This window comes from Streptomyces sp. NPDC102467 (genome assembly GCF_044765445.1).
Lineage (GTDB): Bacteria > Actinomycetota > Actinomycetes > Streptomycetales > Streptomycetaceae > Streptomyces.
In genome coordinates, this window is sequence record NZ_JBIWKA010000001.1 from 623,044 (window position 1) to 679,862 (window position 56,819).

The following is a 56,819-nucleotide window of genomic DNA, read 5'->3' on the forward strand; positions in this document are numbered from 1 at the left end:
CGAGGGCGGCATCGGCGTCGAGTCGCTGCCGCGGGTATGACACCCGGCTGAGCCGGGCGGCGAACCGGACCTCAGGGATGAATGGATCGTTCCTGTGGGAAGCGCTCACAATCCTCACGAGACTGTGACGTCTCGGGCGGCCCGGGACCCCGAGTGTTCGTAGATACTGTGCGAAGGTCTAGGGTTCGGTCGCCCGCGGAATGACGAACCCGCCGCGCGGGGACCGGACCAGAAGCGACAGCGCAGTGTGCACAGGCCGGGAGGGGCAAGGGGCACACCACGCTTTTGGGGGGCTTTGACCATGGACCCGATGAACCGGGGACCCGAAGATTTCAGCCAGGACCGGCGCGACGACATGTCCGGCAGCGGCGGCCGCCAGCGCCCGCCGCGTGACCAGATCACGCCCGACTTCGGCCAGCCGTCGCCCGCGCTCGCACGCACCGTGCAGCTCGTCTCCGGCGACTACCTGCTGACCGTCAACCCTGTCGACGGCAGCGAGATCGAAATCTGCCCGCCGGGCGAGCGCCCCGGCAGGCCCGTCAAGTACGACGCCGCGGAGCGCGCCGAGCTCGCGCGCGCCGCCCGCCCGCCGCTGCCGCCCGGGCCCGCACTGCCCAGGCTGCCGCTCCTGGAGCGCCAGGAGGAGCGCGAGCGGCTCGTCAGGCTCCTCGCCCGCGGCCGCTCCGTACGGCTCACCGGACCGTCCGGCGCCGGACGCACCGCACTGCTCGACCAGATCGCCGAGGACTGCCTCGACATCGCGCCCGACGGCGTCATCCGCCTGTCCGGCCACCGACGCTCGGCGAGCGACGTCCTGTACGACCTGTTCGGCGCGGTCTACAACGCGCCACTGCACCGCCCCGACCGCGCCCTGCTGCTCGAACTCGTCCACGAGGTCGGCGCCGTCGTCGTCCTCGACGACCTCGAATTCGGCGGCCCCGCCCTCGACGAACTCCTCGAAGCGACACCCGAGTGCGCCTTCCTGCTGTCGGCGACGCCCGACGTGGCCGCGCCGACCGCCGACTCCCACGTGGAAGAGGTCTTCCTCGGCGGGCTCGGCCGCGGCAGCAGCCTGGAACTCCTCGAGCGCGCCGTCGGCCGCGTCCTCACCGACGACGAGGCGCAGTGGGCCGGCGACCTCTGGTTCGAGTCCGAGGGCCTGCCGCTGCGGTTCGCGCAGGCCGGTTCCCTGCTGCGCCAGCGCGATCTGCTCCGCGCCGACCCGGGCGCCTTCGACGCGTACGGCTACTTCGAAGGGCCCGGGGCCGCGCCGGTCGACGCGCCCTTCGTCGAGGACGGCCACGACGTACCGCTGCCCTCGCTCGGCGACGGAGCCGCGCCCGCCGCGCTGCTCGCGTCCCGGCTCAGCGAGTCGGCCCGCGCCACCCTGCGGTTCGCCGTCGCGCTCGGCGGGGAGATCCCGCACCAGGCGCACCTGCCCGCGCTCGTCGGGGACACGCACGCCGACGCGGCGCTCGCCGAGCTCGCCTCCTGCGCGCTCGTCACCGCGGTCGGCGGGCGCTACCGCCTCGCGTCCGGGGTGCAGGTGCAGCTGGAGGCCGCGGGCTACGGCGACGACGCCCTCGAGTACGCCGGCACCGCCGCCCGGCACTACGCCTGGTGGGCCGGGCATCCGTCCGTCGGACCCGAGCGGGTCGCCGCCGAGTCCGACGCGGTGCTGGCCGCGCTCTCCGCCCTCGTACCGGTGACGACGCCACCCGCAGAGGAGGAGACCAGCCCTTCCGTGGAGCTGGCCCGCGCGGCGGCGCCCGCGTTCGCCGCCGGGTTCGCCTGGAGCGCCTGGGAGCGTGCGCTGCGCTCCGGCCAGGAGGCGACCCGGCTCGCCGGTGACGTCCCCGAAGAGGCCTATTTCCACCACGAGTTGGGGATACTGGCGCTGCTCGGCGGCCATCTCGACCGGGCCCGCGCCGAGCTGGAGGCCTCCATCGGCCTGCGCGGCGCCCTCGCCGACAAGCGGGGCACCATCGCAGGACGCCGGGCCCTCGCGCTCGTCGCGGACCGCTCGGGCGGCGCACTGCCCGGCGGGCGCACGGCCGCGGGCGAGGAAGTCCCCGACGCGATGTACGAGGAGTCGGCGTCGCCGCCCCGTGGTGTACCGGCCGCGTACGCGCTGCCCGTACCGCCCAGGGAACCGGAGACGCTGGTGTCCCGGCAGGCCCCCGTGCCCGCCCCGGCGCCCGGCACCGGCAAGGCCCCCACGCGCAAGTCGATCGTCGGCGGCACTCGGCGCAACCTGGTCGCGGCCGGTGCCGGTGCGCTGCTCGCGGCCGTACTCGGCACGGTCGTCACGCTCGGCGCCACGTCCAACAACGACGAACCGCCGTCCGACCGGGTGGGCACCAACCCCTCGGCCACGGCGGGGGAGAGCGGCGGCGACCTGGGCGCCGACAAGGCGGATCAGGGCGGCGACAGCGGCGGCGGTGCCACCTCGGGCCCGGCCGACCCCGGCAAGGACGGGATCGCGGGCACGGCGGACGATCCGGCGCCGTCGACCTCGTCCGACGGCAAGCCGTCGGACGATCCGTCCGGCTCCAAGAAGCCGGACGACCCGACGAAGTCGCCCAGCAAGTCGCCTTCGAAGCCGCCGAGCACCAAGCCGCCGACGAAGCCTCCGACCAAGTCACCGACGCCGAGCGACCCCGACCCGTCGACCAGTGAGCCGACTCCCGACCCGACGCCGACCGATCCGACCACGGAGCCCTCGCCTCCGGACACGTCCGACTCGGCGAGCAGCCCGGTCGGCAGCGCGCCGGTGAGCAGCGCGCCGGTCTCGCCGAGCGGGAGCGGGGCCGGTAGCAGCAGCGCCGTGATGTGACGACGCGCACATGCCGAAGGGGCTGGAGAAATCCAGCCCCTTCGGCATGCCGCCCGACGAGTGATCAGAACAAGCGGAGCTTGTCGTCCTCGATGCCGCGCATGGCGTTGTAGTCGAGGACCGTGCAGCCGATGCCGCGGTCCGTCGCCAGTACTCGCGCCTGCGGCTTGATCTCCTGGGCGGCGAAGACTCCGCGGACCGGCGCGAGGTGCGGGTCGCGGTTCAACAGTTCCAGGTAGCGCGTGAGTTGCTCGACGCCGTCGATCTCACCGCGGCGCTTGATCTCCACGGCGACGGTCTGTCCCTCGGCGTCGCGGCAGAGGATGTCGACCGGGCCGATCGCCGTCATGTACTCGCGCCGGATGAGCGTGTACCCCTCGCCGAGCGTGTCGATGCGGTCGGCGAGCAGCTCTTGGAGGTGCGCTTCCACGCCGTCCTTGATCAGGCCCGGGTCGACGCCCAGTTCGTGTGAGGAGTCGTGCAGGATCTCCTCCATCGTGATGATGAGTTTCTCGCCCGCTTTGTTGATGACGGTCCAGGTGCCTGCCTCGTCCCCGGTCCCCTCCTTCAAGGTGCACGGGGGCGACATCCAGTTGAGGGGCTTGTAAGCCCGGTCGTCCGCATGGATGGACACGCTGCCGTCCGCCTTCACGAGGATCAGGCGGGGGGCGAGAGGGAGATGGGCGGTGAGCCTGCCCGCGTAATCCACGGAGCAGCGGGCGATGACAAGACGCATGGTCGGCAACGCTACTCGACTCTCATAGGTCCACGCGATTCGCCCACCCGTCGCCCTCCTCCGCCCGGACCGAGTCCCTTCGGGGCGCCCCTTTTGTTTCGTAACTCACCCGTTCGTTAATGGCCGGTTGTGTGCGAACCATGCGCTTCACGCCCTGTTGCCGCTCCGATGCGTTGCTTACCGTAGAAGCAGGAGGTCGCGGCGCGTGCACGCTGCGTGTTCGACGTACGTCCGTGGGCTCCTGGCCTGTCCGTCATCCCCCGCTCCCTGGGGGTGCGAGAGGAGAACCCATGTCGCTCGACGTCTCACCGGCACTGTTGGAACAGGCCGAGCGAGGCGAGGTCGACGAAGCGGAATTCGTCGACTGCGTCCGGACCTCCCTGCCTTATGCGTGGGAGATGGTCAGCTCCCTGGTGGCACAGCTGAAGGTCGACGGCGGAGAGTTCGCCGACAACCAGACGCCGCCGCCGGACGAGCAGGCACGTGGGCAGCTGCTGCGTGCGCTCGCGAGTGACGCGATACGTGGCGCACTGCAGCGGCACTTCGGTGTACGGCTGGCGTTCCAGAACTGCCACCGGGTCGCTGTGTTCCCGCAGGACCCGTCGGTGGACGAGACGCTGGCCCGCTTCACCTCGGTCCGCAACCAGTTGCTCAACCAGTCACCGGAATTCCGTGACTGCTGACGGCTGAACCGGAATGTCTGCCGTCCCGTACGCGGGAGGTGCATCAGTACGGGACGACAGGCATCGTGAGTCGAGCAGCCCGGGGTGGGGCCGCCGGCGCTCCTCAAATCCTTTCAGGACAAAGCGAGTTGAGGCAGCACCTCGGCGCCGAGCCGCCGCACGTTCTCTTCTGTTGTCGCCAGGTCGCCCGAGCCCTCGACGAGGAGCGCGAAGCGGGTGATGCCGGTCCGCTCGGAGGTGGCGGCGAGCCGGTCCGCGCACCATCGCGGCGTGCCGACCGGGTGGATCCCGCACAGCAGTTCCGTGTACGCGACAGGGTCCCGCATCGACCGCGTCCGCCCGTCCACCGTCACATGGGCGTCCAGGCCCTGCTTCAGCCACCCCGGCATCGCTTTCAGGAGGGCCTCACGGGCCTCGGCGCGGCGGTCGCCGATCTGGGCGACACCGGCGGAGACGTGCGACGCCGCGGCTGTCTCCGCGGCCGGGCGGCCGGCTTCGCGCGCGAGACGCCGCCACAGGGCGACCATCTCGGCCTTTTCCTCGTCGCCGATGTGCATGCCGAGGAGCATCGGCAGCCCCCGCTCCGCGGCGAGCCGCACGCTCTTCGGCGACGTACAGGCGACGACGACCTCGGGTCCTGCCGGGTCCGTCGCGCCGATCGCCTCCGCGGGCCGCGGCACGACCGGCACCTCGCGGAAGGCGAACCGGTCCCCTTCGCCCGCCACACGGGCATCGCGCAGCCAGCGCAGCAGCAGGTCGAGAGAGCCGGGAAAGCCCTGCTCGTACGCCTCGATGCCCGCGCCGAAGACTTCGAGGTCCACCCACGGCCCGCCGCGTCCCACCCCCAGCGAGAACCGCCCGCCGGAGGTCAGATGGAGCAGGGCCGCCTGCTCGCCGAGGGCCACCGGATGCGCCGTCGGCAGCACGCTCACCGCCGTGCCGACGCGCAGGGTGCGGGTGCGGCCGAGCAGCAGCGCGGCCAGCGTGACCGCCGACGGGCACGTCCCGTACGGCACGAAGTGGTGCTCGGCCAGCCACACCGAGTCCAGGCCCGCCTCCTCGGCGACCTCGGCCGACCGCACCGCGCGGTGCAGTGCCTCCCCCTGCCCCTGCCCCGGGAACTGGGCGGCCAGTACAAACGTTCCTACGCGCATCGCACTCCTGCCTTCCTTGGTGCCGACGCGGGCATTCCCCCTGAAGGCATTAACGGATGACAAGTGCCAAGGGCACGGCTCGGCATGAAGATTGGCAGATTTTCCGGAAAACCTTGACACGGCGCATGGGGCGGCGCCCGGCATGTACACCGGCCCCTTCGGCGTACGCTGGACGGGAACCCCTACCCCGTACACACACCCCGCGAGGTGAGCCGTGTCCCCGCGTCGCAACCGCCCGAAGATCGGCGGACCGTCCACAGACAGCAGTGAGGTCGAGGGGCGGCGCTACGGCGGGTTCCAGTCCACCGAGAACTGGCAGGGCGAGGAGTGGTGCGTGCGTCACGTGGCGGGCGCGAGCGCGGCCGGCAAGACCTACCGCTGCCCGGGCTGCGACCAGGAGATCCCTTCCGGGGTCGCGCACGTCGTGGCGTGGCCGGAGTACGGGGGAGTGGACGACCGGCGGCACTGGCACAAGGCGTGCTGGAACGCGAAGGACCGCCGCACCACGAAGGTGCAGCGGTCCCGGAGCGCACCGCGGTACTGAGGGCCCCTAGGGCCCTTCTGAAGTGCCTTACGCGTCAAGTGCCTTACGCGTCAAGTGCCTTACGCGTCGCGGTTGTTGAGCGAGAGGAACGCGCCGCCGAGCGCCGCCGCCGTGACCACGCCCATGATCCAGAGCGGGTCCAGGCCCGACGGGCCCGAGCCGCCGGCCACCGAGTTGTCGTAGAGCACGGCGAGCTGACTGGGGACCGAGTACTCGAACAGGAACTGCTGCACGTCCTTGAGCGAGTCCGAGAACATGAACATCGCGAGGACGAGCGGCAGCAGCACGATGCCGATCATGATCGTGATGGCGCCCGCCGAGTGCCGCACCAGCGTGCCGACGGCGAGCCCGAGCAGCCCGATGAGACCGAGGAACAGGCCGACGCCGACGGTCGCCTTGAACCACAGCGCGCCGCTGGGCGAGCCGACGCCCACGATGCCCACCTGCAGCGCGGCCACGAGCGCCGCGAGCACGGTGGTCAGCACGAAGACCAGCGCGAAGAAGACGATGGCCTTGGCGGCGAGCACCCGGCTGCGGCTGGAGCAGGCGGTCAGCGTCGTACGGATCATGCCGGTGCCGTACTCCGACGCGATGGTCAGGACGCCGAGCGTGAGCACACAGATCGTGCCGAGCAGCACGCCGAAGAAACCGAAGCTGATCACCTCGTCGGGGTGGGGCTGCTCGGTGGCGGTCGAGGAGACGATCGCCGCCGAGGCCAGGCCGATGCCGACCATCAGCAGGATCATCACGCCGAGCGTCCACATCGTGGAGCGCACGGAGCGGATCTTCGTCCACTCCGAGGCGATCGCGTCGCCCAGGTGCGCCCGGCGCATCGGGATCGGCGAGGTGTACGAGGGCGCGTACGAGGCCGGGGCCGCCTGCCGGTCGGGCGTCGCCGGGGGCTGCTGAGGAGCGGCGTAGGGCGTGGGCGGCGTGCTCATCGGGCGTCCTTGTCCATGGTCGGGGCAGCGGCCGCGGCGGGCGGCGCTTGCGGCGGCGCGGCCGCGTACGGGTTCTGGCCCGGGGCCGGCTGCGGCTGCTGTGCCGGGGGCGGCGGGGCGTACCAGCCGGGCTGCCCCTGCCCGGCCACCGGCATCGGCTGCGGCGGCAGCACGCCCGGCGGCAACGGCTGCTGGAAGCCCGCCAGCTGGTCGGTGGTCGAGCGGTAGTCGACGGCGCCCTGCGTCATCCGCATGTACGCCTCCTCCAGCGAGGCCTGGTGCGGCGACAGCTCCCACAGCCGGACGTCCGCGCCGTGCGCCAGATCGCTGATGCGCGGCAGCGGCAGGCCCGTGACGCGAAGGCCGCCGTCCTGCTCGGGCAGCACCTGGCCGCCGGCCTCGGTCAGGGCAGCGGTCAGCTTCTCGCGCTGCTGCGGCTCGGCGTCCGGGGTGCGGACCCGGGCGAAGTCCGCCGAGTTGTGCGAGATGAAGTCCTTGACGCTCATGTCGGAGAGCAGCTGCCCGCGCCCGATGACGATCAGGTGCTCGGCGGTGAGCGCCATCTCACTCATGAGGTGGGAGGAGACGAAGACCGTGCGCCCTTCGGCGGCGAGCGACTTCATCAGGTTCCTGACCCAGAGGATGCCCTCGGGGTCCAGGCCGTTGACCGGCTCGTCGAAGAGCAGTACCTGCGGGTCGCCGAGGAGCGCGGCCGCGATGCCGAGGCGCTGGCCCATGCCGAGCGAGAACCCGTTCGAGCGCCGCTTGGCGACGTCCTGGAGGCCCACGACGCCGAGCACCTCGTCGACCCGGCGGGCCGGGATACCGGCCAGCTGGGCCAGGCACAGCAGGTGGCTGCGGGCGGCCCGGCCGCCGTGCATCGCCTTCGCGTCGAGGAGGGCGCCGACCTGGCGCGGGGCGTTCGGGAGCTGTGCGTACGCGTGGCCGCCGATGGTCACGTGGCCGGAGGTCGGCCGGTCGAGGCCGAGGATCATGCGCATCGTCGTCGACTTGCCCGAACCGTTGGGTCCGAGGAAGCCGGTGACGGTCCCCGGCCGCACCTGGAAGGAAAGGTTGTACACGGCCGTCTTGGCGCCGTAGCGCTTCGTCAGGCCGACTGCCTCGATCATTCTCCGCACCCATCGGAAGTTTCTGAAATGTTCTGAAAGGTTCAGGACGTCGGGGCACACACCCCCGTAAGAGTTAGGAGGATAACGGGGCGCTGACGGTTCCGGCCAAGAGTGAGTAAAGGGTTCGGAGCTCTCAGAGGGGCCCGGTGGCCCGGAGCAGCTGTGTGCCCTGTTCCCGCAGTGCGGCGGAGGCGGCCGCCTGTCGCACCCAGTCCTTCGGGGTCGGGCCGAGGAGCGCGCGCAGCGCGGGGGAGTCGGCCATCAGGGCGGTCAGCAGCTCGGCCTGGGGGCCGCCGCCGGGCCGCGGGGTGCCGGTGGCCGGATCGCGCAGGACGCCGTACTCGCTGACGTAGAGCTGGATGCCGGGGAGCGGGGCGTCGGCGAGGGCCGTCCTGCGATAGCTGGGCAGCTCGGTCGCGTCGATGGCCCGCAGCTGGGCGTCGTCGAGCCAGGAGACGACCAGGGTGCGCTCGGCGCCGGGGGAGAGGTAGGGGGCCGCCGCCACGTACCCGTTGCGCCCGATGTGCGCGGAGCAGCCGACGCCGATGCCGCGGATCGGCAGCGGGACCATGGGGACGGCCACCGGGAGGTTCAGCACGCCGAGCTTGTAGGCGACCTGCGCGGGAGAGGCGTTGGAGCCGACGGCCAGGACGGGGGTGCGGTCGGCCGTGCCCGCCTGTCCCGCGGCGGCGAGCATGTCGTCGAGGCGGCCGTGGGCCGGGGCGGTCCAGTGGGCCGGGTCCGGATCCGTCGCGTCCAGAGCGAGCAGCTCGTCGCCGAGCAGCAGGGACGGGGCGGGGACCGGCCGGCCCGGGTAGGTGAGCGGGGCGAGGGCGGGGACGGTGTCGTAGCCGAGGGAGATGAGGGTGCGGCTGGGGTCGCTGAGCGCCATAGGGCGCCAGGTTAGACCCGAGGATTCCGGTGCAAGGCCTTACGCATCCCGCTTCTTCAGCAGCGCGTACCCGATGAGCAGGGCAGCCGCCACCCACACCAGCATGATCACGAGGCCGCCCCAGGGCCCGTACGGGGCGTCGTCGTTCGGCGGCGTCACCACCTGCATGATCTTCAGGCCCGCCTGGTCGGGGAAGTACTGGGCGACCTTCTTCGTCGCCGAGACGTTCCCGAGGATGGGGGAGACCAGGAAGAGGAACGGCATGAGGATGCCGAGCGAGAGCATGGGGGAGCGGAGGATCGACGCGACACCCATGGCGAAGACGGCCATCAGCGTCATGTAGACGGCCGCGCCGAGGACCGCGCGCAGCACGTTCGGCGAGCCCAGGTCCGTGCTGTGGTTGCCGAGCATGGCCTGGCCGAGGAAGAACGCGGCGAAGCTGGTGATCAGCGCGACCACGAGCGCGAGCAGCGCGGCGACCGCGACCTTGGAGAACAGGAACGTGGCGCGCTGCGGGACCGCGGCGAGCGAGGTGCGGATCATGCCCGTGCTGTACTCGCTCCCCACCACCAGGACCCCGAAGACCACCAGGGCGAGCTGGCCGAGGGTGAGGCCGGAGAAGGCGGTGAAGGTCGGGTCGAAGGTCAGCTTGTCCTCGGTGGAGAGGTTCTTGAACTCGTTCTTCGACAGGGCGCTGATCAGCATCCCGAGCCCGACGGAGACGATGACGGCGAGGCTGAGCGTGAGGGCCGTCGAGTTCACGGACTTGATCTTGGTCCACTCGGAGCGGAGGACCTGGGCCGCGGGCATCTCAGGCCCCCCTCTCGTCGTTCTTCGTCACGTCGCGCTGCTGCCAGTTGCCGCCCCAGCCCTGCGGGGCGGGAGCGGGTGGCACCGGTCCCGAGGTACCCGAGTGCGCGTGATACTCCACAGACTCCGCCGTCAGCTGCATGAACGCCTCCTCCAGCGAGGCCTGCTGCGGGCTGAGTTCGTGCAGGACGAGCTGGTGGCTGCCGGCCAGCTCGCCGAGCTCCTCCGCGGAGTGGCCGTCCACTTCGAGCGTGCCGTTGCCGGACTCGATCACTGTGATGCCGGCCCCGTGCAGCACGTCGAGGAGGCGCTCGCGCTGGGGCGAACGCAGCCGGACGTAACTGCGGGAGTTCTCCTGGATGAAGTCCGCCATGGACGTGTCGGCGAGGAGCCTGCCCTGGCCGATGACCACCAGGTGGTCGGCGGTGAGCGCCATCTCGCTCATGAGGTGCGAGGAGACGAAGACCGTACGGCCTGCCGTCGCCAGGGACTTCATCAGGTTCCGGATCCAGTGGATGCCCTCGGGGTCGAGACCGTTGACCGGCTCGTCGAACATCAGGATCTGCGGGTCGCCGAGGAGCGCGCCCGCGATGCCGAGCCGCTGGCCCATGCCGAGCGAGAAGCCCTTGGCCTTCTTCTTGGCGACCGCTGTCAGGCCGACCGTGTCCAGGACCTCGTCCACCCGGCCGCGGGGGATGCCGTTGGACTGCGCAAGACACAGGAGGTGGTTGTAGGCGCTGCGACCGCCGTGCATCGCCTTCGCGTCGAGGAGCGCGCCGATGTACTTGAGCGGGTTCCTCAGCTGGGCGTAGTGCTTGCCGTCGATGCGCACCGAGCCCGCGGACGGGTTGTCGAGGCCGAGCATCATCCGCATCGTGGTCGACTTGCCCGCGCCGTTCGGCCCCAGGAAACCCGTCACGATGCCCGGCCGCACGGAGAAGGTCAGGTTGTTGACAGCCGTCTTCTCGCCATACCGCTTGGTCAGCCCCTCGAGCTCGATCATGCGGTCACCGTAGAACGGGCAAAAGCCCCCGGCCACTCGGGCGTGGCAGGGGGCTTTTCCGTCGTCATGATGAGGCGCACCTCAGCGGGACTGCTGCGCCGGAACGCCCCGGGTGATCGGCTCGTCCTCGGCGGGCGCACCGGCGGCGGCGACAGCCGCACCCGTGAGCGTCGCCAGCATCTCGCGGACGTTCGTCAGCTGGGCGTTGATCGAGTCGCGACGGTTCGTCAGCGCCGCCAGCTCGCGCTCCGATTCGCTGCGGATACGGTCCGCCTTGGCGTTGGCGTCCGCCACGATGTCCTCGGCCTGACGCTGGGCCGTCTCCACCGTCTGACGGGCCCGGCGCTCGGCGTCGGTGCGCAGCTTCTCGGCCTCCAGGCGGAGCTGCTCCGCGCGGTGCTCGATCTCCGCGAGGCGCTTCTCGGCCTTCTGCTGACGCGAGGCCAGGTCGCGCTCGGACTGCTCGCGGCGCTTGGCCAGGTTCGTCTCGAAGTCCGCGGCGGCCTGGGCGGCCTTGGCGCGGGTCTCCTCGAAGAGGGCGTCCGCCTCCTCGCGCTTCTGCTGCGCGTCCTTCTGTGCCTCGGAACGCAGCGCGGAGGAGTCGCTCTTGGCCTTCTCGACGATCCGGACGCCCTCGTCCTCGGCCTTGGACTTGCGCTCGGCGGCGAACGACTCCGCGTCGTTGCGCACCTGCTGGGCTGCGGACTCGGCGAGCTCGCGGTGCTGCTCGGCAGCCCGGCGGGCCTCCTCGCGCAGGTCCTTCGCCTCCTCCTCGGCGAGGCGGAGGATCTTCTCGACGCGCGCGCCGAGGCCGGCGTACGACGGCTCGGCGTCGTTCACCTGGGCCTGGGCGTTCTGTGTCTCGAGGTGGAGTTCCTCGATGCGCTTTTCCAGAGCAGTGATTCGAGCAAGAGCGCTGTCACGGTCGGAGACGAGCTTGGAGATACGTTCGTCCACCTGAGCGCGGTCGTACCCACGCCGCACAAGCTCGAAGCCGTAGGGGGAAGTGTCGCTCATGGGGTTCCTGTCGAATGAGACCGGTGAGGTGATAGAGGGAATCCTAGGGGTCAAAGCGGCGTGTCAACGAGTAGATGCCCGTTTGATCTGGAGAATGACACCCCTTTTGAGTGGCGTAGCGGCGGAGCGCTTGCCAGACGAAGGGTCGAAGGTCCTTGCGAAGCACGACAGTTGCCCTCCTGGCTAGCCCTCTGACCCCTTGCCACTCGAACGTGTGGCCCCCGCAGTGGCGCCCGCCTTGACGCCACCGTCCTTGCCCCCGCCGCCGGACGGCGTCTCAAAGGATTCCAACGCCTCCAGCACGTCCTGGACACGGGAGATCTCGGCGTTGATGTCCGAGCGCCGGCGGACCAGCACATCGAGCTCACGCTGCCCCTTCTCGATCATGGCCGTGGCCTCCGCCTCGGCATCGGCCTTGATCTTTTCCGCCTCGCGGGTGAGCTCGGCCTTTTTCTGCGAGGCCTCCTTGAGCAGGCCCTCGGCCTTCTTCACCGCGGCGATCCGGACCTTGCCGGCCTCCGAACTGGCGTCGTTGAGCAGGTCCTTGGCCTTGGTCTGCGCCTCGGTCAGCTGCTCCTCCGCGGCCTTGACCAGCGCGTCGCACCGCTCGCCCGCGTTCTTCATCGCCTCCGACGACTCGCGTCTGGCGCGGTCGTGCAGCTCCTCGATCTCGCCCGTGACGCGGTCGCGCAACTCCTCGGCGCGCTCCCTGATCTGGGTCGCGTCCCGGCGGGCGCCGACGAGCAGCTCGTCCGCGTCCGTACGGGCCTTCTCCACCCGCGAGTTGCCCTCGTTGGTGCCCTCGGAGATCAGCCGCTCGGCCTCCTTGCGGGCCGCGCCGACCATCATGTCGGCCTGCGCCTCGGCGTCGGCGGTCGTCTTCTGCGCCGCCTCCTGGGCCTCGCGCGTCAGCTTGTCGGCCTCCACCGTGGACTCCGTGATGAGCGTGTCGACCTGCTCCGCGGCCTCCGTACGCCGCTTGTTGGCGTCCTTGCGGGCCTCGTCGAGCGTGCGCTCGGACTCCTCCCGCGCCGCCGCCGTCATCCGCTCGGCCTCCGCCGCGGCCGCCGCCTTGACCCGCTCGGCCTCGGTGCGGATCCGCTCGGCGTGCTGCTGCGCGGAACCGACCGTCTCGGCGGCCTCGGCGCGCAGCCGCTCCGCGTCGCCGGTCGCGTCCGCGATCAGCTTCTCGGCATGGGCGACGGACTCGGTCCGCAGCCGCTCGGCCTCGGTCCGCGTCTCGTTCGTCAACTGCTCGGCGGCCGCCGTCGACTCGGCGCGCAGCCGCTCCGCCTCTGCGGTCGCACCGGTGACGAGCTCCTCGGCCTTCGCGGTCGACTCGGCGCGGACCCGCTCCGCCTCCGCGTTCGTCTCCGTCGTCAGGCGCTCGGCCTCGCTGACGGCCTCACCGATGAGGCTGTCGGCCTGGGCGGCCGCCTCGTTGCGGATCCGGTTCGCGTCGTCGCGGGCCTCCGCCCGCGTACGGGAAGCGTCCTGGTCGGCGCCCGTACGGAGATCCGACACCTCCGTGCGCACCCGCTGGGCGTGCTCGGACGCCTCTGTGCGCAGCCGCTCCGACTCGGCGATGGCCTCCGAGACGGTGCGCTCCGCAAGGGACTTGGCCGCCTCCGACTCGGCGTTCGCCTCGCTGCGGATCCGGTTCGCGTCCTCGCCGGCCCGCTCGCGCTCCGCGTAGGCGTCGGAGCGGACCCGGTCTGCCTCGTCCTGCGCCTCCTGCTTCGTGCGCTCCGCCGCGTGCTCGGCGGCGCTGCGCAGCCCGGTGATCTCCTCCTGGGCCTGCTCCTGAAGCCCCGCCACGGAGTCGCGGACCTGCTGCGCCGTCTGCTCGGCGGTCGACACCATCTCGGTCGCCCGGCGGTCCGCGTCCTCGACGAGCCGGGCGGCCTCGGCCTGCGCCTCGTCGACCCGGGCCCGCGCCACCGCGAGCAGTTCCTCGCTCTGCTCGCGAGCCCGCTCGCGCTCCTGGTCGGCCTCCTGGCGCGCGCTGCCGAGCGTCTCCTCGGCCTCCCGGCGCCGGCGCCCGGCCTCCTCCTGTGCGGCGGCCAGCGTCTCGGCCGCCTCCGTGGCGATCCGCTCCGCCGCGTTCTGCGCCTCGGAACGGATCCGGTCGGCGGACTCCTGCGCCTCCGTCTTGAGCCGCTCGGCCTCGGTGGCGGCGTCGGAGCGCAGCCGCACCGCGATGTTCTCCGCCTCGGCACGGGCCGTCGAGGCGTCCGCCGCGGCCTCCGTGCGCAGCCGCTCGGCCTCCGTCTCGGCCTGCGCCTGCAGCGTGCGTACGCGCTCGGCGGCCTCGGACCTCAGGCGCTCGCCCTCGTCGGCCGCCTCCTTGCGCAGCCGCTCGGACTCGGCGCGCGCGTCGTTCAGCGTCGTCTCGGACGCGGTGAGGCGCTCCTCGGCCTCCGTGTGCAGCCGGGTCAGCTCGCGGGCCGCCTCGTCCTGCCGGGTGCTTATGGCGCGCTCGGTCTCGTCCTTGAGCTCCTGCGCCGCGCGCTCCGCCTCGGACTTGGTGGCCTCCGCCTGCTCCTCGGCCTCGGTGCGGTACCGCTCCGCTTCCGCGCGCGTGCGCTCCAGCGTCTCCTCGGCCTGCTTGCGCAGCGACGTGGCCCGCTCGATGGCCTCGGTGCGCACCCGCTCGCTCTCGGCGGTCGCCGAGGCCCGCAGCTCGTCCCCGTCCGTGCGCGCTTTGGAGAGCAGCTCCTCGGCGGTCCTGGCCGCCTCCTCGATCTGCTGGACGGCCTCGCGGCGGGCCTCCGCCCGGATCCGCTCGCCCTCCTCGACCGCCTCGGCCCGCAACTGCTCGGCCTCGCCGCGCAGCCGCCGGGCCTCCTCCTGGAGCTCGACGGTCTTGGCGCGGTACTCCTTGGTGTCGTCCTTCGCGGTGCCCTTGAGCTCCTCGGCGATGTCGTGCGCCTCGGCGCGCAGCCGGTCCGCCTCGGCCTCGGCCTCCGCGCGGATCCGCTCGGCCTCCTCGGTGGCGGCCTTCGTCGTCGTCTTCGCTTCCTCGGACGCCTTGTTGAGTACGTCCTCGGCGGTACGGGCGGCCTTCGCGAGCTCGCCCGCGGTCTCCTCGGCCGTGACCGTACGGGCCTTCTCCTTGGCGTCCGCGATCAGCTGCTCGGCGTCGGCGCGTGCGGTGGCGACGAGCTGCTCGGCCTCGGCCCTGGCGGTCTCGGCCTCTTTGGTGGCCTCCCCGACGAGGCGGGCCACCTGCTCCTTGGCCGTACGCGTGCGCTGCTCGTTGGCCGACTCGGCGCTCGCGAGCTGCTTGCTCGCGGCGTCCTTGGCCTCGCTCAGGACCTTCTCGGCCTCGGCACGGGCCTCCCGCAGCGCGGTGTCGGCCTCGCTGATGCGCTGCTCGGCGGCGCGGCTCAGCTCGGTGGCCTGGCGGCGCGCGGCGTCCGACTCGGCGGTCGTCGACGTCCGCAGCTGCTCGGCGTGGTCGGTGGCCTCCTGGGCCTGCGCCCCTGCCGCGTTCAGCAGGCGCTCGGCGTCCTGCCGGGCGCGGGCCAGGATCGCCTGCGCCTGCGCGCTCGCGTTCTCCGCCTCGCCGGCCAGGCGGCGGCGGGCCTCCGCCGCGACCCGCTCGGCCTCCGCGCGGGCGGCGGCCAGCGCCTGGTCCGCCTCGGAGCGCGACTCGTCGAGCAGCCGTCTGGCCTGCTGTTCGGTGCGGGCGCGCAGCTGCTCGGCCCACTGCACGTTCTCGTTGACGTGGGTCTCGACCGTGCGGCGGCGCTCGGCCAGCTCCTGGTCGAGCTGCTGGCGCCGGGTGACGGCCTCGGAGTGCAGCTCCGACTGGAGCCGGGACTGCTGCTCGGCATGCTCCTGGAGGATGCGCTGCGTCTGCGCGCGGGCCTCGCGCAGCTCGCGTTCGGCGTCGGCACGCAACTGCTCGGCCTGCGTCTGGGCATTACGAAGGAGCTGCTCGGCCTGGTAGCCGATGTCCGCCCCGTCGTAGGCAGGCCGGGTCGCGAGGCTGCGCCGCGCCTCGTGCAGCTTGGCGCGCAGCACCTCCACCTGGTAGCCCAGGTCCTCGGCGTGCTGGACGGCCTTCTCCCGCTCGGTCTTCAGCCGGTCCATCTCGGCTTCGAACCGCGAGAGATGGTCGGTCTCAGCCGGCTTGTGGCCGTCCTGGCTCTCGTAGCCCCGCACTGCGCGGTCCCATCCGTCCCCTGGTCGCAAGTTCTTCCTTACGAGCCTCGTCCGTCCGCCGAACGGGGCTCCCGGGGAATGGTGTCAGATCAAAAACGCCGGCGCCCCGGGCTTGCTCGTGCGCAGCCCGACCTGCCCCGACCCTCGTCCCCCGATACCCGGACCCCGGCCCACGGCTGTCCCGTCGTCCCGCTTGCACGCGACAGCCACCCCTTAACCCTACCGGCCCAAGTATGTGGAGGTCAGTGCTCCGTCGACTCCTGTGGGGCAGCAGTGACGAGTTCGGTCAGCACGCCGTGGCAGTCCTTGGGGTGCAGGAACGTGATGCGGGACCCCATCGACCCCCGTCGCGGCTCGTCGTACAGAACGCGTACACCCTTCTCGCGGATGTCCGCGGCATCGCCGTCGACATCCGCCGTACCGAAGGCGATGTGGTGCACTCCCTCACCGTTCTTGGCCAGCCACTTGCCCACCGCGGAGTCCTCGCGCGTGGGTTCGAGCAACTGGAGGTAGGAGGCGCCCCCGTCGCTCGTCTCATTGATCTTGAGCATGGCCTCGCGCACGCCCTGCTCCTCGTTGACCTCGGTGTGGAACACCTCGAAGCCGTACGTGGCCCGGTAGAACTCGACGGTCGCGTCGAGGTCGTGACAGGCGATCCCGATGTGGTCGATTCGCGTCAGCATGCTGTAAGTGCAGCGCGGTTCCCGGCGGTTACGCAACGTGCGCGCGATCACAATTGCCGGGCGGTGACGTGCGGCGTACCGCTCAGTACATTCGGGTAAACCCTCGTTCACTCCTCCTCCCTCAAGGGGCCGTGTCTCATGTCTGGAACGACCGGTACCACCTCAGTGATCGTCGCGGGCGCGCGCACGCCCATGGGCCGTCTGCTGGGGTCCCTCAAGTCATTCTCCGGAGCCGATCTGGGCGGCTTCGCGATCAAGGCCGCCCTCGACCGTGCGGGTATCGGTGGCGACCAGGTGCAGTACGTGATCATGGGCCAGGTGCTGCAGGCCGGGGCGGGGCAGATCCCGGCGCGCCAGGCCGCGGTCAAGGCCGGCATCCCGATGAGCGTGCCGGCGCTCACGATCAACAAGGTCTGCCTGTCGGGCCTCGACGCGATCGCGCTCGCCGACCAGCTCATCCGCGCCGGCGAGTTCGACATCGTGGTCGCCGGCGGCCAGGAGTCCATGACCAACGCGCCGCACCTGCTGCCCAAGTCCCGCGAGGGCTACAAGTACGGCGCGGTCGAGATGCTCGACGCGATGGCGTACGACGGCCTGACGGACTCCTTCGAGGACATCCCGATGGGCGCCTCGACGGAGAAGCACAACACCCGCCTCGGCATCGCCCGCCCCGCGCAGGACGAGGTCGCCGCCCTCTCCCACCAGCGGGCCGCCGCCGCGCAGAAGAACGGCCTGTACGAGGCCGAGATCACGCCCGTCGAGATCCCGCAGCGCAAGGGCGACCCGGTCCTGTTCAGCAAGGACGAGGGCATCCGCGCCGAGACGACGGTGGAGTCGCTCGCCAAGCTGCGCCCCGCCTTCGCCAAGGACGGCACGATCACCGCCGGCACGTCGTCGCAGATCTCGGACGGTGCCGCCGCCGTGGTCGTGATGAGCAAGGCCAAGGCGCAGGAGCTCGGCCTGGAGTGGATCGCCGAGATCGGCGCCCACGGGAACGTGGCGGGCCCCGACAACTCGCTCCAGTCGCAGCCGTCGAACGCGATCAGGCACGCCCTGGACAAGGAGGGCCTGGAGGTCGGCGATCTCGACCTGATCGAGATCAACGAGGCGTTCGCGGCCGTCGCGGTGCAGTCAATGAAGGATCTCGGGGTGTCCTCGGAAAAGGTGAACGTCAACGGCGGCGCCATCGCCCTCGGCCACCCGATCGGGATGTCCGGCGCGCGCATCGTGCTGCACCTCGCCCTGGAGCTGAAGCGGCGCGGCGGCGGCGTCGGCGCGGCCGCGCTCTGCGGTGGCGGCGGTCAGGGTGACGCGCTCGTCGTGCGGGTACCGAAGGCGTAGTCGTTGTTGCCCGGCTGTCTGTACGTGCCTGAGTGAACGGAGCTGTGATGCAGGACGTCCCCACGCTGGTGGCCCAGGCGAGAGAGGGCAGGCCGCGCGCCGTGGCCCGGCTGATCTCGCTGGTGGAGGGGGCGTCCCCGCAGCTGCGTGAAGTCATGGCCGCGCTCGCGCCGCTCACCGGGAACGCGTACGTGGTCGGGCTCACCGGCTCACCCGGCGTCGGCAAGTCGACATCGACATCGGCGCTGGTCAGCGCGTACCGGCGGGCCGGGAAGCGGGTCGGCGTGCTGGCCGTCGACCCGTCCTCGCCGTTCAGCGGGGGCGCGCTCCTCGGTGACCGGGTGCGGATGTCCGAGCACGCCTCCGACCCGGGCGTCTACATCCGCTCGATGGCCACCCGCGGGCACCTCGGCGGTCTCGCGTGGTCCGCGCCCCAGGCGATCCGGGTGCTGGACGCGGCCGGCTGCGACATCGTCCTGGTGGAGACCGTGGGCGTCGGCCAGTCCGAGGTCGAGATCGCCGCGCAGGCCGACACGAGCGTCGTGCTGCTCGCCCCCGGGATGGGCGACGGCATCCAGGCGGCCAAGGCCGGAATCCTGGAGATCGGCGACGTCTACGTGGTCAACAAGGCCGACCGGGACGGCGCCGACGCCACCGCGCGCGAGCTGAACCACATGCTGGGCCTCGGCGAGGCCCGCGCGCCGGGCGACTGGCGCCCCCCGATCGTGAAGACCGTCGCGGCGCGCGGCGAGGGCACCGACGAGGTCGTCGAGGCGCTGGAGAAGCACCGCGCGTGGATGGAGGAGCGCGGAGTGCTCGCCGAGCGCCGGGCCTCCCGCGCGGCCCGCGAGGTGGAGACGATCGCGGTGACCGCGCTGCGCGAGCGGATCGGCGATCTGTCGGGGGACCGGCGGCTCGGAGCGCTGGCCGAGCGGATCGTGGCCGGCGAGCTGGATCCGTACCGGGCCGCGGACGAACTGGTGGAGGGAATCACCGGCAACTGAGTTCCAGCTGCTGTCTCCTGAGACCTTCTGTGGGTCCTGAGCCACTGCTAGATTGACCCGCATGTATTTCCTCTGTGCTTAGAACTCCGGTGCGTCGACGCCCCGTTGAGTTCTTTCGCATGCCCGGAGGAAAACCATCATGTACGCCGCTGTACTGCGGACCCCGTATGCCCTGCGCACCTTTGGCGCCGCCCTGCTCGGACGCCTTTCGTACGGGACCGTCTCCCTCTCCCTGATGCTCGCGGCCAAGGCGGCCACCGGCTCCTACGCCGTCGCGGGCACCGTCATGGCGCTGTTCGGCGCCGCCGGTGTCTTTCTCTCGCCCCTGCGCGCCCGGTTCATCGACCGGTACGGGCCGCGCCGCGCGCTGACCCCGATGGCCCTGGGATACGCGGCCCTGCTCGGGGTGCTCGCCGCCGTGACCTGGCGGCCCGGCGTCCCCGGGTGGCTGCTCGTCGCCCTTGCCCTGTGCGCGGGGGCCGCGATGCCGCCGCTCGGTCCGACGATGCGGACAGTGTGGTCCCAACTCCTGCCCGACCGACGCCTTTTGCAGCGCGCCTACAGCCTCGACGGAGTCGCGGAGGAGCTGCTCTTCGTGTCCGGTCCGCTCATCGTGGGCGTGCTCGTCCTGTTCGCGCCCGCCGCGTTCGGCGTCGCCCTGAGCGCGGCGCTCGTCGCGGCCGGCACGCTGGTGTTCGTGGCCTCGCCCGCGGTGGGGGCGGTGGCTCCGACGGGCCGGCGGGGTCACCGGGAGGAGCGGGCGAAGGTGCTGGGCCGGGTCGGGCGGCCCGTGATCGTCACGCTCGGGGTCGGCATCGCGCTCGGCGCCGCCGATCTGCTCGTGCTGGCCTTCGCCGAGGACCGCGGGCGGGCCGACGCGGCGGCCTGGGTGCTGGCGGCCCTGTCGGCGGGCAGCGCCGTGGGCGGGCTCGCCAACGGCGCCGTCGACTGGCGGCGCCCCGCCCGCTCCCGGCTGACCCTGCTGTCCCTCGGACTCGCGGCGGCCCTGGGCGCGGCGGCCCTGGCCCCCGGGCTGCTCGCCCTCGCGGGGGCGGCGGCGTGCGTGGGCCTGTTCGTGGCGCCCGCACTGACGACCGCCTACCTCATCGCGGACGACGCGGTGGACCCGGGCCTGCGCACCCAGGCGGGCGCCTGGGTCAACACCGCGGTGAACGCGGGAAGTTCGGGCGGCGCGGCCGGCGTGGGCCTGCTGGTGGGCCGCTACCCGCTCCCCGTGTGCTTCGCGGCGGCGGCAACGGCCCCGCTGCTGGCGGGCCTGACCACGCTGACAAAAACTCAAGCCCCGCAAAACCAAGCCCCTCCGGCGATTGAGGAGCGGGGCCCGGGGCAGAGCCCCGTGACCCGCGCTCCCAGCTCGGGACGACCGTCCAAAACCCCTCAGTCGTCGTCGCCGTCGTCACCCGCGTCACCCGCGGAGTGATCCACCGACACCGCACCCGACTGGAAGTCGACGTGCCAGTCCTGCTGCTTCCCGTCGGCGGAGGTCGTCTCGACCTCCCACACCTTGACCGAGCCGTCGTCGTCCGCGTCCACGGAGGTCACCGTCCCCTTGGAGGCCGCGGCGCGAGCCGCGTCCTCCGCGGACGTGGAGGCCCCCTTCAGCGCGGAGGCGACCCGCGCCGCGTCACCGGCGTCATCGTCATCGGCCTTCTCGACATGGGAGCCGAGCACCTTGCCGGTGCCGGGGTCGACGTCGACGTCGTGCCAGGTGTTGCCGGAGCCGATGACGTCGACCTCCCAGACCAGGCGGCCGTCGTCGGAGTCGAGGTCGGCGCCCACGGCGACGCCCGGCGTGTGCTTCAGCGCGGCGGCGATCGCGTCCTCGGCCTTGACCTTGGCGCCCTTCGCCTCGTTCGTGTTCTCCTGCGCGTCGCTGACGCCGTCGTCCTTGATCCGCACACTGGAGTGCGAGCCCGACGAGCCCGACGAGCCGCTGTCGGCGACGGCCACGGTGGTGGCGGTGCCCGCTCCCAGCAGGGCGACGGCGGTGATGGCGGCGATGGCGGTCGTACGGCGCTTCATGAGGTTCTCCAGTTCGTCGTCCGGTGCCGCGCTTTTGGTGGTGCTCGGCGCGACGGGAACCAACCTGCCCGAGTGACCCTGAAGCCCCGCTGAAGGAGCCTGAAGGTTTCTTCAGGCTCGACCTGCGACCCTGACCGACATGCGCTTGCTGATAATCGAGGACGAGAAGCGGCTCGCCCTGTCGCTGGCCAAGGGGCTCACCGCGGAGGGCTACGCCGTCGACGTGGTCCACGACGGCCTCGAAGGGCTGCACCGGGCGAGCGAGGGAACGTACGACCTGGTCGTCCTCGACATCATGCTGCCGGGCATGAACGGCTACCGGGTCTGCGCCGCCCTGCGCGCCGCGGGCGACGACGTGCCGATCCTGATGCTGACCGCCAAGGACGGCGAGTACGACGAGGCGGAAGGGCTCGACACGGGCGCCGACGACTACCTGACGAAACCGTTCTCGTACGTCGTCCTCGTCGCCCGCGTGAAAGCGCTGCTGCGGCGCCGGGGGAGCGCGGGCAGCGCCTCGCCCGTGCACACCGTCGGACCGTACGCGGTGGACACCGCGGCACGCCGCGTCACCCACGCCGAGGACGGCGAAGTCGCCCTGACCGCCAAGGAGTTCTCCGTCCTGGAGCAGCTCGTGCAGCGCGCCGGTGAGGTGGTGTCCAAGGGCGACATCCTCGACCACGTATGGGACTTCGCGTACGACGGCGATCCGAACATCGTCGAGGTGTACGTCAGCGCCCTGCGCCGCAAGCTCGGCGCCTCCCTCATCCACACCGTGCGCGGAGCCGGATACAGGCTGGAGATCCCCAGGTGAGGCGGGTCCTCGGCTCCGTAAGAGCGCGCGCGGCGCTCGCCGCAACCCTCGTCGTCGCCGTCGCCCTGCTGGCGGCCGGCACCGCCGTACTGCTCGCCCTGCGCTCCAACCTCACCGAGCAGGCGGGCAGCGCCGCCGACTCGGGCGCGCACCGTGTCGCCACGTCCCTGGCCACCGGTACCGCGCCCGGCGCCCTCGACCTGGATGATGAGGACCAGCCGGTGCAAGTCGTCGACGACGACGGCAGGTTGGTGGCCGCATCCGAGGACCTGGAACGGATCAGTGGCGCCGGTACGGATGCGGTGAAGCCCGTCCGGGCCCGGACCGACGACGACGGGGACGACCACGGCGGCGACGACAGTGGCAAGGTCTCCGACTCGACCGACTACAGCGAAGGCAGCGCGACCGTCGACGGGGACAGTGCCGACTACCGGTTCGCCGCCGTCGAGGTGGAGGACACCGCGTACGGCACCCTGACCGTGTATGCGGGCGCCCCCCTCTCGGCCCAACAGAGCGCTGTCTCCACGGCGTTGACCTCGATGCTGATCGGTTTCCCGGTGCTGCTCGTGGTCGTCGGCGGCGTCACCTGGCTGGTGACGCGGCGCGCGCTGCGGCCCGTCGAGGGCATCCGCGCCGAGATGGCCGCCATCACCGCGTCCCAGGACCTGGCGCGCCGGGTGCCGGAGCCGGGGACGCACGACGAGGTGGCACGGCTCGCGCGGACGACGAACGAGACCCTCGCGGCTCTGGAGGATTCCGTGGAGCGGCAGCGCCGGTTCGTCGCGGACGCCTCGCACGAGCTGCGCAGCCCGATCGCCAGTCTGCGGACCCAGCTCGAAGTCGGCGCCGCGCACCCCGGGTTGCTCGATGTGGGGGGCGCCGTCGAGGACACCGTACGACTGCAGGAGCTCGCCGCCGATCTGCTGCTCCTTGCCCGGCTCGACGCGGGGGAGAAGCCCGGCGGCGCCGAGGTCGATCTCGCGGCGTTGGTCCGCGAGGAGCTTTCGCAGCGCACCGGCGACCGTCACCCGATCACCGCAGAAATCACGGGTGGCGCTCAAGTCGCGGGATCCCGGAGCCAGTTGGCGCGGGTGCTCGGCAATCTGCTGGACAACGCGCAGCGGCACGCCCGTACCGGCGTGCAGGTCGCGATGTCCAGCAAGGGCGCCGCGGGCGCCGCGGGGAGCCGGGTGGTGCTCACGGTCGCGGACGACGGCGACGGCGTGCCGGAGGGCGAGCGGGAGCGGATCTTCGAGCGGTTCGTACGGCTCGACGACGCACGTTCCCGGGACGGCGGCGGTGCGGGCCTCGGCCTCGCCATCGCCCGGGACGTGGCCGCGCGGCACGGCGGCACGCTGACGGTGCGCGCCGCGCCGGGCGGCGGAGCCCTTTTCGAACTCGGGCTTCCGCTGGGCCGGTGCCCTTGAGGGCCGGCCGTCAGCTGGGGAAAAACGTGCGGAAAAGTTGGGTCACGGGGGAAGTCGGCGGTCCTCCGTGGTCCCGGGAATTCGCAGGTGTCACGGTTTGCCGCGCTGCGAACGCAGGTGGTCGGCGATGGGCGTGAGCGCCTTGTGGAGGTTGCCGAGGTCCTCCGGCGCGACGAGGTCGACGAAGTGCTGCCGCACGGACGCCACATGGTGCGGGGCGACCTTCTGCATGGTCTCCAGGCCGAAGTCGGTGAGTACGGTATAGAGGCCGCGCCGGTCCGACTCGCAGTTCTCACGGCGTACCAGGCCCGCGTTCTCCATGCGGGTGATCTGGTGCGAGAGCCGGCTCTTGGACTGCAGGGTCGCCGCAGCCAGGTCGCTCATCCGCATCCGGAGCCCCTCGGCCTCGGAGAGGTTCACCAGGATCTCGTAGTCGTTCATCGTCAGGCCGAAGGGCTGGAGATCCCTTTCCAGCTGATAGTTCAGCAGCCTGTTGACCTCCAGGTGGGTGCGCCAGGCGCACTGTTCCTCGTCGGTCAGCCACGGCGTGGCAGTTTCGGTCTCCATGAAATCGATTCTACCTAAGAAGTTGAAAAGCGAACGAATGTGGGGGCTGTGACACCTCACACCCCAGCTGTGCTCAAGGACTCACGAAAAGGGGTCACGCGTTCGACGTCACACTCCGCAGACTACCGCTCACAGCCCGAAGCGACGCTGGAGGTCTCCGAGCTGTCCGGGAAGGCGCGGTGCCGCCGATTGGCCCGGGCCCGCGCCCGGCCCGCCGCCGGGCACGCCCGCCTGGTGAGGCACGTCACCCGTCGAGCGCTCGGGCATCAACGCCTCGCTGGACTGCAGAAGCACCGTCCCCGCACCCACGAACTCGAACTGGTGCTCCTCGCCGGAGACCCCGCCGACGCCCGTCATCGCACGTAGACCGCCGATCACGCCCGTCAGGTACGCGTGGTCGTAGTGATGGCACGGCGACGGACAGTCGGCCCAGCCGACCAGAGCCTGTGGGTCCACGCGCAACGGCGGTTCCATGAAGACCACGGGGCCGTTCGAAGCGGCGACGAATTTGCCGGTGCCAATGAGTGTCAGAAACCCCGGCACAATCGATTGCTTGAGCGCGAGAGTTGGCTGAAAAGCGAGCAGATTGCCCGCGCGGATGGTCAGGTTGCCGTCGTCCAGGTCGTACGAGTTCACGTCGAAGGCCCGGTCCGCGAGGAGCATCTTGCCGCTGCCCTCCGCCACCACCCAGTCGCTCGCGTGCAGCGGCGAATGGAACGAGGTGCGCACGAGCCGGTCGAGCCGGCCGTGCCCGATGCCGTTGAACTCCATCCGCCCGTAGTAGGCGATCATCTTGCCCTTCTGCAGGAACCACTGGCTGCTCTTGAGTTCCACGCAGAAGGTGTACGCGTTGACGTTGTCGTCGACGGGCAGCGTCATGGGGTCGAAGACCACAGGGCCGGTCACAGCTTCTCCTCCGAGGCCTGGACGTACACCGCACCGCTCCCGCTGAGCTCCAGCTGGAACGCCTCGCCGCTGCCGCGGCCCACCATGTCCCGCCAGCCGAGGGCCGTGGACAGCTTGTTGCGCACGTCCCCGTGATGGGCGACGTACGCCTGGGGGTCGACGTGCACCGGGTTCTGCGGCGAGATCGGCACCTCGATGATGCCGCCGTGCGCCATCACGGCCACGGACCCCTGGCCCTTGAGCGTCGTCGTGAACAGCCCCTGCCCGGTGACCTGCCCGCGCACCATGCCCATGACGCCGCCCTGCGCGCCCATGAACATCGTGCCCTGCTGCAGCGTCCCGTCGAAGGCGAGCAGCCGGTCCGCCTCCACGTACAGGGTGTCGCCGGAGAGCGTGATCACCTGCACGTGATGCCCGCCGTGCCCGAACAGCACGGTCCCGCTGCCCTCGACGGTCATCAGCGGCGTCGCCTCATTGGCCACCCGCCGCCCGAGCATGGACATCACCCCTCCCTGCCCGCCCTGGACGTTGGGCGTGAAGGAGACGTCGCCCTTGTACGCGAGCATCGCGCCGCGCTGGCTGTAGAGGCGCTGACCTGGCAGGACGGCCGCCTCGATCACCTTGGAGTTGATCTCACGGAAGGGCATCTCACACATCCCCCGCGATCGTGTTGCGCTCACTGGGCTGTACGTAGACGAGCCCGTCGCCCTCGAACCGGATCTGGAACGCCTCGCCACCGCCCTCGCCCAGGAAGGTACGGAAGGTGACGCCCGCCTGGAACGACTGGTGCAGATTGCCCTGGTGCGCGATGTACGCGCCCGGGTCGACGGTCAGCGGGTAGTCACGGTTGACCCGGAGGACCACGGCCGGGCCGTCACTCATGATCGCCGCCTGCCCGTGCCCCTCGACGGTCGTCGTGAACAGGCCGTTGCCCTGCGAGGCGCCGCGCATCCCGGTGAAGGAGGTGCCGGTCCGCAGGTTCGCATCCGTGCACAGCAGATTGCTCGACTCGACGTACAGCTTGTCCCCGCGCAACGCGACCAGATTGATCTCACTGGCCCGGTCGGCGAACCAGCAGGTCCCCTGCCCCTTCACTTCCATCACCACCATCTGCTCGCCGGTGATGCGGCGCGTCACCATCCCTCGTACCCCCTCGCCACCCCCGCTCAGCTTCTTGAACGCCATCCGGCCGTCGTACGCGACCATCGAGCCGTTCTTCGCCTTCACGCTGTCGCCCGTCATGTCGACGGCGAGCATCTTGCTGCCCTGGAGCCGGAACGTTGCCACGCGTCGAAGGTAGCCGCCCCGGGGAGCCCGCCGACAGGCCCCGTAGGAGGCGATGCCACAATGAGAAACGCTTGTGCGCACATTCACAAGATCAACGTGCGCATCACCGCCTGCATCACCGCACGCAGTAACACCCTGTACCGACACCCGTACCAACAGCCCGTACCAACGCCCGCCCGCCGCTTCTGCCGAAGGTGCCCCGTGGACATCAAGACCGCCTCCGCCCTCCGCCGCCTCCGCCTGGTCTCCGCGCCCGAGGCCGTCTCGTTCCTCCTGCTCATCGTCTGCTCGGTCCTGAAGCGCACGACCGAGTTCAACGCGGTGCCGGTCATGGGCATGGTGCACGGTGTGCTGTTCGTGCTCTACGTGCTCTTCTGGCTGGACGCCTGGAACCGTACGAAGTGGAGCTTCGGCCGCGCCGCGCTCTACTTCATCCTCTCCGTCCTGCCGACCGGCGGCTTCTTCGCCGAGCGCAAGCTCAAGCGCGAGGCGGACAACGCGGTCAACCTGGCGATCGCCGCCCGCGCCCGCCAGGAAGGGATCGTGAACGCATGATCGTCGCCTTCTCCGTGACCCCCCTCGGGGTCGGCGAGGACGTAGGGGAGTACGTGGCCGACGCGGTCCGCGTGGTCCGCGAATCCGGCCTCCCGAACCACACCGACGCGATGTTCACCTCCATCGAAGGCGACTGGGACGAGGTCATGGACGTCGTCAAGCGCGCCGTCGCCACGGTCGAGGCGCGGGCGCCCCGGGTCTCTGTGGTGCTGAAGGCGGACATCAGGCCCGGGGTCACCGACGGTCTGTCCTCGAAGGTGGCGACCGTGGAGCGGCACCTCGCCGACGGCTGAGCCGTCCGCGTCCTGGACAGAGGCCCTTTACCTCACTCGCATGCGCCCTCTGGTTCGACACGCCGAGAAAACTCACCTTTTGTGAGGTTATCGGCACGTTCGATCACCAGAACCTGGAGGGCGCTGTGCGGCCTGAGGGCTATGACTACAACACGTACAGCAGGCTCGCCGGGCCGCTCACCGAGCCGCCCGGCGGCGGCAGCTACGAGGTGCGGTACATATCGCTGCTCTCCCGCGCGCCCCACCGAATACGCGCCGTCCTGCTGATGACCCTGGCCCCCGTGCTCACCGGGGTGCTGCTCGTCTATCTCGTCTGGCCCACCCACTGGGTGGAACGCGAGGGAGGCGAGAGCTGGCTCGTCTCCCTCGACATCGCGATGCTCGTCGCGATCGGGCTCATCGAGCTGTTCATGCTCGTCAACGTCCTCTCGATCGCCCACGCGACGATCGTGGCCAGGGACCCCGTCCCCGTCACCCCCGAGCAGGACACCCGGGTCGCGTTCCTCACGACGTACGTCCCCGGCAAGGAACCCCTCGCGATGGTGCGGGCCACCCTCGAAGGGGCCGTGCGCGTCACACACGACGGGCCGCTCGACGTCTGGCTCCTCGACGAGGGCGACGACGAGGCCGCCAGGGCGCTCTGCACCGAACTCGGCGTCCGGCACTTCACCCGGCGCGGCATCCCCGAGTGGAACCAGAAGAAGGGCCCCCACAAGGCCCGTACCAAGCACGGCAATTACAACGCCTGGCTCGCGATGCACGGCGACGACTACGACTTCTTCGCCTCCGTCGACACCGACCACGTGCCCGTTCCGGAGTTCCTGCAGCGGATGCTCGGCTACTTCCGCGACCCGGACATCGCGTTCGTCGTCGGACCGCAGGTCTACGGCAACTACGACTCCCCGGTCACCAAGGCCGCCGAGTCGCAGCAGTTCCTCTTCCACGCGCTGATCCAGCGGGCCGGCAACCGCTACCGGGCGCCCATGTTCGTCGGCACCAACAACATCGTGCGGATCTCCACGCTCCAGCAGATCGGCGGGCTCGTCGACTCGGTCACCGAGGACATGGCGACCGGCTTCGAGATCCACCGCCGCAAGAACCCGGCCACCGGCCACAACTGGCGCTCGGTCTACACCCCCGACGTGCTCGCCGTCGGCGAGGGCCCCGCCTCCTGGACGGACTTCTTCACCCAGCAGATGCGCTGGTCACGCGGCACGTACGAGACGCTGTTCAAGCAGTACTGGAAGGCACCTTTCACGATGCCGCCGGGCCGCCTCTTCTCGTACACGATGATGCTCGTCTACTACCCCATGACGGCCGTCAACTGGCTGCTCGGCGTGATCAGTTGCGTGCTGTTCCTGTGGTTCGGGGCGAGCGGCACGGAAGTCTCCGCCGCCGTCTGGCTGATGCTCTACAGCGACGCGGCCGCGCTCCAGATCGGCCTCTATCTGTGGAACCGGCGGCACAACGTCTCCCCGCACGAACCCGAGGGCTCGGGCGGCCTCGCGGGCATGGCGATGTCGGCGATCTCCGCTCCCATTTATCTGAGGTCGCTCGGCGCGGCGCTGCTGGGCCGTCCCAGCCGCTTCGTCGTCACCCCCAAGGGCGGCGACGTGAGCCCCGACCGGCTGCCGACGTTCCGCATCCACATCTTCTGGGCGGTCGTCCTCGCGACCTCGCTCGCGGCGTCCGTCGTCCTCGACCACACCCATGCGGCCATGCGTACGTGGGCGGTCCTCGCCCTGTGCATCGCGCTCGCGCCGGCCGTGGTGTGGGCGGCCACGCAGCGCCGCCGCGCGCCCGCACCCAAAGCCGAACCGGAGCCGGGCCCCCTCGCCGTGCCGCTGCCGGTCTCCAGCACGACCGGCACAGGAGGAAACTGAGCAATGGCCCCGATGCCTTACAGACCGATGTCGTACAGACCTTCCGCGCGCATGCGCAAGACGGTCCTGGGAGCGGGCGGCGTGGCCCTCCTCGTCGGCCTGAACGCCCCGGCCGCCTGGAACTTCGCCTCCGAGCGGTACTACGACTGGAAGATCGCCCAGCCCGGCTACCGGGCCGAGTACGGCTCCTGGTCCCAGCTCGACATCCCCCAGGAGTTCCGCACCAACGCCATCCACGCCACGCTGCTGCACACCGGCAAGGTGCTGATCGTCGCCGGTTCGGGCAACGAGCAGAAGAAGTTCGACGCCGGGTCCTTCGACACCATCCTGTGGAACCCCACGGCGAACACCTTCAAGAAGATCGCCACCCCCGAGGACTTCTTCTGCTCGGGGCACGCCCAACTCCCGGACGGGCGGCTCCTGGTGGCGGGCGGCACCGCCCGCTACGAGCTGCTCGACGGTGAGGTCAAGCGGGCCGGCGGCGGCATGCGCGTCAAGAACGAGAACCCCGACCGCCCGCTCGTGCTGAAGAAGGGCACCACGTTCCGCTCGCCGTCGGGAGTCGAGTACCGCTCCAAGTTCGACGTGACGGTGCCCAAGGCCGAGCGCGCCTTCGACGTCACGTACAACCGGGCCGGCGTCATGCAGCCGTGGAGGACGAGGACCAAGGCGAGCGAGGTCCGCGTCTTCGTCGAGGCGGCCGCCGACGGCGAGGAGTACGTCACCGACAAGCAGGCCCAGTACGAGATCGAGGGCCTCAGGGGCGACGACGCCGAGAACGCGTACGGGCTCTCCGAGAAGATCACCATGGACAAGCAGGACTTCCAGGGGATCAAGGCGGCCTACGAGTTCGATCCCGTCGCCGAGAAGTACCTGCCCGTGGACCCGATGGCGAAGGCCCGCTGGTACCCGACCCTGGTCGGCCTGGAGGACGGCAAGGTGCTCGCCGTGTCCGGGCTCGACGACGTCGGCGTCATCGACCCCGGCGACAACGAGATCTACGACCCGCGGACCAAGAAGTGGACGATGGGGCCCAAGCGGTACTTCCCCACCTACCCCGCCCTCTTCCTGACCAAGGGCGGCAAGCTCTTCTACCCGGCCTCCAACGCCGGGTACGGGCCCGCCGACAAGGGCCGGGTGCCGGGCCTGTGGGACCTCAGGACGAACAAGTTCGAGCGGGTGCCCGGCCTGACCGAGCAGGACGCGACGGAGACGTCGGCGTCGCTGCTGCTGCCTCCGGCGCAGGATCAGAAGGTCATGATCCTTGGCGGCGGTGGCGTCGGCGAGTCCGAGAGGGCCACCTCACGCACGGCGGTGGTGGACCTGAAGAAGGACAGCCCGTCCTTCCGGACCGGCCCCCAACTCCCGCAGGGCACGCGGTACTTGAACAGCGTCATCATGCCGGACGACTCCGTCTTCACCACGAACGGCTCCTCCGACTACCGCGGGCGCAGCGCCAGCAACATCCTCAAGGCGCAGTTCTACAACCCCGCGGACAACGCGTTCCACGACGCCGCGTCCCCCAGGGTCGGCCGCAACTACCACTCCGAGGCGCTGCTGCTGCCCGACGGACGCGTGGCCACCTTCGGCTCCGACCCGCTCTACGACAACGAACAGAACACCAAGCTCGGCCACTTCGAGCAGCGCATGGAGATCTACACGCCGCCCGCGCTGCACCGCGGCGCAGGCAAACGCCCCGGGCTCGGCGCGGGCCCCGAGATCCTTCCGGCGGACGGCAGGGCGACGTACCGGACGGAGCACGCCGACCGGATCGTCAGGGCGAGGCTGCTGCGGCCGTCCTCCGTGACGCACACGACGGACGTGGAGCAGCGCTCGATCGCACTGGGCCTGACGAAGACCGCCGGTTCGGTGACGGTCGACGTCCCCCGGGACCCGACGCTGGTTCCGCCGGGCTGGTACATGCTGTTCGTGTCGGACGCGGACGGTGTGACCTCAGAGGCGAAGTGGCTCCAGGTGAAGTGACCCCGCCGGGAGCCCGTGCAGTCCGTGCAGTCCGTGCAGTCCGTGCGATCCGTGCGGTTCAGGCCGTCGCGTTCCGGGCCAGCCCCAACGCGTACTCCGCCCACCAGGTCCCCGCGGCGGGGCCGCCCCGGCAGGTCCCGTCGGACTCGCCCGGCCGCTTGACCCACAGGTACGCGTCGACCAGGGCGTCACCCGTGTCCGTGGTCGGGGCGGAGCCCAGCGCCCGGCCGGGCGGGTTGCACCAGGCGTCGGCCGGGTCGTCCTGGTACGGGCCGACGCCGTTGCGGCTCGTGTCCACCACGAAGTGCGCCCCGCCGAGCAGTCGTGAGAGCCGGCGGCCGTACTCCGTACTGGCCCGGTCGGTCTGGAAGTTGGAGACGTTCAGCGAGAAGCCGTCCGCCCTGCCGATCCCGGCGCGGCGCAGCGGCTCGACGAGTTTGCCGGCGTCGGGGATCCAGTCGGGGTTGCCCGCGTCGACGTACACCTTGGTGTGCGGCTGCTTCTTCAGGCGGTCGATCGCCGCCGAGATCAGCTGATAGCGCTCTTCCTGGTACTCGGCCGGGGTGCAGCCGTCGACGACGTGCCCGAGCGCGTCCGGTTCGAGGACGACCATCGCCTTGGTGTCGCCGATGCCCGTCGCGAACGCGTCGACCCACTGGTAGTAGAAGTCGGCGTCGTGCGCGCCGCCCGCCGAGTGCTGCCCGCAGTCGCGGTGCGGAATGTTGTACGCGACCAGGACCAGCGTCTTGCCCGCCTTCTCGGCCTGGGCGCCGGCCTGCGCGATCGCGGGCCGGGGATAGTCGCCCGGCACCCACATGGCCTGCGGGCGCCGGGCGATGCGCCGGATGGCGGCCGCGTCGGAGGAGCGGCCCTGCTTCTCCCACTGGTCGGCCTGGCCGGCGGCGGCGGAGGCCGGGTCGACCCAGAACGGGGACGAGTCGCCCGCGGCACTCCCCGAGGGGGCGGTCTGGCCGGCGGCCTCCGCGGCGGTGCCGCGTCCGCCGTCGATCGCGGAACAGCCGGTGGCGAGCACGGTTACGAGGAGCGCGGCGCCGGCGAGGGCGAGCGTGCGCGCCGGTGTGTGGATGGACGGGACGGACATCCTGACCCCTCGTTCGGAGCGGTTCGATCAACGCATCGGCTGTTTTCTGGCAATCGTGGCATAAGGGATGCTCATTGAGGGGGATTGCCGCCGCGGTGCACCGGGCCGTGTGGAGAGCCAATCGGCCAAAGGCCGAGACGGGGCTGACCACCATGTGACCGGCCGGTAAGGTCGGGGCCGTGTCAAAGCCGCTCAGCCTTGCCTTCGATCCGATCGCCCGCGCCGATGAACTCTGGAAGCAGCGCTGGGGGTCCGTGCCGTCCATGGGCGCGATCACCTCCATCATGCGCGCGCACCAGATCCTGCTCGCCGAGGTCGACACCGTCGTCAAGCCGTACGGACTGACTTTCGCGCGCTACGAGGCGCTGGTGCTGCTCACCTTCTCCAAGGAGGGGGAGTTGCCCATGTCGAAGATCGGCGAGCGGCTCATGGTGCACCCGACGTCCGTGACGAACACGGTCGACCGGCTGGTGCGCTCGGGCCTCGTCGACAAGCGCCCCAACCCGAACGACGGCCGCGGCACGCTGGCCACCATCACCGACAAGGGCCGCGAGGTCGTCGAGGCGGCGACGCGCGACCTGATGGCGATGGACTTCGGGCTCGGGGTGTACGACGCGGAGGAGTGCGGCGAGATCTTCGCGATGCTGCGGCCGCTGCGGGTGGCGGCGAAGGATTTCGACGAGGAGTGAGCGGGCCCGGCTGAAGATCGCGCAAAACGGGCAGTTAGGCTCGACCCATGAAGAAGAGCGTGCTGACCCGCTACCGCGTCATGGCCTATGTGACCGGTGTGCTTCTGGTCCTCCTGTGTCTCGGCATGATCGCCAAGTACGCGTTCAAGATGGACGGCGCCGGTGACGCCACGCAGGTCATCGCCATCGCGCACGGCTGGCTGTACGTCGTCTACCTGGTGGTCGCCTTCGACCTCGGGTCCAAGGCGAAGTGGCCGGTCGGCAAGCAGCTCTGGGTCCTCCTCGCGGGCACCATCCCGACCGCCGCGTTCTTCGTGGAGCGCAAGATCTCCGCGGAGCTGGAGGCGAAGGTCGCCGGCGACGCCGGGAATCTCGCCAAGGCGTAGCGGCCGCTTCCTGGCGGCCGGCTCCAGGGCAGGGGGAGCCCGGGGCCGTCAGCCATCGACATTTACTAGGACGTCCTAGTAAATTGGAGGGCATGGGAAGCATGGACGCTGACGCCATCGCGGAGGGCCGCCGCCGCTGGCAGGCCCGGTTCGACTCCGCCCGCAAGCGGGACGCCGACTTCACGACGCTCTCCGGCGATCCGGTCGAGCCGGTCTACGGGCCGCGGCCGGGGGACACGTACGACGGATTCGAGCGGATCGGCTGGCCCGGCGAGTACCCGTTCACCCGTGGCCTCCACCCGACCGGCTACCGGGGCCGCACCTGGACCATCCGCCAGTTCGCGGGGTTCGGCAACGCCGAGCAGACCAACGAGCGCTACAAGATGATCCTGGCCGCGGGCGGCGGCGGGCTCTCCGTCGCCTTCGACATGCCCACGCTCATGGGCCGCGACTCCGACGACCCGCGCTCGCTCGGCGAGGTCGGGCACTGCGGCGTCGCCATCGACTCGGCCGCCGACATGGAGGTCCTCTTCCAGGACATCCCGCTCGGCGACGTCACCACGTCGATGACGATCAGCGGCCCGGCGGTCCCGGTCTTCTGTATGTACCTGGTGGCGGCCGAGCGGCAAGGGGTGGACCCCGCCGTCCTCAACGGCACGCTGCAGACCGACATCTTCAAGGAGTACATCGCGCAGAAGGAGTGGCTCTTCCAGCCCGAGCCGCATCTGCGTCTGATCGGCGACCTGATGGAGCACTGCGCCGCGTCCATCCCGGCGTACAAGCCGCTCTCGGTCTCCGGATACCACATCCGCGAGGCCGGTTCGACGGCCGCGCAGGAACTGGCGTACACGCTGGCGGACGGCTTCGGTTACGTAGAGCTGGGGCTGGCGCGCGGCCTCGACGTGGACGCCTTCGCCTCGGGCCTGTCCTTCTTCTTCGACGCGCACCTCGACTTCTTCGAGGAGATCGCCAAGTTCCGCGCGGCCAGGAGGATCTGGGCCCGCTGGATGCGCGACGTGTACGGGGCGCGGAGCGACAAGGCGCAGTGGCTGCGCTTCCACACCCAGACCGCCGGCGTCTCGCTGACCGCCCAGCAGCCGTACAACAACGTCGTACGCACCGCGGTGGAGGCGCTCGCGGCGGTGCTCGGCGGGACCAACTCGCTCCACACGAACGCCCTCGACGAGACGCTCGCGCTGCCCAGCGAGCAGGCGGCCGAGATCGCGCTGCGCACGCAGCAGGTACTGATGGAGGAGACCGGCGTCGCCAACGTCGCGGATCCGCTGGGCGGTGCCTGGTACGTGGAGCAGCTCACGGACCGGATCGAGGCCGACGCGGAGAAGATCTTCGAGCAGATCCGTGAGCGCGGGCTGCGGGCGCACCCCGACGGGCAGCACCCCATCGGCCCGATGACGTCCGGGATCCTCCGCGGGATCGAGGACGGCTGGTTCACCGGTGAGATCGCCGAGTCCGCCTTCCAGTACCAGAAGTCGCTGGAGAAGGGCGACAAGCGGGTCGTGGGGGTCAACGTCCACCACGGGTCCGTCACCGGTGACCTGGAGATCCTGCGGGTCAGCCACGAGGTGGAGCGGGACCAGGTCCAGGCCCTCGGCGACCGGAAGGCGGCCCGGGACGACGCCGCGGTGCGCTCCGCGCTCGACCGGATGCTGGGTGCCGCCCGGGACGGGTCCAACATGATCGGCCCGATGCTTGACGCTGTGCGGGCGGAGGCGACGCTCGGGGAGATCTGTGGGGTGCTCCGCGAGGAGTGGGGCGTGTACACGGAGCCGGCCGGGTTCTAGCGGGTCCCGTCTGCCGGGTGCGGGCATCGTCGTGGCTGGTCGCGCAGTTCCCCGCGCCCCTGGGGCGTGCGGCTTCGCCGCTGCCCCCTGAAATGGCGCACGCAGTGCGCATTTCAGGGGCGCGGGGAACTGCGCGAGAAGTCCCCACCGGCCCGCAGCGGACGGCGAAACCGAACCCGGCACACACAAACGGCATCACAACCCCCCGACAGGGTAGGCGCGGGCACGTCAACTGTCCCCGTAACCCACGGAGTACCCCGTGCCGCTGCCCCGGCCCCCCTTCACCCGCACCACGACCACCGCGGGACTCGCCGCCCTGACCCTGCTCGGAGGCATCGTCATCGGCGGCTCGGGAGCGGTGAGCGCGAGTCCGCCGGCGGAGCCGAAGGTGCAGAACACGTTCGACTCCCTCGGCCCGGACGTGCACGCGGCGAAGCTGCCGAGCGGGCGTACCGCGCACTACACCGACTCGGGCCCCGCGGGCGGCACCCCGGTCCTCTACATCGGCGGCACGGGGACCAGCGCCCGCGCCGTCCACATGACCGACTTCTTCCGTACCACCAGAGCGGATCTGGGGCTGCGGCTCATCTCCGTGGAGCGCAACGGCTTCGGCGACACGGAGTACGACCCCGCCCTCGGCAAGGCCGACTTCGCCACCGACGCGCTCGAGGTCCTCGACCGGATCGGCGTACGGAACTTCAAGGTGGTCGCGATATCCGGCGGCGGCCCGTACGCGGCCGAGCTCGCGGCCCGAGCGCCCGAGCGCGTCACCGCGCTGCACCTCGCCGCCGCCCTCCCGCCCTACGGCACGAAGCCCGCTTACTGCGGACTGTCCGACGACAAGCTGGCCGACGCCGTCAAGGACCAGATCAGGGACCCGCGCACCTGGTGGGCGTTCCCCGACGACAGCCCGGTCAAGTCCATTCCGGGGTTCGCCGACACCGCGTACGAGGACGGCGCCCGGACGTACAACCAGCGCGGCCAGCAGGCCGACCCGGCGCCGCAGGTGCACGAACAGAAGCTGTACTGCCAGCGCCCGGGCCCCGACCTGTCGAAGCTCTCCGCGCCCGTCTTCCTGTACGGCGGCGACAAGGACACCACGGTCCCGCCCGCCACGCTGAAGACCTGGCGGGCCAGCCTCCCGGCCGGAGCGCGCGTCAAGACCCGTACGTACGCCGACTCGGCCCATGACGTCCAGTACCGCCACTGGGACCAGATCCTGGTCGACCTGGCAGGACGCGCGGACCGGACCGTCGTCTGCCACGGCAAGCACACCAGCACGCTCCCGGCGGCCGAGGCGGACCGCCTTGTCGACAAGAAGAAGGCGACGCTCGGAAGTTGTGCCTGGAACGACTGACCGGCACCGTCACGCGGGACGGAAGGCGTCGGCCGGGAACGTGAGCCGGAACAGCGCCCCGCCGCCCGGCGCCGCCTCCGCCGACAGCTCCGCCCCGTGCGCCAGCGCGATCTGCCGGGCCATCGCCAGACCGAGCCCCGAACCGGGCAGCGCGCGGGACACCTCGGCGCGGTAGAAACGGTCGAAGACATAGGGGAGGTCCTCGGCGGCGATGCCAGGACCGTGGTCCCGGACCGTCAACTCCCGCGCCGAGAGCGTCACCTCGACGGGGGCGCCGCCCGGCGGGGTGAACTTGGCCGCGTTGCCGAGCAGGTTCGCCAGGAGGCGGGAGAGGCGGGACGGGACGCCCGGGAGCGTGCCCGTCGCCGCCTCCGGGAGCACTGTGAGCGAGAAGGCGACCTGCGGCCAGTGGGCATCGGCCAACCGCACCGCGTGGGTGACCAGCGGGGCCAGGGCCACCTCCTCGACGAGCGGCTGCGGCTCCTCGTCGCGGGCCAGCTCGATCAAGTCGTTGACCAGGGACGTCACTTCGTGGATCTGACGGCCCAGCGCGGCCGAGGCCCGGTCGCGCTGGGCGGTCGTCAGACGGTCCGCGCGGGCCAGCAGCTCGGCGTTCGTGCGCAGGGCCGTCAACGGCGTACGCAACTCGTGGGAGGCGTCCGCGACGAGCCGGCGGCGGGCTGTCACGGAGTCCTCCAGTTCGCCCAGCATCGTGTTGAACGAGGCGGCAAGGCGCGTCACTTCGTCCCGGCGGCCCGGCGGCAGGTCGATGCGCGTACGGGCGTTTCGGGTCGCCGCGATGCGCTCCGCCGTCGCCGTCAGCCGGGCGACCGGCGCGAGACCCCGCCGCGCCACCCAGTACCCGCCCGCCGCCGCGAGCGCGACCCCCGCCACGCTGATCGCGGCCAGCAGCGCCGTCGCCTGCCGCAGCCCCTTCGCTGTCGTGTCCGAACGCAGCGCCACCTGAAGCGCCTTGTCCGCACCCCCGCCCGTGTACGCGGTGGTGAGCATCCGCACCCGGTGCCCCTGAAGCGTGAGGTTCGTGTAGTACGGCGCGCGGGTGCCCGCCGCGACCTCGCGCGTGGCGTCCGTGACCGGCAGGAGGTACGGCTCTTCCGGATCGCCCACCGGATCGGCGGGGGCGAGCTGGGCGCAGGCCGGAGCCGCCAGGAAGCGGCACTCGCCGGCCAGCACACCGGTCGGCTCGGCCCGGTTCTGCTGCGTGGCCAGGGTCGCCGCCTGCGTGAGCTGCAGATCGAGCTGGTGGCCGAGCTCGTAGCGGATCACGGCGTACGAGGCCACGCACACGCCCACCGTGATCAGCGCGACCGTGGCGCAGGCGAGCAGCGCGAGCCGGGTGCGCAGCGGCGTGCGGTCCTTGATCCGGGCCCGGCTCACGGCGTGCCGAGCCGGTAGCCGATGCCATGGACCGTGTGCACGAGCCGTGGCTCCCCCGGCGCCTCCAGCTTGCGCCGCAGGTACCCCACGTACACGGCGAGGGAGTTGGAGTCGGGTCCGAAGTCGCGGCCCCACACCGCCTCCTGGATCACCCCGCGCGGCAGGACCTGCCCGGCGTTGCGCACCAGCACCTCCAGAAGCGCGAACTCCGTACGGCTGAACTCCAGGGCCCGGCCGCCGCGCCGGCCCGTGCGCGTCCCCAGGTCGAGGACCAGCTCGCCGTAGGCGAGGGAGCCGGGGGAGTCGTCCGGCTGCGGATCGGGGGCCGCCCGGCGCAGCAGCGCCCGCACCCGCGCCGCCAGCTCGTCCAGCGCGAACGGCTTCACCAGGTAGTCGTCCGCGCCCGCGTCGAGGCCGTCCACGCGCTCGCTCACCGAGTCGAGCGCGGTGAGCACGAGGACCGGTGTGCGGTCCCCTATGGCGCGCATCCGGCGGCACACCGCCAGCCCGTCCAGGACCGGCATCATCACGTCGAGGACGACGGCGTCCGGCTCCCAGCGCGCGAGCGCGCTCAGCGCCCGCTGACCGTCGGGCGCGGACGCCACCCGGTACCCCTCCACCGTCAGCGCGTCCTCGACGGCCGAGCGGACCTCCGGGTCGTCGTCCACGACCAGGATCCGGGCCGTTCCTCCTGCGCTCGCTGCTGTCATGGTCATAAAGGTGCCAAACCCGGCTCTTAAAACCCTCTTAGAGCACCCCGCGACGCTCACTTCTCATGCGAAGCGATCTGCGCAGCGCCCTGCGCACCCCTCTCTCCGTCGTCATCGGCGCGGGCGGCACCGGCGGGCACATCTACCCCGGCCTCGCCCTCGCCGACGCGCTGCGCCGGGCCGTCCCCGACGCGGTGATCTCGTTCGTCGGCACCGAACGCGGCCTGGAGACCCGGCTCATCCCGGCCGCCGGGTACCGGCTGCACACGGTCGACATGATCCCGTTCGACCCGTCCCTCGGCGCCCGCCGCTACCTCCTCCCCGCGGACCTCGTGCGCTCCGGCGCCCAGTGCCGGGCCATCCTGCGCGAACAGGGCGCCCAGGTCGCCGTCGGCATGGGCGGCTACCCGAGCGCGCCCGTGATCGTCGGCGCCCGGATGGCCAAACTGCCCAGCCTCATCCACGAGTCCAACGCGGTCCCGGGCCGCGCCAACCGTTTCGCCGCCCGCCTCACCCCGCACATCGCCGTCGCCTTCGACCGCAGCCGGGCCCATCTGCCGGGCGGCACCCGGGCGGTCACCACCGGCATGCCGATCGCCGCGTCCCTCGCGCACCTCGACCGGCCCGCGCTGCGCGAGGCCGCCCGCCGGGAACTCGGCGTCCCCGACGGCGCCCGGCTCGTCCTCGTCAACGGCGGCAGCCTCGGCGCGGCCCGCCTCACGGAAGCGTCGGTCGGCCTGGCCGCGCGCTGGCGCGGCCGCACGGATGTGCATCTGCTGGTGAAGACCGGCCCGGCGGCCCTGGAGGAGACCCGGCGCCGCCTGCTCGGCACCTCCGCCGTCGCCGTGCCGTACCTCGACCGGATGGACCTCGCCTACGCCGCCGCCGACCTGGTGGTGTGCCGGGCCGGCTCCGCGACGGTCGCCGAACTCGCCACGACCCGGGTCCCGGCCGTCCTCGTCCCGTACCCCCACGCCCCCGGCGACCATCAGACCCACAACGCGCGGGTGCTCTCCGACGCGGGCGCAGGACTGCTGCTCGCGGACGCGGACACGACGCCCGACACCCTCGCCGCCCTCGCCGAACCACTGCTCGCCGATCCGGCGCGGCTCGCGGCGATGTCGGCGGCCGCACCCGCGGGGCCGCACGCCAGGGCGGCCGACCTCCTGGCGCGGCACGTACTCGAACTGGCAGGACAATCAAGGGAGTTGCAGTACATATGACCACCCACGCCACCTCTGTCTGGGCGGGCCGTACCGTCCTGGTCACCGGCGCCGAGGGCTTCATCGGCTCGACACTCGTCGACCTGCTCCTCGACGCGGGCGCGCACGTCCGGGCTTTCGTCCACTACAAGCCGTACGCCGAGAAGGGCCATCTGGCCCACGTGCTCGACGACCCCCGGGTGGAGCTGCTCGCGGGCGACGTCCGCGACGCGGGCCGCGTCGCCGACGCCGTCGCGGGCTGCGACACGGTCTTCCACCTCGCCGCGCTGATCGGCATCCCGTACTCCTACGACTCCCCGGGCGCGTACGTACAGACGAACGTCGTCGGCACGGAGAACATCGCGGAAGCCTGCCGCAGGCACTCCGTGCGCCGACTCGTCCACACCTCGACCAGCGAGGTCTACGGCACCGCGCTGACGGCCCCGATCTCCGAGGACCACCCGCTCCAGCCGCAGTCCCCGTACTCCGCGTCGAAGATCGGCGCCGACATGATGGCGCTGTCCCACTGGCACGCCTTCGAACTCCCCGTGACCGTGGTGCGCCCCTTCAACACGTACGGCCCGCGTCAGTCGGCGCGCGCCGTGATCCCGACGATCCTGGCCCAACTCCACTCCGGCGCCCGGGAGATCAAGCTCGGCTCCCTCACCCCGACCCGCGACTTCACGTACGTCTCCGACACGGCGCGGGGCTTCATGGCGGTGGCGGAGTGCGACCGCGCGCTCGGCCAGGTGGTCAACCTCGGCACCGGCCAGGAGATCTCGATCGGCGACCTGGCGCAGGCGCTCATCGACGCGTCGGGCCACAAGGCCCGGGTCGTCGTCGACCCGGCCCGTCTTCGCCCTTCGGGAAGTGAGGTCCAGCGACTGTTGTCGGACAACGGGCGGGCACGTGAGTGGGCCGGGTGGGAGCCGGAGTTCACGCTGGAGGAAGGGCTGAAGCGGACCTCGGAGTGGGTGGCGGAGAACCTGGGGGTGTTCGCGCCGGGGCGGTATCAGGTCTGACCGGTAGGAGCCACGCTCTCGCCCGTCGCGGGGCGCAGCTCCCAGGGCGATCCGATCGGGTCAGGAGAACATGACGCGATAAGTCTGGTAGCCGGTCCCGACCTGCTTCTTCGCTGCGAAGGGAGCGGCAGCGTTACCGGTGCCCTGGTAGAAGTACAGGTCGCCGTTGGGTTGGCGGGCGATGAGGTCGGCCTTGCCATCGAGGTCCATGTCGCCGGTGGCGACGAGGGCGTCGAACTGGTTCCAGCCGGATCCGATCTTGGTGCGTGCCTCGAAGGGGGCGTTGCCGTCTCCGGTGCCTTTGTAGAGCCATAGGACGCCGGAAGTGTCCCGCGCGACGAGGTCTGGCCACTGGTCGCCGGTGAGGTCGCCCTTGCCGGTGAGCTGGGTGAACTGGTCCCAGGCGGAGCCGACCTTGTGGCGGGCGGTGAGGGTGCCGTCGCTGTAGCCGTAGTAGAACCACAGCACGCCGTCGGCGTCGCGGCCGATCACGTCGTACCCCTGGGCGCCCCCGAGGTTGCCGGGCGAGAAGACGCTGTTGTAGATGTTCCAGCTGCCTCCGACGTAGCCGTAACTGCTGGACAACCCCCCATTGGTGGTCCAGACCCAGGTGTTGTCGGCGACTCCGTCGCCGTCGTCGTCGGCGCTGCTGGCCGTGCGGACGTCCCCGTAGTCGGTGGCGAGCTGCTCGCGCGGGGCGAGGACCGTGGTGCTATCGGCGGCGTAGGAGTACAGGGCGCCCCTGGTGTCGATGGCAAACATGCCGAAGACAGCGGCGGGTTGGGAGTCTGCAGCTACGAGGGTTCGGGTGCGAGCGGGTGCGATGTCCTGGGCGGCCTGCGTGATCCGGAAGGCGTCGGACGACCTGGACGCCGCACCGGTGTCCGCCGACGCGGGGCCGACCGTGAAGATCGCGCCTTATTGATGCGGCCGGACGACCGCCTCGCGCCGGTTCGTCGTGCCGTCGACTTGATTGCTGCACAGCCGGATTGAGGTTGTTATGTCAGGCTCATGACATATGCGGCCGTCGATGACGGTGCGCGGGGGGAATCGGGTTGAGACTCGACAGATCGTTAAGTGGACGTGCAAAACGGAGACTTGTGCGGCTCGCGCCGGCACTGACCTCCGTCACCGCGCTGGCTCTCATGGCAGGGCTGGGCGCACAACCGGGTGCCCTGCCGCCGAAACAGGACGACCGTACGGGCAAGGTCAGCCAGGACTGGAACGAGGACACTGCTGCCGAACAGCTGCGGCAGGACCAGTGCCTGATGAACGGGGTGCTGCAGCTAGGCGGCACGTCCATGGCAGCAGTCGCTCAAGACGCCTTGAACCAGCCGGCGGACCAGCTGCATGTGCTGGCCAACCCTGACTACTGGGACGACACGCCCCTCAACAAGGCGTACGAGGCGGACAAGGCTGTCGCCCGCAAGGCCATGGATGACTTCGACACCCTGAAGGCAGGGTGGCAGGCCAAGCTCGACGGCCTGGACGCGCCAGGCGGGTTCACGGATGCAGGGTTCCACTGGCCGCCCGGCTCAGGAGGCGACGGCAAACAGGACTTCTACGATCAGACCGGGCTTGGGCAGTGGGTCTCGGACACGTTCTCGAAGAACGAGAGCGACTTCTACGAGGACCCGACCCCGCTCGCCGACACGGCGACGAAGAACGCGGTGACGACCCTCGGTGCCCCTCTATACGGCGGCGACACGGGTGGTGTGAGTCCGGCTTACGAGCGTCACGAGGCCTACGACTACCTCACGAACTGGAGCCTGGAGCCGACCGGCGCGGACAACGCCCGGGTCTTCCTGGAGTCGGGCGGCTTCCCCACCTCGGCGCCCCAGCCGGACAGCGCCGAGTTCCGGATCGCGGTCGAAAACCTCAAGACCCGGTTTGCCGCCTGCGCGTGGCGTGACCCGATCGACCCCGACGGGGTGCTAAGCGAGGAGGAGAACGCTTCGGCCGCGGAGTGGCAGCAGGAGATCACCTCCCAGGTCACGCAGCGCAACCAGATCCTGAACGCCAACACCACAGCGGCCAAGGCGCTCGTTTCAGGCTCGAAGATTCTCGGCAACATGCTGGGCAACTCCTGGGTGGCCGACCATGTCGTGCGCTGGCAGGCCTGGTGGGCGCCCGGTGGTGGAGGCAAGGACGATGCGTTCCCGCCGGACGCGGCCCAGTTCACCAAGGCGAAGAACGGTCTGGCCCAAGCGCAGTCGGTCACCAAAGCGCAGCTGATCCTCCTCAAGCAGCAGGCAGCAGCGGCGAAACGAGCGGTGACCGCCAGCGACACCGCGGTGGAGGAAGCGAACGCCATCGCCGACGCGAACGGCGCGCCGCGCGGCCGTGGCCTGCTGGTGGCTCAGCAGAAGGCCCAGGTCACGCACGGCATCGCTGCCGCGCTGGACGCCATGGTCATTGCCGGGCAGACAACCGAGGCAGCCACACACGCGTCCGCCGCTGACAGTGCGACGATCGCGCAGCGTGCGATCGCGCAGGCGGCGCAGTCCAAGGCGGAGTTCCGCAAGGAGTCGGCGCAGTACGCCGAGTTGCAGGCGAAGTGGTCGGCGGCGTCGGCGAAGCAGCACCGCGACAATGCCAAGAAGGACAAGGAGAACGCCGAAGCCGCGCTGCAGGAGGCGCTGACCGCCGAGGGTGATGCCAAGGCGGCGGCGGAGGACGCGCACAAGAAGCGTCTGGCGGCCGAGTCCGAGGAGAAGACGGCCAAGGCGGAGAAGGAGACGGCGGCCGCCAAACAGGCGGAGGCCGCTCAGCACCGCAAGGACGCCGAGGGCTACAACACCACGGCGCAGGACGCCAAGAAGAAGGCCGAGACCGCGGCCGGTACCGCGTCCGCGCGGCGCCATGACGCGGAGACGGCGCGCGACGACGCCAAGGACAAGCGCGACGACGCCTGGGATGCCGAGCAGAAGGCGGATGCCGCCCGGGCGAAGGCGGACGCGAAGGACGCCTACGCCGACTCGCTCGACGCAGGCGATGCGGCAACCGCCGCGCGCACGGCGGCAGATGAGGCGGACCGCCAGGCCACCACGGCGGAGACGGCGGCGAAGAACGCCCGCGCCTCGGCCGACGCGGCCACGCAGGCGGCAGCTGACGCGGACGCGGCAGCCACCCGCGCCGAGGCGGCGGCCGGCCGGGCCCGCGCGGACTCCGACGCGGCGCAGGCCGACAAGGCGACGGCCGACGCAGCGGTGCGCGTGGCGACCAGCGCGGCCGCCGATGCGATCGCGGCGTCGAAGCACGCGGCTGCGGAGGCGGCTCTCGCGGTCAAGGACGCCGCCGAGGCGGAGAAGCACGCCAAGGAAGCCAGGACCCAGGCCGACGAGGCGCTGAAACAGTCCGTCATCGCGCGCGTGGCGGCGGCCAAGGCCGCCGGTTTCGCGTACACCACCGCCCAGGCGGCGGTGGACGCCCGCCAGTCGGCGGCCCGCGTGGCCGACCCGGCCAACGACGCGATCCAGCTGGGCTCCCCCTACGTCACCAAGGACTCCGCGGCCGGGCTGGTCGTCCTGGCCGGCCAGGGTTCGAAGACCATCGCCGAGCAGCAGGCGGCGGTCGCCGACGCGCACGCCGCGAACGCCACGAAGGAGGCCGCGCTCGCCAAGTCCCTGGCCGACAAGGCCTCGGCCGACGCTAAGGCCGCACTCCAAGCGGCAGCGGGCGCGGCTGGTTACGCCGCCGAAGCCCAGGGCTACGCCAAGGAGGCCCTCGGTTACTCAGCGGCAGCCGCCCTGGCAGCGTCCAAGGCGACCCAGTCCCTGACCCGCACCATCGAGTACGACCGCCAGGCCACCGCCGACGCGGCAGCGGCCGACGCGGCAGCCGGCCGCGCCGAGGGCTATGCCAAGGACGCCCGCGACTCGGCCGACGAAGCAGCCCTGGACGCCGAAGCCGCCCGCAACGCCGCCTCCGCGGCCGAAGCGGCGGCGAAGGACGCCCGTACGGCAGCGGACCAGGCGGACGCGGACGCGACAGCAGCCGAAGAAGCCGCCAAGGACGCGGACAAGTACGCCAAGGAGGCACAAGAGGCCTCCGACCGCACCGAGCGGGAAGAGGCAAACCAGGCGAGCTCTACGGGAGTCGGTACGGGCATTCCCGGTGTGTTCGCCGTTCCGGACGAGTCCACCGTCAAGATCGTCAGCTCCAAGCAGATCGGCACGTGCCCGGGCATGCCGGATGCGGCCTTCTTGGGCTGCGACGCGATGTATGACCTGGTCGTCACCTATGAGGCCGATTTCTATTTGTGCGCCGACGGCCAGGCTCAGGCCACGGCCGACGGGTGCCCGAAGGCAGCGTGGCAGTTCCTGAAACGGGCGACGCTGAAGAAGGTCACCATCGAAGGTTGGACACATCATTTTTCCGGCAAGGACATCGTCCGCGCCGGATGGCAGAGCCTCTTCGGTGACATCCCCGGAACGATCCTGTTCGCCTTCTTCGCCGAAGACCTGATGGACTGCTGGCACGGCGACAAGTCCGCCTGCGCCTGGAGCCTCGCCACCCTCATTCCGCTCGATGCGCCTCTGGCCGCGATCGCGGACGCGGTCAAAGCCGTGAACATCTCGATGCGTACCGGCACCGGAGTCACTGAAGCGCTGGCCTTGCTGCGCACGCTGGACATCGACGCGGCGGCACTTGCGGGTATTGAGCGCGAGGCGCAGCTCACCGAGGCGCTGCGGGTCGGCTGCCGGGCCAACAGTTTCCCCGGTAGCACCCAGGTGCTCATGGCGGACGGCTCACACCGGCCCATCAGTCAGCTGGGTGTAGGAGACCGTGTCAGGTCCATGAATCCGGCCTCCGGCCAGGTGCGCAGCCAGCAGGTCACCGACACGTTCAAGCACGACACCCAGCGGCTGGTGGATATCACCGTCGCCGACGGGGGCAGGCTGAGCAGCACCGCCGGCCACCGGTTCTACGTGGTGGACCGCGGGTGGACTCTGGTTTCGGACCTGCGCGTCGGTGACCGCCTCCGCACCCCGGACGGCTCCGTCCGCCCGGTGACGGCCCTTCTCGACCGCTCGGGTCTTTCTCCGCGCACGGTGTACGACCTCACGGTCAGCGATCTGCACACGTTCTTCGTGCTTGCGGGCACCACCCCGGTCCTCGTCCACAACTGCAAGGTCGCCCTGGGGTGGTTCAATGCGAACTTCGACGAGTGGGCCAAGCTCCCCGACAACAAGTTCTTCACCTTGGAGGGGGTGGATGCACGGAACTTCGCCGCTATGGTGCGGAAGATCGTCGCTGATCCGGGTGTCGTGCTACACGTCAACATGACGGGGTTGATCGAAAAAGGAGGCTTCATGAAAGCCGCCAAACGTGGTCTGCTGGCGGGTGAGGATGGGTTCGCCACAGACTACGAGATGTCTCTGATCGCCAGAGCGGTCGCCAATGGTCAACGCCCCTGGGAATCGGTGAAGTTCTATTCCCCATCGGGTGGCGCCATGCGGCTGGACCCACCGACGAAAATGCCGGATCTGTCAGAGTTGGGGAAGCTGGATCCCGTAAGGGGCGGGGTCAACCCGTGGTGCGGCTGCTGAAGGGGCTACGGCATATGAACGCCCACGGGAAAGATTTGTATCCGGACGTGACCGCCTCGGGCGATCTCGCCTCCGCCATGAGAAAGGAGGCGCAGCTGCGAGGATGTGACATCGGACTCGAGCGCTGGGCATCTGACGTCATCAGTATCCAAACAGTGAGAGGCTACCTGTCGGTCGCCACGGCCACCGAGAAACGTCTCTTCCGGCTTAGTGTCGATATTCCCGGGTTCATCTGGGAGATCGGCGAGACGGAGGATCTCGGGCTGCTTGTGGAAGCCGTCGCCGCATGGCGAGAAGGCCTTTCCCTGGACGGGTTGGCGGCACGCTTCGAGTTCATGGAGCTCGACACATTCGCTGGGGCTCTCGAAAGCGGCGAACCGACCTCCTTGCAGTGGACCGGCCTTCTGTCGTCCGAATTCCACCGGAAGCAATGGGCACTTCTGCGCCGCCTGCACGCGGATGAGGTGCTGCAGCACATGTTTCCCACGATCACGCATGGCGCGGTGCGCCTGCGGGTCGAACCGATGGACGCAAGGAGCCGTCAGGTTCTGGTGACCGAGGAGACCGGGGAACGCTACGAGGTCATGCGCGTCGGCGTCCCGGAAGCCGTCTGGACCGAGGTACCGGCCGCCGACCTCATCGCCTACCTCCGAACTGCCCTGACCGAAGAATGATCTCGGCAGATCCGTGAGGCCGAGTCGAACCCTGCCAGGTGATCCCTGGCGGGGTTTCTTCGTGTGTGAGCCACCCGAGCCGGATCGCTCAGCACCACACCTCACCCCGACGCCGCCGCCAGCCCGCCCAGCAACAGCGCCGTGAACCGGCGGACCCACTCCGCGTCCACCGGCTCCGCGCTCACCAGCGTCCGGTGCACGACCGCCCCCGCCGCCACGTCGAAAATCAGGTCCGCCGTCGCCGCGGCGACGTGCGGATCCGGGGCCGCGGGAAGCTCTCCGCGGCGTTCGGCGCGGGTCCGGCCCTCCAGGACGAGTCGTTTCTGCCGGTCCACGATCGAGGTGCGGATCCGCTCCCGCAGCGGAGCGTCCCGCGTGGACTCGGCGACCACCGCCATCAGCGCCGTCTTCGTCTCCGGCCGGTCCAGGATCGCCGCGAACTGGAGCACCACGCCCTCGATGTCGGCGGCCAGGGAACCTCTGTCGGGGAGTTGGAGTTCATCGAAGAGGACGGCCACCGCGTCGACGACGAGTTCGTTCTTGCCGGCCCAGCGCCGGTAGAGCGTCGTCTTCGCGACGCCCGCCCGCGTCGCCACATCGCCCAGCGTCAGCTTCGACCAGCCGAGGTCCACCAGGGCCGCACGGGTCGCCTCGAGGATCGCCTCGTCGGCCGCCGCGGACCGCGGGCGGCCGAGGCGGCCAGGTGGGGGCGGCGTGCGGCTCTGCATGGTCGCGACCATACCGGCCAGTAGGCATCGTGGCGCGAGTGAGGCAGATCACTCGGAGGTCCCCTCCGGCGCCGTACCTCCGACAGATACGCTACGACTCGTAGCGAAAGCTCGATCTCGTACGACCATCTCTCGGATCTGCACCCGAGTGGCACCGACGAGCGGCAACCACCAGGTGCCGGGTGGGGACCCGGCGCCGAAGCACTACGCCGAGTCCGCTCCGTACGTCTCGCAATCCGGCGGGAGGCGACGGAGCCGGACCCGGCCCACAACCGTCCGCGGAAGGGGGAGACTGTACGCATGCAGCCACGGAACATGTCCATGAGCGGAGTCGTCGATCTCGCCGCCGTGAAGTCGGCCCAGGAGGCCAAGGCGAAGGCGGAGCAGGCGCGCGCCGAAGCGGCCCGGCAGGGCGGCGGCGGAGCGGTGTCCCCGTCGAGCCTCGTCATCGACGTCAGTGAGGCGGACTTCGAGCGCGATGTACTGCAGCGCTCCGCCGAAGTGCCCGTCGTCATCGACTTCTGGGCCGAGTGGTGCGAGCCCTGCAAGCAGCTGAGCCCGCTGCTCGAGCGCCTCGCCGCCGAGTACAACGGCCGCTTCGTGCTCGCCAAGATCGATGTCGACGCCAACCAGATGCTGATGCAGCAGTTCGGGGTCCAGGGGATCCCGGCCGTCTTCGCCGTCGTCGCCGGGCAGGCGCTGCCCCTCTTCCAGGGCGCGGCCCCCGAGGACCAGATCCGCGGCACCCTCGACCAGTTGATCCAGGTCGGCGAGGAGCGCTTCGGCCTCACGGGTATCGCCGTCGACTCCGATGCGGAGGACGCCGCCCCGGTCGTGGAGACCCCGGCCGGACCTCACGACGCGCTGCTCGAAGCGGCGGTCCAGGCCCTTGACGCCGGCGACCTCGCGGGCGCCGTCCAGGCGTACAAGAACGTGCTGTCCGACGACCCCGCGAACACCGAGGCCAAGCTCGGTCTCGGCCAGGCCGAGTTGCTGCAGCGCGTGCAGGGTCTCGACCCGCAGGCGGTCCGCAGGGACGCGGCCGAGAAGCCCGGTGACGTGGCCGCGCAGATCGCCGCCGCCGACCTGGACCTGGTCGGCGGCCATGTCGAGGACGCCTTCGGACGGCTTGTCGACACCGTGGCCCGCTCGGCCGGCGACGACCGCACCGCGGCCCGCGTCAGGCTTCTCGAGTTGTTCGAGGTCGTGGGGGCCGATGACCCCCGGGTGAGCACCGCGCGTACGGCTCTGGCCCGCGTTCTCTTCTGAGCCACCGGTGACCTGTTCCTAAACGCCACGGCTTGTGATGCCGGGGTGAAAATTCTGTCCCCAGGGACGCACAGCGGCCGCGCTTTACCAAAACTTGGTAAACGCGGCCGCTGTTACTTGGAGTAAGTCGAGGGCGTCGTTCCGCCTGGTTTCGTACCGAAATCAACCAACATAACGACCGCGTCGGAAACACCCTGCGTTGCCGTTCGATGCCGGGCGGTCGTTGTTCGGTTATCCCTCCGTTACCCGTGAGTAACGAACCCCCTTGTGCGAGCGCCGCGAATGCACCACGATCAGGCACGCTCGGTCCACTCCCCACCGTCCGACAGCCACTCGGACAGCGGGGGTCTTGGGTCCCCACCGGGCAGGTCGGCGGTGAAGCCTTGGGGAGCGCCGCCGGTCTGGGACAGGGGGGTCTCGGCCATTTTCTGGTTGAGCCTGTCCAGCAGGTTGCGCGTGATGGTTCAGGTGCGACCAGTGGTTGTCGCTCGGGGGTGATCGCCGGTGATCAAGGTGCGGATGCGCCTCCGATTCGGGCGCTCTCCTTCCCGAGGACGTAGCACTTCTCCCATCCCTGCCCGGCTGAGCCGCTGCATTGGGCAGTCAGGGCCGGAGATGTACGTCCGAGAAGGAGGAAAGTCATGAAGTCCGTGACTCGTGGTGGAACCAGATGGAAGCGGTTCGCCGTAGTCATGGTGCCGAGCGTCGCGGCTACAGCCGCGATAGGTGTCGCCCTCTCGCAGGGCGCGCTTGCGGCATCGTTCAGTGTGTCGGGTCAGTCGTTCAAGGTGAAGGTCAAAGAGCTCGACGCCGATGGCATGATCCAGTACGGCGCCGTCGACGCTGAGAAGAACGGGACCCCTCACCCGGTCTCGGTCTCCGCGTTCAACTCGGCCGACCTCACCGACATGTGCCAGTCCGTGGTGACCCACGTGCCGGTCCTCGGTGATGTCACGCTGCGGCTGAACGCCGGTGGCAATGGCACGCCGGCCCATGCCGACAAGATCTACATCGACGTCGCGCAGCTCAAGGCGGACGCCGAGTTCACCAACATCAACATCGGTGTTGCCGCCGGGACCTCCAGCAAGGGTCCGGGCATGAAGGGGGGCAAGGAGCAATCCGACCCCAACGGCTTCGCGCAGGAAGCGGATCACGCCAACCTGAAGGACGTCGAACAGACGGCCTGGGCGACGAGTGCCGGCACCTTCAAGCTCAACGGGCTGAACATGAGCCTGAAGAAGGGCAGCGGCAAGGGCATCGAGTGCTTCTAGGCCTCACCGCCTAGCGATCTCTCGCCGCATCGCGTCGCACGGAGGGGCGCGGGGGCATGGCCCGCACCACTCGGCCGAGGTCCCCGTGCCCGTACCGCACACATCACCACCGAACAAAACGCCAGTCCTGAGGAGCTGTACGACATGAGCGCCGAAGCGCAAGCAGGGGTGGACGACAGGTTCGGCCACGCACGCCGGACGTTCCGCACTTGGCGCGGCCAACGCCCCTTCTGGGCAGGTCTGTTGACCCTGCTCGGCGGCATCCCGATCATGTATTTCCCGTACGCGAACCTGACGCTCGGCACGATGACGATTCGGATGGCCACCACGGCCGGCGCCGGATCGCTGATCATCGGCGCCCTGCTTGTCGTGCTCGGCCTCACGATGTGGTTCCAATACCAGTCCCGCGTCTTCGCGGGTGTCGCGGCGATCCTGCTCGCCCTGGTCTCCCTTGTCGTCTCCAACTTCGGCGGATTCGTCATCGGCTTCCTGCTGGCCCTGATCGGCGGCGCCCTCGGTATCTCCTGGAGTGCGGCCAAGCCGCAGGAGAAGGCCACTGCGGCGGACGCCGGCGTTGCCGGGCCCGATGACGCGGCCCCCGTGCCGCCCATCGCGGGCGCCACCTATCAGGTCGCGGGCGCACACCACGACGAGTCAGGGAAGAGCCCGGACAACGGGACGAACGGGAGGCACCGTGCCGGCTGACGAGGTGCACCACGAGGGCTCCGCGGGGGAGTCCCGTGCGAGAACCGGGCCGCGGCATGCAGCAGCCAGAAAGCACCTGTTCACCAGGTTGCACATGCCCGCGGGCAAGGCGATAGCCATCGCGGCCATGCCCACGGCCGTACTGATGGGCCTCGGCATGACGCCCACGCTGGCGGCGGCCAAGGACAACCCGACCAAGTTCTCGGCGGACGACTACAAGGCCTGCGCCGACGCGGTGCAGGCCGAGCGCGACGCCAAGGACGGCAAAGCCACGGACGACAAGGACAAGGACAAGGCCGAGGAGTCCACCTCCCCGTCGCCGTCCGCGTCCGAGTCCACGGACAAGGACACCGGCAAGGACACCGACAAGGGCGGGGACAAGAAGGACGAGGCCACGCCCTCGCCCTCGGCCTCCGCCGGGACCAAGTCGGGCTCCACCGCCGACGAGGAGAGCAAGGGCAGCGCGGCTCAGGACGCCGCCACGCCGTCGCCCTCCGCGTCGGAGACCAAGAACCCGCTCGACCCCCTGGGTGTCGGCGACGCGCTCAAGGACCTGTTCACGCCGAAGGACAAGGAGACGGCAAGCCCGACTCCCAGCCCCTCGGCGTCGGAGTCCGGCTCCAAGGAGGAGTCCGGCTCCAAGGACAAGGATCTGGGCTCCGCGGTCAAGGACACCGTCGACGGTGTCGGTGACACGGTCAAGGACACGACCGACAAGGCCGGCGACGCGGTCAAGGACACCAAGGACGGCCTCGACAAGGCCGCCGAGGACGCCAAGAAGAAGGCGGCGGAGGCGGCGACCCCGTCCCCCGGCGCCACCGGTGTCCCGGACGACTGCCCGGCCGCCACCGATGCCGAGGGCGCCGACGAGAAGACGCCGGTCCAACTGCCCAACGAATCCTGGAAGTTGGAGGCCAGTTCGCTCCTGCTGAAGGGCGCGGACTACCAGGGCCTGGTGGACGTCAAGATGGCCGACGGCACCGTCAAGCGCGTCATGAAGTACGTCATCTCGAACGGCACGGACATCGGGGACCTGCACCAGATCGCCCCCGGCGCGCACGGCAAGTCGTTCCACATCCGCTCGGACAAGGGCTCCACGTCCACCATCCGGAACGGGACGACGACCATGTACACGGAGGAGCTCTCGGGCAACCTGCTCGGGCTCATCCCCATGACGTTCAACGCGAAGAACCCGCCGCCGGTCAACCTGCCGATCCTGTACTTCACCAACGTGAAGGTCACGCAGGCGGCGCAGTTCGGCGGGACTCTGCACGTACCCGGTCTGCGGTCCACGATCGAGGACAGCTGACCTACCGGTAAAGGTTCAGGACCCGTCCGGGAGCCGCACAAACGCCGAGGGCGCCCCCTGTCTCGTACAGGGGGCGCCCTCGGCGCGTGTTCCGGAAGCAGCCGCTAGTCGCGGTCGCCGCCGCCCAGGTGGTGCACCCGGACCATGTTGGTGGAGCCGGGGATGCCGGGAGGCGAGCCGGCCGTGATGACCACGGTGTCGCCGTCGTTGAAGCGGTTCAGCCGGACCATCTCGGCGTCGACCAGCTCGACCATGGCGTCCGTGTTGTCCACGTGCGGCACGACGTAGGACTCGACGCCCCAGGTCAGGGAGAGCTGGTTGCGCGTGCTCTCGTCCGTGGTGAAGGCCAGGATCGGCTGGGCCGCGCGGTAGCGCGAGAGCCGGCGGGCCGTGTCACCGGACTGCGTGAAGGCGACCAGCGCCTCGGCGCCCAGGAAGTCGGCGATCTCGGCGGCGGCACGGGCCACCGCACCACCCTGCGTACGCGGCTTCTTGCCGGGCACGAGCGGCTGCAGGCCCTTGGAGAGCAGCTCCTCCTCGGCCGCGCGGACGATCTTCGACATCGTCTTGACGGTCTCGATCGGGTACGCGCCCACCGAGGACTCGGCCGACAGCATGACCGCGTCGGCACCGTCCAGGATCGCGTTGGCGACGTCGGACGCCTCGGCGCGCGTGGGGCGCGAGTTGGTGATCATCGACTCCATCATCTGGGTCGCGACGATCACCGGCTTGGCGTTGCGGCGGCACATCTCCACGAGGCGCTTCTGCACCATCGGGACCTTCTCGAGCGGGTACTCGACGGCGAGGTCGCCACGGGCCACCATCACCGCGTCGAACGCCGCGACGACGCCCTCCATGTTGGCGACGGCCTGCGGCTTCTCCACCTTGGCGATGACGGGGACCCGGCGGCCCTCCTCGTCCATCACCTTGTGGACGTCCTTGACGTCGCCGGCGTCGCGCACGAAGGACAGGGCGACCATGTCGCAGCCCATCGCCAGTGCGAAGCGCAGGTCCTCGATGTCCTTCTCGGACAGGGCCGGTACGTTGACGGCCGCGCCGGGCAGGTTGATGCCCTTGTGGTCGGAGATGACGCCGCCCTCGACGACGATCGTCTTGACCCGCGGTCCGTCGACCTCGACGACCCTGAGCTCGACGTTGCCGTCGTTGATCAGTACCTGGTCGCCCTTGGAGACGTCGCCGGGCAGGCCCTTGTACGTCGTGCCGCAGATCGACTTGTCACCCGCCACATCCTCGGTGGTGATGGTGAACTCGTCACCCCGCACCAGCTCGACGGGGCCCTCGGCGAAGGTCTCCAGACGGATCTTCGGGCCCTGGAGGTCGGCGAGGACACCCACCGCGCGGCCGGTCTTCTCGGCAGCGGCGCGCACCCGGTCGTAACGACCCTGGTGCTCGGCGTGCGAGCCATGGCTGAAGTTGAAGCGGGCCACGTTCATACCGGCTTCGATCAGCGAGACGAGCTGCTCTTCGGAGTCGACGGCGGGGCCCAGCGTGCAGACGATTTTGGAACGGCGCATGGGGGCGATCCTATCGGTTTGTTTCGCTACGGAATATTCCGTCTGGTGGAAACTACAAATGGGCGGACAGGTGCTCAGGCGTTGCGGTTCTCCGGCGGGGCGATCAGTGCGTAGGTCTGCTGCGCGATCTCCAGCTCCTCGTCCGTGGGGACCACGGCGACGGTGACCCGGGCGTACTCGGGCGAGATGACCCGGGCCTCGTCGGAACGTACGGAATTCAGCTCACCGTCGACCGCGAGCCCCAGCTCCTCGAGGCCCGCGACCGCAGCCTCCCGCACCGGCGCCGCGTTCTCACCGACCCCGGCGGTGAACGCGACCGCGTCCACCCGGCCGAGCACCGCGTAGTACGAACCGATGTACTTCTTCAGGCGGTGGATGTAGATGTCGAAGGCGAGCCGTGCCTCCTCGTCGCCCTCGTCGATCCGCCGCCGGATCTCGCGCATGTCGTTGTCGCCGCAGAGACCGATCAGGCCGCTCTTCTTGTTGAGAAGGACGTCGATCTCGTCCGCGGACATATTGCCCACCCGCATCAGATGGAAGATGACGGCCGGGTCGACGTCTCCTGAACGCGTACCCATCACCAGGCCCTCAAGCGGCGTGAGGCCCATCGATGTGTCCACGCAGATCCCGCCGCGCACAGCGGAGGCCGAGGCGCCGTTGCCCAGGTGCAGGACGATGACGTTGACGTCCTCGGGCTCCTTGCCGAGCAGCTGCGCCGTCTTGCGCGACACGTACGCGTGCGAGGTGCCGTGGAAGCCGTAGCGGCGGATGCGGTGCTCGTCGGCGGTCTTCACATCGATCGCGTAGCGCGCGGCCGACTCCGGCATCGTCGTGTGGAACGCCGTGTCGAAGACCGCGACCTGCGGCAGGTCGGGGCGGAGCGCCATCGCCGTACGGATGCCCGTCAGGTTCGCCGGGTTGTGCAGCGGCGCCACCGGGATGAGCCGCTCCACCTCCTTGAGCACCGCGTCGTCGATCACGGTCGGCTCGGAGAAGAACAGGCCGCCGTGCACCACGCGGTGGCCGATGGCGGCCAGCTCGGGGGAGTCGAGACCGAGCCCGTCCTGCGCCAGCTCGTCGGCGACCGCCTTGAGGGCTTCCTCGTGGTCGGCGATCGGCTGCTCCCGCTCCCGTGCCTCGCCGCCCCCGCCGGTCAGCGGCGTGTGCTTGAGGCGTGAGGTCTCCTCGCCGATGCGTTCGACGAGGCCCGCGGCGAGCCGCGAACCGTCGCGCATGTCGAGCAGCTGGTACTTCACCGACGAGGAGCCGGAGTTGAGGACGAGGACTCGGGTCGCGGTCACGGAAAAGCTGCCTTTTCGTCGGGTACGAGGTATGCGTTACGAGGTATGCCTACGAGGTTCAGCCGGCCGGCGTCTGGGCCTGGATCGCCGTGATGGCGACCGTGTTCACGATGTCCTGCACGAGCGCGCCGCGGGACAGGTCGTTGACCGGCTTGCGCAGGCCCTGGAGGACCGGGCCGACGGCGATCGCGCCGGCCGAGCGCTGCACGGCCTTGTACGTGTTGTTGCCGGTGTTGAGGTCCGGGAAGATCAGCACGCTGGCCTGGCCCGCGACCGCGGAGCCCGGCAGCTTGGTGGCCGCCACGCTCGGCTCGACCGCGGCGTCGTACTGGATCGGCCCCTCGATCTTCAGCTCGGACCGCACCGAGCGCACCAGCTCGGTGGCCTCGCGGACCTTGTCGACGTCGGCGCCGGAGCCGGAGGTGCCGGTGGAGTACGACAGCATCGCGATGCGCGGGTCCACACCGAACTGCTCGGCGGTGACCGCGGACTGCATGGCGATGTCCGCGAGCTGCTGGGCGTTCGGATCCGGGTTCACGGCGCAGTCGCCGTAGACGAGGACCTTGTCGGCCAGGCACATGAAGAAGACGGAGGAGACGATCGCCGCGTCCGGCTTGGTCTTGATGATCTCGAAGGCGGGCCGGATGGTCGCGGCCGTGGAGTGCACGGAGCCCGACACCATGCCGTCCGCCAGGCCCTCCTGGACCATCAGCGTGCCGAAGTAGTTCACGTCGGCGACCACGTCGTGCGCCAGCTCCACGGTGACGCCCTTGTGGGCGCGCAGCTCGGCGTACTCACTGGCGAAACGGTCCCGCAGCTCGGAGGTCCGCGGGTCGATGAGCTGGCTGTCTGCCAGGTCTACGCCGAGATCGGCGGCCTTCTTGCGGATCTGCTCGACAGGCCCGAGCAGCGTCAGGTCGCAGACCCCGCGGCGCAACAGGACATCGGCGGCGCGCAGTACCCGCTCCTCGGTGCCCTCGGGCAGCACGACGCGGCGCTTGTCCGAACGGGCCTGCTCGAGCAGCTTGTGCTCGAACATCATCGGCGTGACGCGGTCCGTGGCCGGCGCCTGGATGGTCTTGAGCAGCCCGGCCGTGTCGACGTACCGCTCGAAGAGGCCCAGGGCCGTCTCCGCCTTGCGGGGCGTCGCCGCGTTCAACTTGCCTTCCAGGGCGAAGAGTTCGCCCGCCGTGGGGAACGAGCCGCCCGCCACCGCGACCACCGGCGTGCCCGGTGCGAGCCGGTCGGCGAGCTTGAGGATCTCCTCGCCCGGCCGCTCGTTCAGAGTGAGCAGGATGCCCGCGATGGGCGGGGTGCCCGCGCTGTGCGCGGCGAGCGAGCCGACCACCAGGTCGGCGCGGTCGCCGGGGGTGACGACCATGCAGCCCGGGGTCAGCGCGTTCAGGAAGTTCGGCAGCATGGCGCCGCCGAACACGAAGTCCAGGGCGTCGCGCGCCAGGCCCGCGCCGTCGCCGAGCAGCACCGTGCCGCCGAGGGCGTGGGTGATCTGCGAGACGGTCGGCGCGGAGAGCGCGGGCTCGTCGGGCAGCACGAACGTGGGCACCGGGAGATGCGCTTCGAGCTGCTGATGGATCTCGTCGCGGTCCGAGGCGGCGACCCGGTTGACGATCATCGCGAGGACGTCGCAGCCCAGGGCCTCGTAGGCGCGGTACGCGTTGCGGGCCTCGGCGCGCACCGACTCGGCGGTCTGCTTCTTGCCGCCGACGACCGGCAGCACGGAGGCGCCGAACTCGTTCGCGAGCCGGGCGTTGAGCGCCAGCTCGTCCGGGAGCTGGGTGTCGGCGAAGTCGGTGCCGAGCACGAGGACGACGTCGTAGTCGCGGGCCACCGTGTGGAACCGGTCGACCAGGCGCGACAGCAGCTCGTCGGTGCCCTGTTCGGCCTGGATCGCGGAGGCCTCGTGGTAGTCGAGGCCGTACACGCTCGCCGGGTCCTGGGACAGCCGATAACGCGCCCGCAGCAGATCGAAGAGCCGGTCGGGGCCGTCGTGGACGAGCGGGCGGAAGACCCCCACCCGGTCGACCTGGCGGGTCAGGAGCTCCATGACTCCCAGCTCGACGACCTGCCGGCCGTCACCCCGGTCGATC

Annotated in this window: 48 protein-coding genes and 1 pseudogene (2 of these 49 only partly in view); 25 read left to right on the plus strand and 24 right to left on the minus strand. The window is 70.5% G+C overall.

Annotated elements, in window-relative coordinates:
- Both ACIREE_RS02805 and ACIREE_RS02810 read left to right on the plus strand, forming a co-directional pair.
- On the plus strand, window positions 1-40 hold the end of the coding sequence (locus tag ACIREE_RS02805; RefSeq protein ID WP_404145168.1) for an STAS domain-containing protein. Its footprint begins 284 nt before the window's first position; the window shows 40 of its 324 coding nt (coding positions 285-324); its start codon lies off the left edge, out of view; the stop codon is at window positions 38-40.
- Window positions 41-301: 261 nt separating this feature from the next.
- Complete coding sequence (locus tag ACIREE_RS02810; protein WP_404145170.1) at window positions 302-2,836, plus strand: ATP-binding protein; 2,535 nt, start codon at window positions 302-304, stop codon at window positions 2,834-2,836.
- A 64-nt stretch (window positions 2,837-2,900) separates the two neighbouring features.
- Here ACIREE_RS02810 and nucS read toward each other — a convergent pair whose 3' ends face one another.
- The gene (gene nucS, locus ACIREE_RS02815) at window positions 2,901-3,572 is read right to left on the minus strand and encodes an endonuclease NucS (protein WP_324766336.1); all 672 of its coding nucleotides are present in this window, start codon (window positions 3,570-3,572) and stop codon (window positions 2,901-2,903) included.
- Between the two features lie 290 nt (window positions 3,573-3,862).
- On the opposite strand from nucS, the gene ACIREE_RS02820 reads away from it, so the two are divergent.
- Window positions 3,863-4,255, plus strand: a complete 393-nt coding sequence (locus ACIREE_RS02820) for an SCO5389 family protein (protein ID WP_404145172.1) — start codon at window positions 3,863-3,865, stop codon at window positions 4,253-4,255.
- Window positions 4,256-4,368: 113 nt separating this feature from the next.
- On the opposite strand, the gene ACIREE_RS02825 is transcribed toward ACIREE_RS02820, so the two are convergent.
- Window positions 4,369-5,409, minus strand: a complete 1,041-nt coding sequence (locus ACIREE_RS02825; protein ID WP_404145174.1) for an LLM class flavin-dependent oxidoreductase — start codon at window positions 5,407-5,409, stop codon at window positions 4,369-4,371.
- 214 nt (window positions 5,410-5,623) lie between these two features.
- On the opposite strand from ACIREE_RS02825, the gene ACIREE_RS02830 reads away from it, so the two are divergent.
- Window positions 5,624-5,953 carry an ATP/GTP-binding protein gene (locus tag ACIREE_RS02830; RefSeq protein ID WP_404145176.1) on the plus strand — a complete coding sequence of 110 codons (330 nt, stop codon included), beginning with the start codon at window positions 5,624-5,626 and terminating at the stop codon, window positions 5,951-5,953.
- A 59-nt stretch (window positions 5,954-6,012) separates the two neighbouring features.
- On the opposite strand, the gene ACIREE_RS02835 is transcribed toward ACIREE_RS02830, so the two are convergent.
- The 8 genes and pseudogenes from ACIREE_RS02835 to mce form a co-directional block, all read right to left on the minus strand.
- Window positions 6,013-6,792 carry an ABC transporter permease gene (locus ACIREE_RS02835; RefSeq protein WP_404145348.1) on the minus strand — a complete coding sequence of 260 codons (780 nt, stop codon included), beginning with the start codon at window positions 6,790-6,792 and terminating at the stop codon, window positions 6,013-6,015.
- A pseudogene (locus ACIREE_RS02840) lies at window positions 6,793-8,024 on the minus strand (ABC transporter ATP-binding protein); the annotation flags it as partial. It abuts the gene before it with no gap.
- Window positions 8,025-8,157: 133 nt separating this feature from the next.
- Complete coding sequence (locus ACIREE_RS02845; protein ID WP_404145178.1) at window positions 8,158-8,916, minus strand: hypothetical protein; 759 nt, start codon at window positions 8,914-8,916, stop codon at window positions 8,158-8,160.
- A 39-nt stretch (window positions 8,917-8,955) separates the two neighbouring features.
- Window positions 8,956-9,726 (minus strand): ABC transporter permease subunit, encoded by a 771-nt coding sequence (locus ACIREE_RS02850; RefSeq protein WP_404145180.1) that lies wholly within the window; start codon window positions 9,724-9,726, stop codon window positions 8,956-8,958.
- 1 nt (window position 9,727) lies between these two features.
- The gene (locus ACIREE_RS02855; RefSeq protein ID WP_404145182.1) at window positions 9,728-10,729 is read right to left on the minus strand and encodes an ABC transporter ATP-binding protein; all 1,002 of its coding nucleotides are present in this window, start codon (window positions 10,727-10,729) and stop codon (window positions 9,728-9,730) included.
- Window positions 10,730-10,810: 81 nt separating this feature from the next.
- Entirely contained in the window at window positions 10,811-11,746 is a 936-nt protein-coding gene (locus tag ACIREE_RS02860; protein ID WP_404145184.1) for a cellulose-binding protein, read from the minus strand.
- Between the two features lie 183 nt (window positions 11,747-11,929).
- Window positions 11,930-15,916: a polarized growth protein Scy gene (scy, locus tag ACIREE_RS02865; RefSeq protein ID WP_404145186.1), complete on the minus strand. Its 3,987-nt coding sequence runs from the start codon at window positions 15,914-15,916 to the stop codon at window positions 11,930-11,932.
- Window positions 15,917-16,158: 242 nt separating this feature from the next.
- Window positions 16,159-16,599: a methylmalonyl-CoA epimerase gene (gene mce, locus ACIREE_RS02870; RefSeq protein WP_404145188.1), complete on the minus strand. Its 441-nt coding sequence runs from the start codon at window positions 16,597-16,599 to the stop codon at window positions 16,159-16,161.
- Between the two features lie 138 nt (window positions 16,600-16,737).
- Here mce and ACIREE_RS02875 point away from each other — a divergent pair, with 138 nt between their 5' ends.
- The 3 genes from ACIREE_RS02875 (at window position 16,738) to ACIREE_RS02885 (ending at window position 20,385) form a co-directional block, all read left to right on the plus strand.
- Entirely contained in the window at window positions 16,738-17,940 is a 1,203-nt protein-coding gene (locus tag ACIREE_RS02875) for an acetyl-CoA C-acetyltransferase (RefSeq protein WP_404145189.1), read from the plus strand.
- Between the two features lie 47 nt (window positions 17,941-17,987).
- On the plus strand, window positions 17,988-18,944 hold the full coding sequence (gene meaB / locus ACIREE_RS02880; RefSeq protein WP_404145191.1) for a methylmalonyl Co-A mutase-associated GTPase MeaB: 957 nt from the start codon (window positions 17,988-17,990) through the stop codon (window positions 18,942-18,944).
- 139 nt (window positions 18,945-19,083) lie between these two features.
- Window positions 19,084-20,385 (plus strand): MFS transporter, encoded by a 1,302-nt coding sequence (locus ACIREE_RS02885; RefSeq protein ID WP_404145193.1) that lies wholly within the window; start codon window positions 19,084-19,086, stop codon window positions 20,383-20,385.
- Here ACIREE_RS02885 and ACIREE_RS02890 read toward each other — a convergent pair.
- Window positions 20,343-20,987 (minus strand): PepSY domain-containing protein, encoded by a 645-nt coding sequence (locus tag ACIREE_RS02890; protein WP_404145195.1) that lies wholly within the window; start codon window positions 20,985-20,987, stop codon window positions 20,343-20,345. The two genes, ACIREE_RS02885 and ACIREE_RS02890, sit on opposite strands and share 43 nt — an antisense overlap.
- 139 nt (window positions 20,988-21,126) lie before the next feature.
- Between ACIREE_RS02890 and ACIREE_RS02895 the strand changes: the two genes are divergently transcribed.
- On the plus strand, window positions 21,127-21,798 hold the full coding sequence (locus ACIREE_RS02895) for a response regulator transcription factor (protein ID WP_404145197.1): 672 nt from the start codon (window positions 21,127-21,129) through the stop codon (window positions 21,796-21,798).
- On the plus strand, window positions 21,795-23,225 hold the full coding sequence (locus tag ACIREE_RS02900; RefSeq protein WP_404145199.1) for an ATP-binding protein: 1,431 nt from the start codon (window positions 21,795-21,797) through the stop codon (window positions 23,223-23,225). The genes ACIREE_RS02895 and ACIREE_RS02900 overlap by 4 nt, the downstream gene beginning before the upstream one ends.
- Window positions 23,226-23,315: 90 nt before the next feature.
- On the opposite strand, the gene ACIREE_RS02905 is transcribed toward ACIREE_RS02900, so the two are convergent.
- The 4 genes from ACIREE_RS02905 to ACIREE_RS02920 all read right to left on the minus strand — a co-directional run bounded on the left by ACIREE_RS02905 (window position 23,316) and on the right by ACIREE_RS02920 (window position 25,985).
- Window positions 23,316-23,792, minus strand: a complete 477-nt coding sequence (locus ACIREE_RS02905) for a MarR family winged helix-turn-helix transcriptional regulator (RefSeq protein ID WP_404145201.1) — start codon at window positions 23,790-23,792, stop codon at window positions 23,316-23,318.
- Window positions 23,793-23,921: 129 nt separating this feature from the next.
- Window positions 23,922-24,671: an AIM24 family protein gene (locus ACIREE_RS02910; protein ID WP_404145202.1), complete on the minus strand. Its 750-nt coding sequence runs from the start codon at window positions 24,669-24,671 to the stop codon at window positions 23,922-23,924.
- A gap of 23 nt (window positions 24,672-24,694) precedes the next feature.
- Window positions 24,695-25,345, minus strand: coding sequence for an AIM24 family protein (locus ACIREE_RS02915; RefSeq protein WP_404145350.1), 651 nt, complete (start codon window positions 25,343-25,345; stop codon window positions 24,695-24,697).
- 1 nt (window position 25,346) lies between these two features.
- On the minus strand, window positions 25,347-25,985 hold the full coding sequence (locus ACIREE_RS02920) for an AIM24 family protein (protein ID WP_404145204.1): 639 nt from the start codon (window positions 25,983-25,985) through the stop codon (window positions 25,347-25,349).
- A gap of 201 nt (window positions 25,986-26,186) precedes the next feature.
- On the opposite strand from ACIREE_RS02920, the gene ACIREE_RS02925 reads away from it, so the two are divergent.
- From ACIREE_RS02925 to ACIREE_RS02940, 4 genes are all read left to right on the plus strand, one after another.
- Window positions 26,187-26,540, plus strand: coding sequence for a DUF3817 domain-containing protein (locus ACIREE_RS02925; RefSeq protein ID WP_404145206.1), 354 nt, complete (start codon window positions 26,187-26,189; stop codon window positions 26,538-26,540).
- Window positions 26,537-26,833: an MTH1187 family thiamine-binding protein gene (locus tag ACIREE_RS02930; protein WP_363195895.1), complete on the plus strand. Its 297-nt coding sequence runs from the start codon at window positions 26,537-26,539 to the stop codon at window positions 26,831-26,833. Before ACIREE_RS02925 ends, ACIREE_RS02930 begins: the two co-directional genes overlap by 4 nt.
- 125 nt (window positions 26,834-26,958) lie before the next feature.
- The gene (locus ACIREE_RS02935) at window positions 26,959-28,716 is read left to right on the plus strand and encodes a glycosyltransferase family 2 protein (protein ID WP_404145207.1); all 1,758 of its coding nucleotides are present in this window, start codon (window positions 26,959-26,961) and stop codon (window positions 28,714-28,716) included.
- A gap of 27 nt (window positions 28,717-28,743) precedes the next feature.
- A complete protein-coding gene (locus ACIREE_RS02940) occupies window positions 28,744-30,699 on the plus strand; it encodes a galactose oxidase-like domain-containing protein (protein ID WP_404145209.1) in 1,956 nt (651 codons plus the stop codon).
- 58 nt (window positions 30,700-30,757) lie between these two features.
- Here ACIREE_RS02940 and ACIREE_RS02945 read toward each other — a convergent pair whose 3' ends face one another.
- Window positions 30,758-31,801: a glycoside hydrolase family 6 protein gene (locus ACIREE_RS02945; protein WP_404145211.1), complete on the minus strand. Its 1,044-nt coding sequence runs from the start codon at window positions 31,799-31,801 to the stop codon at window positions 30,758-30,760.
- A gap of 179 nt (window positions 31,802-31,980) precedes the next feature.
- Here ACIREE_RS02945 and ACIREE_RS02950 point away from each other — a divergent pair, with 179 nt between their 5' ends.
- The 4 genes from ACIREE_RS02950 to ACIREE_RS02965 all read left to right on the plus strand — a co-directional run bounded on the left by ACIREE_RS02950 (window position 31,981) and on the right by ACIREE_RS02965 (window position 36,035).
- Complete coding sequence (locus tag ACIREE_RS02950) at window positions 31,981-32,490, plus strand: MarR family winged helix-turn-helix transcriptional regulator (RefSeq protein WP_404145212.1); 510 nt, start codon at window positions 31,981-31,983, stop codon at window positions 32,488-32,490.
- Window positions 32,491-32,537: 47 nt separating this feature from the next.
- Window positions 32,538-32,876 (plus strand): DUF3817 domain-containing protein, encoded by a 339-nt coding sequence (locus ACIREE_RS02955; protein WP_404145214.1) that lies wholly within the window; start codon window positions 32,538-32,540, stop codon window positions 32,874-32,876.
- Between the two features lie 101 nt (window positions 32,877-32,977).
- Window positions 32,978-34,678: a methylmalonyl-CoA mutase gene (locus ACIREE_RS02960; protein ID WP_404145353.1), complete on the plus strand. Its 1,701-nt coding sequence runs from the start codon at window positions 32,978-32,980 to the stop codon at window positions 34,676-34,678.
- A 259-nt stretch (window positions 34,679-34,937) separates the two neighbouring features.
- Window positions 34,938-36,035: an alpha/beta fold hydrolase gene (locus ACIREE_RS02965; protein ID WP_404145216.1), complete on the plus strand. Its 1,098-nt coding sequence runs from the start codon at window positions 34,938-34,940 to the stop codon at window positions 36,033-36,035.
- 9 nt (window positions 36,036-36,044) lie between these two features.
- Here ACIREE_RS02965 and ACIREE_RS02970 read toward each other — a convergent pair whose 3' ends face one another.
- Together ACIREE_RS02970 and ACIREE_RS02975 are read right to left on the minus strand one after the other, a co-directional pair.
- Window positions 36,045-37,433, minus strand: coding sequence for a sensor histidine kinase (locus ACIREE_RS02970; protein ID WP_404145218.1), 1,389 nt, complete (start codon window positions 37,431-37,433; stop codon window positions 36,045-36,047).
- Window positions 37,430-38,143, minus strand: a complete 714-nt coding sequence (locus ACIREE_RS02975; protein WP_404145219.1) for a response regulator transcription factor — start codon at window positions 38,141-38,143, stop codon at window positions 37,430-37,432. Before ACIREE_RS02975 ends, ACIREE_RS02970 begins: the two co-directional genes overlap by 4 nt.
- Window positions 38,144-38,208: 65 nt before the next feature.
- Here ACIREE_RS02975 and ACIREE_RS02980 point away from each other — a divergent pair, with 65 nt between their 5' ends.
- Together ACIREE_RS02980 and ACIREE_RS02985 are read left to right on the plus strand one after the other, a co-directional pair.
- Window positions 38,209-39,366, plus strand: a complete 1,158-nt coding sequence (locus ACIREE_RS02980; RefSeq protein ID WP_404145220.1) for a UDP-N-acetylglucosamine--N-acetylmuramyl-(pentapeptide) pyrophosphoryl-undecaprenol N-acetylglucosamine transferase — start codon at window positions 38,209-38,211, stop codon at window positions 39,364-39,366.
- The gene (locus ACIREE_RS02985; RefSeq protein ID WP_404145222.1) at window positions 39,363-40,367 is read left to right on the plus strand and encodes a GDP-mannose 4,6-dehydratase; all 1,005 of its coding nucleotides are present in this window, start codon (window positions 39,363-39,365) and stop codon (window positions 40,365-40,367) included. Before ACIREE_RS02980 ends, ACIREE_RS02985 begins: the two co-directional genes overlap by 4 nt.
- Before the next feature lie 60 nt (window positions 40,368-40,427).
- On the opposite strand, the gene ACIREE_RS02990 is transcribed toward ACIREE_RS02985, so the two are convergent.
- Window positions 40,428-41,129, minus strand: a complete 702-nt coding sequence (locus ACIREE_RS02990; RefSeq protein ID WP_404145224.1) for an FG-GAP repeat domain-containing protein — start codon at window positions 41,127-41,129, stop codon at window positions 40,428-40,430.
- A gap of 293 nt (window positions 41,130-41,422) precedes the next feature.
- Here ACIREE_RS02990 and ACIREE_RS02995 point away from each other — a divergent pair, with 293 nt between their 5' ends.
- Complete coding sequence (locus tag ACIREE_RS02995; protein ID WP_404145226.1) at window positions 41,423-45,919, plus strand: polymorphic toxin-type HINT domain-containing protein; 4,497 nt, start codon at window positions 41,423-41,425, stop codon at window positions 45,917-45,919.
- Entirely contained in the window at window positions 45,904-46,593 is a 690-nt protein-coding gene (locus tag ACIREE_RS03000; protein WP_404145228.1) for a hypothetical protein, read from the plus strand. The genes ACIREE_RS02995 and ACIREE_RS03000 overlap by 16 nt, the downstream gene beginning before the upstream one ends.
- Window positions 46,594-46,694: 101 nt before the next feature.
- Here the strand turns inward: ACIREE_RS03000 and ACIREE_RS03005 are convergent, their stop codons facing one another.
- Window positions 46,695-47,321 carry a TetR/AcrR family transcriptional regulator gene (locus ACIREE_RS03005; RefSeq protein ID WP_404145230.1) on the minus strand — a complete coding sequence of 209 codons (627 nt, stop codon included), beginning with the start codon at window positions 47,319-47,321 and terminating at the stop codon, window positions 46,695-46,697.
- Window positions 47,322-47,621: 300 nt separating this feature from the next.
- Between ACIREE_RS03005 and ACIREE_RS03010 the strand changes: the two genes are divergently transcribed.
- The gene (locus ACIREE_RS03010) at window positions 47,622-48,590 is read left to right on the plus strand and encodes a tetratricopeptide repeat protein (protein WP_404145231.1); all 969 of its coding nucleotides are present in this window, start codon (window positions 47,622-47,624) and stop codon (window positions 48,588-48,590) included.
- 293 nt (window positions 48,591-48,883) lie between these two features.
- On the opposite strand, the gene ACIREE_RS03015 is transcribed toward ACIREE_RS03010, so the two are convergent.
- The gene (locus ACIREE_RS03015; RefSeq protein WP_404145233.1) at window positions 48,884-49,015 is read right to left on the minus strand and encodes a hypothetical protein; all 132 of its coding nucleotides are present in this window, start codon (window positions 49,013-49,015) and stop codon (window positions 48,884-48,886) included.
- A gap of 216 nt (window positions 49,016-49,231) precedes the next feature.
- On the opposite strand from ACIREE_RS03015, the gene ACIREE_RS03020 reads away from it, so the two are divergent.
- From ACIREE_RS03020 to ACIREE_RS03030, 3 genes are all read left to right on the plus strand, one after another.
- Window positions 49,232-49,861, plus strand: a complete 630-nt coding sequence (locus tag ACIREE_RS03020) for a DUF6230 family protein (protein WP_404145235.1) — start codon at window positions 49,232-49,234, stop codon at window positions 49,859-49,861.
- Window positions 49,862-50,005: 144 nt separating this feature from the next.
- Window positions 50,006-50,566: a DUF6114 domain-containing protein gene (locus ACIREE_RS03025; RefSeq protein ID WP_404145236.1), complete on the plus strand. Its 561-nt coding sequence runs from the start codon at window positions 50,006-50,008 to the stop codon at window positions 50,564-50,566.
- 94 nt (window positions 50,567-50,660) lie between these two features.
- Window positions 50,661-51,875, plus strand: coding sequence for a hypothetical protein (locus ACIREE_RS03030; protein ID WP_404145238.1), 1,215 nt, complete (start codon window positions 50,661-50,663; stop codon window positions 51,873-51,875).
- A gap of 104 nt (window positions 51,876-51,979) precedes the next feature.
- Here ACIREE_RS03030 and pyk read toward each other — a convergent pair whose 3' ends face one another.
- The 3 genes from pyk to pta all read right to left on the minus strand — a co-directional run.
- Entirely contained in the window at window positions 51,980-53,410 is a 1,431-nt protein-coding gene (pyk, locus tag ACIREE_RS03035) for a pyruvate kinase (RefSeq protein ID WP_404145240.1), read from the minus strand.
- Between the two features lie 74 nt (window positions 53,411-53,484).
- Window positions 53,485-54,711, minus strand: a complete 1,227-nt coding sequence (locus ACIREE_RS03040; RefSeq protein ID WP_404145241.1) for an acetate kinase — start codon at window positions 54,709-54,711, stop codon at window positions 53,485-53,487.
- A 58-nt stretch (window positions 54,712-54,769) separates the two neighbouring features.
- Window positions 54,770-56,819, minus strand: the 3' portion of a protein-coding gene (gene pta / locus ACIREE_RS03045) for a phosphate acetyltransferase (RefSeq protein WP_404145242.1). It continues 26 nt past the right edge of the window; 2,050 of the gene's 2,076 nt are visible here — the last part of the coding sequence; its start codon lies off the right edge, out of view; its stop codon occupies window positions 54,770-54,772.

Coding starts and splice junctions, on each gene's coding strand:
- ACIREE_RS02810 (WP_404145170.1), top strand. CDS start 302: ATGGACCCGATGAACCGGGGACCCGAAGATTTCAGCCAGGACCGGCGC.
- nucS (WP_324766336.1), bottom strand. CDS start 3,572: ATGCGTCTTGTCATCGCCCGCTGCTCCGTGGATTACGCGGGCAGGCTC.
- ACIREE_RS02820 (WP_404145172.1), top strand. CDS start 3,863: ATGTCGCTCGACGTCTCACCGGCACTGTTGGAACAGGCCGAGCGAGGC.
- ACIREE_RS02825 (WP_404145174.1), bottom strand. CDS start 5,409: ATGCGCGTAGGAACGTTTGTACTGGCCGCCCAGTTCCCGGGGCAGGGG.
- ACIREE_RS02845 (WP_404145178.1), bottom strand. CDS start 8,916: ATGGCGCTCAGCGACCCCAGCCGCACCCTCATCTCCCTCGGCTACGAC.
- ACIREE_RS02850 (WP_404145180.1), bottom strand. CDS start 9,726: ATGCCCGCGGCCCAGGTCCTCCGCTCCGAGTGGACCAAGATCAAGTCC.
- ACIREE_RS02855 (WP_404145182.1), bottom strand. CDS start 10,729: ATGATCGAGCTCGAGGGGCTGACCAAGCGGTATGGCGAGAAGACGGCT.
- ACIREE_RS02860 (WP_404145184.1), bottom strand. CDS start 11,746: ATGAGCGACACTTCCCCCTACGGCTTCGAGCTTGTGCGGCGTGGGTAC.
- mce (WP_404145188.1), bottom strand. CDS start 16,599: ATGCTGACGCGAATCGACCACATCGGGATCGCCTGTCACGACCTCGAC.
- ACIREE_RS02875 (WP_404145189.1), top strand. CDS start 16,738: ATGTCTGGAACGACCGGTACCACCTCAGTGATCGTCGCGGGCGCGCGC.
- meaB (WP_404145191.1), top strand. CDS start 17,988: ATGCAGGACGTCCCCACGCTGGTGGCCCAGGCGAGAGAGGGCAGGCCG.
- ACIREE_RS02885 (WP_404145193.1), top strand. CDS start 19,084: ATGTACGCCGCTGTACTGCGGACCCCGTATGCCCTGCGCACCTTTGGC.
- ACIREE_RS02890 (WP_404145195.1), bottom strand. CDS start 20,987: ATGAAGCGCCGTACGACCGCCATCGCCGCCATCACCGCCGTCGCCCTG.
- ACIREE_RS02895 (WP_404145197.1), top strand. CDS start 21,127: ATGCGCTTGCTGATAATCGAGGACGAGAAGCGGCTCGCCCTGTCGCTG.
- ACIREE_RS02905 (WP_404145201.1), bottom strand. CDS start 23,792: ATGGAGACCGAAACTGCCACGCCGTGGCTGACCGACGAGGAACAGTGC.
- ACIREE_RS02910 (WP_404145202.1), bottom strand. CDS start 24,671: ATGACGCTGCCCGTCGACGACAACGTCAACGCGTACACCTTCTGCGTG.
- ACIREE_RS02915 (WP_404145350.1), bottom strand. CDS start 25,345: ATGCCCTTCCGTGAGATCAACTCCAAGGTGATCGAGGCGGCCGTCCTG.
- ACIREE_RS02930 (WP_363195895.1), top strand. CDS start 26,537: ATGATCGTCGCCTTCTCCGTGACCCCCCTCGGGGTCGGCGAGGACGTA.
- ACIREE_RS02940 (WP_404145209.1), top strand. CDS start 28,744: ATGTCGTACAGACCTTCCGCGCGCATGCGCAAGACGGTCCTGGGAGCG.
- ACIREE_RS02945 (WP_404145211.1), bottom strand. CDS start 31,801: ATGTCCGTCCCGTCCATCCACACACCGGCGCGCACGCTCGCCCTCGCC.
- ACIREE_RS02955 (WP_404145214.1), top strand. CDS start 32,538: ATGAAGAAGAGCGTGCTGACCCGCTACCGCGTCATGGCCTATGTGACC.
- ACIREE_RS02960 (WP_404145353.1), top strand. CDS start 32,978: ATGGACGCTGACGCCATCGCGGAGGGCCGCCGCCGCTGGCAGGCCCGG.
- ACIREE_RS02975 (WP_404145219.1), bottom strand. CDS start 38,143: ATGACAGCAGCGAGCGCAGGAGGAACGGCCCGGATCCTGGTCGTGGAC.
- ACIREE_RS02980 (WP_404145220.1), top strand. CDS start 38,209: ATGCGAAGCGATCTGCGCAGCGCCCTGCGCACCCCTCTCTCCGTCGTC.
- ACIREE_RS02985 (WP_404145222.1), top strand. CDS start 39,363: ATGACCACCCACGCCACCTCTGTCTGGGCGGGCCGTACCGTCCTGGTC.
- ACIREE_RS02990 (WP_404145224.1), bottom strand. CDS start 41,129: ATGTTTGCCATCGACACCAGGGGCGCCCTGTACTCCTACGCCGCCGAT.
- ACIREE_RS03005 (WP_404145230.1), bottom strand. CDS start 47,321: ATGCAGAGCCGCACGCCGCCCCCACCTGGCCGCCTCGGCCGCCCGCGG.
- ACIREE_RS03010 (WP_404145231.1), top strand. CDS start 47,622: ATGCAGCCACGGAACATGTCCATGAGCGGAGTCGTCGATCTCGCCGCC.
- ACIREE_RS03015 (WP_404145233.1), bottom strand. CDS start 49,015: ATGGCCGAGACCCCCCTGTCCCAGACCGGCGGCGCTCCCCAAGGCTTC.
- ACIREE_RS03020 (WP_404145235.1), top strand. CDS start 49,232: ATGAAGTCCGTGACTCGTGGTGGAACCAGATGGAAGCGGTTCGCCGTA.
- ACIREE_RS03025 (WP_404145236.1), top strand. CDS start 50,006: ATGAGCGCCGAAGCGCAAGCAGGGGTGGACGACAGGTTCGGCCACGCA.
- ACIREE_RS03030 (WP_404145238.1), top strand. CDS start 50,661: ATGCCCGCGGGCAAGGCGATAGCCATCGCGGCCATGCCCACGGCCGTA.
- pyk (WP_404145240.1), bottom strand. CDS start 53,410: ATGCGCCGTTCCAAAATCGTCTGCACGCTGGGCCCCGCCGTCGACTCC.